Annotated in this window: 52 protein-coding genes and 1 tRNA gene (2 of these 53 running past the window's edge); 31 read left to right on the top strand and 22 right to left on the bottom strand. The window is 36.5% G+C overall.

What is annotated here, in order from left to right; translation table 11 throughout:
- Together RNZ47_RS04735 and RNZ47_RS04730 are read right to left on the bottom strand one after the other, a co-directional pair.
- Window positions 1–736 carry the 5' portion of a metallophosphoesterase gene (locus RNZ47_RS04735; RefSeq protein WP_311937157.1) on the bottom strand. The gene continues 494 nt to the left of window position 1, outside the view, so only the first 736 of its 1,230 coding nucleotides appear in the window; it begins with the start codon at window positions 734–736; its stop codon lies beyond the left edge, outside the window.
- 102 nt (window positions 737–838) lie between these two features.
- Window positions 839–1,561: a copper homeostasis protein CutC gene (locus tag RNZ47_RS04730; protein ID WP_311937154.1), complete on the bottom strand. Its 723-nt coding sequence runs from the start codon at window positions 1,559–1,561 to the stop codon at window positions 839–841.
- 197 nt (window positions 1,562–1,758) lie between these two features.
- Between RNZ47_RS04730 and RNZ47_RS04725 the strand changes: the two genes are divergently transcribed.
- The gene (locus RNZ47_RS04725) at window positions 1,759–2,766 is read left to right on the top strand and encodes an isoaspartyl peptidase/L-asparaginase family protein (RefSeq protein WP_311937152.1); all 1,008 of its coding nucleotides are present in this window, start codon (window positions 1,759–1,761) and stop codon (window positions 2,764–2,766) included.
- A gap of 74 nt (window positions 2,767–2,840) precedes the next feature.
- Window positions 2,841–5,687: a DNA polymerase I gene (polA, locus tag RNZ47_RS04720; protein ID WP_311937150.1), complete on the top strand. Its 2,847-nt coding sequence runs from the start codon at window positions 2,841–2,843 to the stop codon at window positions 5,685–5,687.
- 135 nt (window positions 5,688–5,822) lie between these two features.
- On the opposite strand, the gene RNZ47_RS04715 is transcribed toward polA, so the two are convergent.
- Both RNZ47_RS04715 and RNZ47_RS04710 read right to left on the bottom strand, forming a co-directional pair.
- Window positions 5,823–7,139, bottom strand: coding sequence for an RDD family protein (locus RNZ47_RS04715; RefSeq protein WP_311937148.1), 1,317 nt, complete (start codon window positions 7,137–7,139; stop codon window positions 5,823–5,825).
- A 40-nt stretch (window positions 7,140–7,179) separates the two neighbouring features.
- The gene (locus tag RNZ47_RS04710) at window positions 7,180–7,638 is read right to left on the bottom strand and encodes a toll/interleukin-1 receptor domain-containing protein (protein ID WP_311937146.1); all 459 of its coding nucleotides are present in this window, start codon (window positions 7,636–7,638) and stop codon (window positions 7,180–7,182) included.
- Between the two features lie 706 nt (window positions 7,639–8,344).
- Between RNZ47_RS04710 and rplM the strand changes: the two genes are divergently transcribed.
- From rplM to RNZ47_RS04655, 11 genes are all read left to right on the top strand, one after another.
- The gene (rplM, locus tag RNZ47_RS04705) at window positions 8,345–8,800 is read left to right on the top strand and encodes a 50S ribosomal protein L13 (protein ID WP_311937144.1); all 456 of its coding nucleotides are present in this window, start codon (window positions 8,345–8,347) and stop codon (window positions 8,798–8,800) included.
- Window positions 8,800–9,186, top strand: coding sequence for a 30S ribosomal protein S9 (gene rpsI, locus RNZ47_RS04700; protein WP_311937141.1), 387 nt, complete (start codon window positions 8,800–8,802; stop codon window positions 9,184–9,186). The genes rplM and rpsI overlap by 1 nt, the downstream gene beginning before the upstream one ends.
- Window positions 9,187–9,381: 195 nt before the next feature.
- Entirely contained in the window at window positions 9,382–10,170 is a 789-nt protein-coding gene (rpsB, locus tag RNZ47_RS04695; RefSeq protein WP_311937138.1) for a 30S ribosomal protein S2, read from the top strand.
- Between the two features lie 85 nt (window positions 10,171–10,255).
- The gene (gene tsf, locus RNZ47_RS04690) at window positions 10,256–11,230 is read left to right on the top strand and encodes a translation elongation factor Ts (protein WP_311937135.1); all 975 of its coding nucleotides are present in this window, start codon (window positions 10,256–10,258) and stop codon (window positions 11,228–11,230) included.
- A gap of 143 nt (window positions 11,231–11,373) precedes the next feature.
- Complete coding sequence (gene pyrH / locus RNZ47_RS04685) at window positions 11,374–12,081, top strand: UMP kinase (RefSeq protein ID WP_311937132.1); 708 nt, start codon at window positions 11,374–11,376, stop codon at window positions 12,079–12,081.
- 152 nt (window positions 12,082–12,233) lie between these two features.
- Entirely contained in the window at window positions 12,234–12,791 is a 558-nt protein-coding gene (frr, locus tag RNZ47_RS04680; RefSeq protein ID WP_311937128.1) for a ribosome recycling factor, read from the top strand.
- Between the two features lie 98 nt (window positions 12,792–12,889).
- The gene (locus RNZ47_RS04675; RefSeq protein ID WP_311937126.1) at window positions 12,890–14,119 is read left to right on the top strand and encodes a DUF5686 family C-terminal domain-containing protein; all 1,230 of its coding nucleotides are present in this window, start codon (window positions 12,890–12,892) and stop codon (window positions 14,117–14,119) included.
- Between the two features lie 59 nt (window positions 14,120–14,178).
- Entirely contained in the window at window positions 14,179–16,581 is a 2,403-nt protein-coding gene (locus RNZ47_RS04670) for an efflux RND transporter permease subunit (RefSeq protein WP_311937124.1), read from the top strand.
- Between the two features lie 109 nt (window positions 16,582–16,690).
- Window positions 16,691–18,124, top strand: a complete 1,434-nt coding sequence (gene asnS / locus RNZ47_RS04665) for an asparagine--tRNA ligase (protein ID WP_311937120.1) — start codon at window positions 16,691–16,693, stop codon at window positions 18,122–18,124.
- A 122-nt stretch (window positions 18,125–18,246) separates the two neighbouring features.
- Entirely contained in the window at window positions 18,247–19,707 is a 1,461-nt protein-coding gene (gene rpoN, locus RNZ47_RS04660) for an RNA polymerase factor sigma-54 (RefSeq protein WP_311937117.1), read from the top strand.
- Complete coding sequence (locus tag RNZ47_RS04655) at window positions 19,704–20,312, top strand: hypothetical protein (protein WP_311937114.1); 609 nt, start codon at window positions 19,704–19,706, stop codon at window positions 20,310–20,312. The genes rpoN and RNZ47_RS04655 overlap by 4 nt, the downstream gene beginning before the upstream one ends.
- A gap of 33 nt (window positions 20,313–20,345) precedes the next feature.
- On the opposite strand, the gene RNZ47_RS04650 is transcribed toward RNZ47_RS04655, so the two are convergent.
- The 8 genes from RNZ47_RS04650 to RNZ47_RS04615 all read right to left on the bottom strand — a co-directional run bounded on the left by RNZ47_RS04650 (window position 20,346) and on the right by RNZ47_RS04615 (window position 25,599).
- The gene (locus tag RNZ47_RS04650) at window positions 20,346–21,038 is read right to left on the bottom strand and encodes a porin family protein (protein WP_311937112.1); all 693 of its coding nucleotides are present in this window, start codon (window positions 21,036–21,038) and stop codon (window positions 20,346–20,348) included.
- Window positions 21,039–21,202: 164 nt separating this feature from the next.
- Window positions 21,203–21,685, bottom strand: coding sequence for an ExbD/TolR family protein (locus RNZ47_RS04645; protein ID WP_311937109.1), 483 nt, complete (start codon window positions 21,683–21,685; stop codon window positions 21,203–21,205).
- A gap of 27 nt (window positions 21,686–21,712) precedes the next feature.
- Window positions 21,713–22,324 (bottom strand): ExbD/TolR family protein, encoded by a 612-nt coding sequence (locus RNZ47_RS04640; RefSeq protein ID WP_311937106.1) that lies wholly within the window; start codon window positions 22,322–22,324, stop codon window positions 21,713–21,715.
- Between the two features lies 1 nt (window position 22,325).
- The gene (locus RNZ47_RS04635; protein WP_311937103.1) at window positions 22,326–22,760 is read right to left on the bottom strand and encodes a hypothetical protein; all 435 of its coding nucleotides are present in this window, start codon (window positions 22,758–22,760) and stop codon (window positions 22,326–22,328) included.
- A gap of 21 nt (window positions 22,761–22,781) precedes the next feature.
- On the bottom strand, window positions 22,782–23,555 hold the full coding sequence (locus RNZ47_RS04630) for a MotA/TolQ/ExbB proton channel family protein (RefSeq protein WP_311937099.1): 774 nt from the start codon (window positions 23,553–23,555) through the stop codon (window positions 22,782–22,784).
- A gap of 74 nt (window positions 23,556–23,629) precedes the next feature.
- Window positions 23,630–23,717 (bottom strand) — tRNA-Ser (locus RNZ47_RS04625).
- Between the two features lie 78 nt (window positions 23,718–23,795).
- Entirely contained in the window at window positions 23,796–24,827 is a 1,032-nt protein-coding gene (locus tag RNZ47_RS04620) for an asparaginase (protein WP_311937096.1), read from the bottom strand.
- A gap of 4 nt (window positions 24,828–24,831) precedes the next feature.
- Window positions 24,832–25,599, bottom strand: a complete 768-nt coding sequence (locus RNZ47_RS04615; protein WP_311937092.1) for a TatD family hydrolase — start codon at window positions 25,597–25,599, stop codon at window positions 24,832–24,834.
- Between the two features lie 85 nt (window positions 25,600–25,684).
- Here RNZ47_RS04615 and RNZ47_RS04610 point away from each other — a divergent pair, with 85 nt between their 5' ends.
- Window positions 25,685–26,125, top strand: a complete 441-nt coding sequence (locus RNZ47_RS04610) for a retropepsin-like aspartic protease (protein ID WP_311937089.1) — start codon at window positions 25,685–25,687, stop codon at window positions 26,123–26,125.
- Between the two features lie 66 nt (window positions 26,126–26,191).
- A complete protein-coding gene (locus RNZ47_RS04605; protein WP_311937085.1) occupies window positions 26,192–26,824 on the top strand; it encodes a response regulator in 633 nt (210 codons plus the stop codon).
- A gap of 550 nt (window positions 26,825–27,374) precedes the next feature.
- Here RNZ47_RS04605 and odhB read toward each other — a convergent pair.
- Window positions 27,375–28,586, bottom strand: coding sequence for a 2-oxoglutarate dehydrogenase complex dihydrolipoyllysine-residue succinyltransferase (odhB, locus tag RNZ47_RS04600; protein ID WP_311937083.1), 1,212 nt, complete (start codon window positions 28,584–28,586; stop codon window positions 27,375–27,377).
- Between the two features lie 43 nt (window positions 28,587–28,629).
- A complete protein-coding gene (locus tag RNZ47_RS04595) occupies window positions 28,630–31,374 on the bottom strand; it encodes a 2-oxoglutarate dehydrogenase E1 component (RefSeq protein WP_311937079.1) in 2,745 nt (914 codons plus the stop codon).
- Window positions 31,375–31,608: 234 nt separating this feature from the next.
- Between RNZ47_RS04595 and RNZ47_RS04590 the strand changes: the two genes are divergently transcribed.
- The 12 genes from RNZ47_RS04590 to RNZ47_RS04535 all read left to right on the top strand — a co-directional run bounded on the left by RNZ47_RS04590 (window position 31,609) and on the right by RNZ47_RS04535 (window position 42,671).
- The gene (locus RNZ47_RS04590; RefSeq protein WP_311937076.1) at window positions 31,609–32,064 is read left to right on the top strand and encodes an alpha-ketoglutarate decarboxylase; all 456 of its coding nucleotides are present in this window, start codon (window positions 31,609–31,611) and stop codon (window positions 32,062–32,064) included.
- A 259-nt stretch (window positions 32,065–32,323) separates the two neighbouring features.
- Window positions 32,324–32,830: a c-type cytochrome gene (locus tag RNZ47_RS04585; RefSeq protein WP_311937073.1), complete on the top strand. Its 507-nt coding sequence runs from the start codon at window positions 32,324–32,326 to the stop codon at window positions 32,828–32,830.
- Between the two features lie 25 nt (window positions 32,831–32,855).
- A complete protein-coding gene (locus RNZ47_RS04580; RefSeq protein ID WP_311937070.1) occupies window positions 32,856–33,434 on the top strand; it encodes a fasciclin domain-containing protein in 579 nt (192 codons plus the stop codon).
- Between the two features lie 29 nt (window positions 33,435–33,463).
- Window positions 33,464–35,434 (top strand): Sec-dependent nitrous-oxide reductase, encoded by a 1,971-nt coding sequence (gene nosZ / locus RNZ47_RS04575; RefSeq protein WP_311937066.1) that lies wholly within the window; start codon window positions 33,464–33,466, stop codon window positions 35,432–35,434.
- Between the two features lie 142 nt (window positions 35,435–35,576).
- Window positions 35,577–36,197, top strand: a complete 621-nt coding sequence (locus RNZ47_RS04570) for a hypothetical protein (protein ID WP_311937063.1) — start codon at window positions 35,577–35,579, stop codon at window positions 36,195–36,197.
- A gap of 26 nt (window positions 36,198–36,223) precedes the next feature.
- Window positions 36,224–36,661, top strand: coding sequence for a nitrous oxide reductase accessory protein NosL (locus RNZ47_RS04565; RefSeq protein WP_311937060.1), 438 nt, complete (start codon window positions 36,224–36,226; stop codon window positions 36,659–36,661).
- A 4-nt stretch (window positions 36,662–36,665) separates the two neighbouring features.
- Complete coding sequence (locus RNZ47_RS04560) at window positions 36,666–37,901, top strand: nitrous oxide reductase family maturation protein NosD (protein ID WP_311937058.1); 1,236 nt, start codon at window positions 36,666–36,668, stop codon at window positions 37,899–37,901.
- On the top strand, window positions 37,895–38,602 hold the full coding sequence (locus RNZ47_RS04555) for an ABC transporter ATP-binding protein (protein WP_311937055.1): 708 nt from the start codon (window positions 37,895–37,897) through the stop codon (window positions 38,600–38,602). The genes RNZ47_RS04560 and RNZ47_RS04555 overlap by 7 nt, the downstream gene beginning before the upstream one ends.
- Window positions 38,595–39,377 carry an ABC transporter permease gene (locus RNZ47_RS04550; RefSeq protein WP_311937052.1) on the top strand — a complete coding sequence of 261 codons (783 nt, stop codon included), beginning with the start codon at window positions 38,595–38,597 and terminating at the stop codon, window positions 39,375–39,377. Before RNZ47_RS04555 ends, RNZ47_RS04550 begins: the two co-directional genes overlap by 8 nt.
- Before the next feature lie 300 nt (window positions 39,378–39,677).
- Window positions 39,678–41,147: a copper-containing nitrite reductase gene (nirK, locus tag RNZ47_RS04545; RefSeq protein ID WP_311937048.1), complete on the top strand. Its 1,470-nt coding sequence runs from the start codon at window positions 39,678–39,680 to the stop codon at window positions 41,145–41,147.
- A gap of 10 nt (window positions 41,148–41,157) precedes the next feature.
- Complete coding sequence (locus RNZ47_RS04540) at window positions 41,158–41,955, top strand: formylglycine-generating enzyme family protein (protein ID WP_311937046.1); 798 nt, start codon at window positions 41,158–41,160, stop codon at window positions 41,953–41,955.
- A complete protein-coding gene (locus RNZ47_RS04535) occupies window positions 41,952–42,671 on the top strand; it encodes an SCO family protein (RefSeq protein WP_311937043.1) in 720 nt (239 codons plus the stop codon). The genes RNZ47_RS04540 and RNZ47_RS04535 overlap by 4 nt, the downstream gene beginning before the upstream one ends.
- 10 nt (window positions 42,672–42,681) lie before the next feature.
- Here RNZ47_RS04535 and RNZ47_RS04530 read toward each other — a convergent pair whose 3' ends face one another.
- The 6 genes from RNZ47_RS04530 to RNZ47_RS04505 form a co-directional block, all read right to left on the bottom strand.
- A complete protein-coding gene (locus tag RNZ47_RS04530; RefSeq protein WP_311937040.1) occupies window positions 42,682–43,143 on the bottom strand; it encodes a hemerythrin domain-containing protein in 462 nt (153 codons plus the stop codon).
- Window positions 43,115–44,326: a hypothetical protein gene (locus RNZ47_RS04525; RefSeq protein ID WP_311937037.1), complete on the bottom strand. Its 1,212-nt coding sequence runs from the start codon at window positions 44,324–44,326 to the stop codon at window positions 43,115–43,117. Before RNZ47_RS04525 ends, RNZ47_RS04530 begins: the two co-directional genes overlap by 29 nt.
- Window positions 44,327–44,473: 147 nt before the next feature.
- The gene (gene ric, locus RNZ47_RS04520; protein ID WP_311937035.1) at window positions 44,474–45,205 is read right to left on the bottom strand and encodes an iron-sulfur cluster repair di-iron protein; all 732 of its coding nucleotides are present in this window, start codon (window positions 45,203–45,205) and stop codon (window positions 44,474–44,476) included.
- Between the two features lie 50 nt (window positions 45,206–45,255).
- Entirely contained in the window at window positions 45,256–45,690 is a 435-nt protein-coding gene (locus RNZ47_RS04515) for an RrF2 family transcriptional regulator (protein ID WP_311937033.1), read from the bottom strand.
- 62 nt (window positions 45,691–45,752) lie between these two features.
- Window positions 45,753–46,100: a hypothetical protein gene (locus RNZ47_RS04510; protein ID WP_311937031.1), complete on the bottom strand. Its 348-nt coding sequence runs from the start codon at window positions 46,098–46,100 to the stop codon at window positions 45,753–45,755.
- A 41-nt stretch (window positions 46,101–46,141) separates the two neighbouring features.
- Window positions 46,142–47,116, bottom strand: a complete 975-nt coding sequence (locus RNZ47_RS04505) for a polyprenyl synthetase family protein (RefSeq protein ID WP_311937028.1) — start codon at window positions 47,114–47,116, stop codon at window positions 46,142–46,144.
- 125 nt (window positions 47,117–47,241) lie between these two features.
- On the opposite strand from RNZ47_RS04505, the gene RNZ47_RS04500 reads away from it, so the two are divergent.
- The 4 genes from RNZ47_RS04500 to RNZ47_RS04485 all read left to right on the top strand — a co-directional run bounded on the left by RNZ47_RS04500 (window position 47,242) and on the right by RNZ47_RS04485 (window position 54,005).
- Window positions 47,242–47,853 carry a TetR/AcrR family transcriptional regulator gene (locus tag RNZ47_RS04500; protein WP_311937026.1) on the top strand — a complete coding sequence of 204 codons (612 nt, stop codon included), beginning with the start codon at window positions 47,242–47,244 and terminating at the stop codon, window positions 47,851–47,853.
- Window positions 47,850–49,187 (top strand): TolC family protein, encoded by a 1,338-nt coding sequence (locus RNZ47_RS04495; RefSeq protein WP_311937023.1) that lies wholly within the window; start codon window positions 47,850–47,852, stop codon window positions 49,185–49,187. Before RNZ47_RS04500 ends, RNZ47_RS04495 begins: the two co-directional genes overlap by 4 nt.
- Window positions 49,188–49,213: 26 nt before the next feature.
- The gene (locus tag RNZ47_RS04490; protein WP_311937021.1) at window positions 49,214–50,386 is read left to right on the top strand and encodes an efflux RND transporter periplasmic adaptor subunit; all 1,173 of its coding nucleotides are present in this window, start codon (window positions 49,214–49,216) and stop codon (window positions 50,384–50,386) included.
- A gap of 88 nt (window positions 50,387–50,474) precedes the next feature.
- Entirely contained in the window at window positions 50,475–54,005 is a 3,531-nt protein-coding gene (locus RNZ47_RS04485) for an efflux RND transporter permease subunit (RefSeq protein WP_311937019.1), read from the top strand.
- Window positions 54,006–54,112: 107 nt separating this feature from the next.
- Here RNZ47_RS04485 and RNZ47_RS04480 read toward each other — a convergent pair whose 3' ends face one another.
- Both RNZ47_RS04480 and RNZ47_RS04475 read right to left on the bottom strand, forming a co-directional pair.
- On the bottom strand, window positions 54,113–56,692 hold the full coding sequence (locus RNZ47_RS04480) for a carboxylesterase family protein (RefSeq protein WP_311937017.1): 2,580 nt from the start codon (window positions 56,690–56,692) through the stop codon (window positions 54,113–54,115).
- Between the two features lie 179 nt (window positions 56,693–56,871).
- On the bottom strand, window positions 56,872–57,671 hold the 3' portion of the coding sequence (locus RNZ47_RS04475; RefSeq protein WP_311937015.1) for a TonB-dependent receptor. It continues 1,828 nt past the right edge of the window; only the last 800 of its 2,628 coding nucleotides appear in the window; its start codon lies off the right edge, out of view — the gene reads right to left on this strand; it ends in the stop codon at window positions 56,872–56,874.

The raw sequence follows: 57,671 nt of genomic DNA, 5'->3' as shown, positions 1-57,671 counted from the left end.
TGGCTTCTGATGTTGGCCAATTTACATAATCGCCATAATCATGATTACCCAATACCGAGTATATCCCATCCTTAGCCTTTAACGATCCAAACAAATCTTTCCACGCCGCCATTTCAGAGCTTTTGTTATTGACCAAATCCCCTGTAAACATAATCACATCCGATTTCTGTTCATTAATTAAATCTACGCCATATTCAATCTTGGTTCTGTTATCAAAACTGCCACAATGAATATCGCTAATTTGGGTTATTTTATAGCCATCAAAGGCTTCTGGCAAATCTTCAAAATACAATTTATAGCTTAAAACCCTAAAGCGGTATTTGCCTTTGTACATGCCATAAAGAAGCGATGCAAACGGAATTGCTGCCAATCCTATAGCAATCTGACTGATAAATTTTCGTCTGGAAGGCATGTAGAAAGTTTCTTTAGTAGTAACCAATTTATCATACAAACCCAACACGACTCTAATAATATCTTCGCCTAATAAAATGGGAATAATAACTAAGTTAAAAGACATAAAAGCGAGTAAAAACCCAAAGGCATAACTTTTTGAAGGATTTAAAACGCGCCCATCTGAAGCTGCTAAAAACTGAAACATGAAATTGCCTAAAACCAGTAAAGCAATACCAATAAAAATAATGTACACCCAATTACTTTTGCTTATTGTTTTAATGGCTTGAAAACCATAAAACGATATAAACAGGTAGAAAAGAATAAAAATAATCCAACGCGACATAGCTTTTTTTCCAAAGATACCTTATTTAAATATTCCAGCTTTATCTGCAAAACATATTTAACGCTACGTTAAGAAACGTCATCGTTTAATTGCTGTAACTTACTATGAAATGGCTATAATAATATTGGCGATGCGGGTTTCGTCTGAAAATGAAATAGTACGTTCGTCAAAAAAAGAAGCACTGTGCATAGAAATTTTAGGTGTTTCAATAACTTGTTTTATTGTTGTTGCAGAGCAATGGATTTCGTTAAAACCGGCCTCTTTAAACAATAGGGCATTTTCAGCATTGATACCGCCCCCTGGAAGTATTCCAATTTTATTTTCGGCCTTTTCCTTTAGCTGTTTAAGCAGTTCCAAGCCTTTATTAGCAGCGGTTTCCTGTCCCGAAGTAAGCACCCTATCAACACCCAAATCCGCAAGTTGCCCTAAGGCTTCCAAAGGATTTTCAACCCAATCAAACGCACGGTGGAACGTAAAGGGCAATGGTTTTGCGAGGTCCATTAAAATTTTGGTTCGTACAACGTCAATGGTATTGTTTTTATTTAAAACCCCAGAAACAATGCCGCTACAACCCAGCGCTTTACATTGTAGAATATCGCTTTTCATAATTTCGAACTCATCATCTGAATAGGTAAAGTTTCCGCTTCTTGGACGTATTAGAACAAACACGGGAATTTTAAGGGTTTCTGTTACTTTTTTAATCAGCCCAAAACTTGGTGTTATCCCGCCAATGGCAAGTTCAGAACACAACTCAATACGATTTGCCCCTGCATTTTCGGCATGAATTGCAGAACGATATGAATTGGCACAAATTTCTAGTAGCATTTTTTAGTATCTTAGAAGCCAAAATTAAGTATAATTTAGCAAATGCTTTTAAACTAAATATGATTTCCGTGCGACAATCATTGGGATTTTGGAAATGAAAAAATATAAAACTTAGATGGAACTTCCATAACTAGAATTCAATACCCAAATTAATGGTTATATGGAAGCTACATATGATCATTGAAAAAAACAAAAATATGAAAAGAAGAAACTTTATTAAAAACGCCTCTTTAAGTGGTGTTGGCGTTGCCGTTGGAAGCTCTATTATAGCTTGCGCCGAAAATAAAAAAGAAGAAAACAAAGCGGCCGCAACAAACGCAAAAGCATCGTTACCCTTAGTAATTGCCACCTGGAATGTACCGAACGCCACCGCAAAAGCTTGGGACGTCTTACAACAAGGAGGTTCGGTTTTGGATGCTTTGGAGCAAGGTGTTATGGTTGAAGAAGCCGATGAAAAAAACCAATCCGTAGGTAAAGGCGGGAGGCCCGATCGAGATGGGAATGTAACCCTTGATGCGTGTATAATGAATAAAAAAGGAGACTGCGGTGCCGTGGTGTATATGCAAAATATCACCCACGCTATTACCGTGGCAAGAAAAGTTATGGAAGACACACCACATGTGATGCTTGCCGGAAAAGGCGCCGAACAATTTGCTGTTGAAAGTGGCATGAAACGCGAAAATCTTTTAACGGATGCCTCAAAGAAAGAATGGGAAGAATGGCTTGTTGAAAAAGAATACAAACCGATTATAAATATTGAAAACCACGATACCATTGGCATGCTCGCTATCGATAAAAATGGCGATATTTCCGGGGCGTGCACCACAAGCGGACTCGCTTATAAAATGGCTGGTCGTGTGGGCGATTCTCCAATAATTGGCTCCGGTTTATTTGTGGATAACGAAGTTGGTGGCGCGGTTGCCACTGGTTTGGGCGAAGAGGTTGTAAAAACCGTTGGCAGCTTTTTAGTGGTAGAATTAATGCGCCAAGGCAAATCGCCACAAGAAGCTTGCGAAGAAGCTATTGGTAGAATTGTGAGCAAACCAAACAGTAATTACAAAAACTTTCAAGTGGGTTATATTGCCGTTAATAAACAAGGAGAAACGGGATCGTATTCCATTCACGAATGGTTTAGCATGACGAAATATCAAGATGGAAAAAACGAAAATTACCAATCGGATTATTATTTGAAGGATAAAGAATAATTCGCAAATATTTTATTTATTTCAAATTAAACTACAACTTTTCGTAGTTTTGGTTTTCTTTCAAAACAAACAAAATGTCTGAACAAAAACGCCTTTTTCTAGTTGATGCCTATGCCTTAATTTTTCGCGGGTATTATGCCTTTATAAAAAACCCCCGAATTAATTCCAAAGGCGAAGACACTTCGGCCATTATGGGTTTTATGAACTCCCTTTTGGATGTAATTAAACGCGAACGCCCCGACCATTTAGCCGTTTGTTTTGATAAAGGCGGTAGCGCAGACCGTGTAGAAATGTTTGAAGCCTACAAAGCCAACAGGGATGAAACGCCCGAAGGTATAAAAACAGCAGTTCCGTACATTTATGAGATCTTAAAAGCCATGCACATTCCCATTATGGTTAAGGAAGGTTATGAAGCCGATGATGTAATTGGCACCCTGTCCCGCCAAGCGGAAAAAGAAGGCTACCAAACCTTTATGGTAACGCCCGACAAAGATTTTGCGCAATTGGTAACCGAAAATATTTTTATGTACCGTCCCGTTTTTGGTGGTGGTTACGAAACTTGGGGCATCCCCGAAGTGCAGAAAAAATTTGAAGTAACCGACCCTATGCAAGTGATTGATTTTTTGGGAATGATGGGCGATTCCAGCGACAATATTCCCGGATTACCGGGCGTTGGTGAAAAAACGGCCAAAAAATTCATTAAGGAATTTGGCAGTATGGAAGGTTTATTGGCCAATACCGATAAGCTTAAGGGCAAAATGAAAGAAAAAGTGGAGGCTAACGGCGAACTGGGATTGCTCTCCAAACAATTGGCGACCATTATGTTGGATGTTCCGGTAACGTTTAATGCCAAAGATTTTGAACTGGACCATCCCGATATTGAAAAGGTTAAAGACATCTTTCAGGAATTGGAGTTTAGGAGATTGACCGATAATTTTTTAAAAACGTTTTCAACCGAAACGGAAACTGCTCAATCTTCACCCGAAAAACCTTCAGATAAAACGGAAACAAAAGCCACACCAAAGGAAGTTAAATCTGCTGGAGCTGGTCAATTTTCTCTATTTGGAGCAGAAGACAATTCCGCGGAAGCGCCAACAAGCAACACCAGAAAAACCTCGGAAACATCGTCGCATTTTTACCAAAGTGTCGCCTTGGGAATGGCCACCAAATTGTTTGTTAAAAATTTAATGAACCAAACTTCGGTGTGTTTTGATACCGAAACCACAGGGTTAAACCCGTTGACGGCAGAATTGGTGGGCATTGCATTTTCGTGGGAAGTGGGCAAAGGTTTTTACATGCCGTTTCCCGAAAACAAGGATGAAGCGCAAGCATTGATTGAAGAATTACGGCCGTTTTTTGAAAGTGAAGCGATTGAAAAAATCGGTCAGAATTTAAAATACGACATTAAGGTTTTAGCAAAATACAATGTTAGCGTAAAAGGCAAATTGTTTGATACCATGTTGGCGCATTACCTGATTAACCCGGATATGCGGCACAATATGGACGTGCTTGCCGAAACCTATTTGAATTATACGCCAATTTCGATAACCGAACTGATTGGGAAAAAAGGCAAAAACCAACTGTCGATGCGCGAGGTGCCGCTGGAAAAACAAACCGAATACGCCGTTGAAGATGCCGATATTACCTTGCAATTAAAAGAACATTTTGAAAAAGAATTGGGTGAGGCCAACACACAAAAGCTGTTTGACGAGATTGAAATTCCGCTACTGCGCGTTTTGGCGGCCATGGAATTGGAAGGCATTAATTTGGATAAAGACTTTTTACATTCGCTATCGGAGCAGTTAAATACGGATATAAAGGATTTAGAAACGAAAATTTATACCGAAGCGGGCGAGGAATTTAACATTGCATCGCCCAAACAATTGGGTGTTATTTTATTTGAAAAACTAAAGTTGGTTGACAAACCCAAAAAAACCAAAACGGGACAATATGCAACGGGTGAAGATATTTTATCTTATCTCGCCAAAGACCACGACATTATTCGGGATATTTTAGAGTATCGTGGATTGGCAAAATTAAAAAGCACCTATGTGGATGCCTTACCGCTTCAGGTTGAAGAATTAACGGGAAGGGTGCACACCGATTATATGCAAACCGTTGCAGCAACCGGGCGTTTGAGTAGTAATAATCCGAATTTACAGAACATTCCAATTAGAACCGAACGTGGGCGACAGGTACGAAAAGCGTTTATTCCCCGTGATGAAAATTACACCTTGCTAGCTGCCGATTATTCTCAAATAGAACTGCGCATTATTGCGGCTTTGAGCAAAGAAGAAAACATGATTGAAGCCTTTAAAAACGGTGAAGATATTCATGCTTCAACAGCTTCAAAGGTATTTGGTGTGCCTTTGGGCGAAGTTACCCGCGAGCAACGAAGCAACGCCAAAACCGTAAACTTTGGTATTATTTATGGCGTTTCAGCTTTTGGACTGAGCAATCAAACCGATTTATCGCGAAGCGAATCCAAAGCATTGATTGACACCTATTATGCCACCTATCCGAAACTGCGAAGTTATGTTCACGAACAAATCGATTTTGCCCGCGATAACGGCTATGTGCAAACCGTTTTGGGACGTCGCCGTTATTTAAAAGATATTAATTCCAGAAATGCGGTGGTTCGTGGCGCTGCCGAACGAAATGCCGTAAATGCGCCTATTCAAGGAAGTGCCGCCGACATTATTAAAATCGCCATGATTAATATTTATAACAAATTACAAGAAGGCGATTACAAAACCAAAATGTTACTGCAAGTCCATGACGAATTGGTTTTTGATGTTTATAAACCCGAGCTTGAAGCCATGAAAACCTTGATTAAAACCGAAATGGAACAGGCTTTTGTAATGGATGTACCGTTGGACGTGGAGATGGATGTAGGCGAAAATTGGCTGGAGGCGCATTAAGCTTATTTCGCAAAAATACACCGCCAATTGTACTTAAGAAGCAAAAACCTTTAAATCACTGCTGTTCATTTTTAGACGAAACAGACAAATAATTTAAAGATTTCTGTTTTAAATTCTTTTTGAATTCTAATGAGATTACTTTACATGTTTTTCTTTTTTCAAACGTTCACCTACTACCGTATATGAAATCTGGTCGTGAAAAAGTTTTTTGTATTTTCTATATGTGAAAATTTGAATTATAAATGGAATAACAAGCAAATACAAATAACCCATAAAAAACCTTAGTATATTTCTAAAAAACGCCCTGAAAAAACCAATTCGGTTGCCTTGACGGTCTGTAATTTCCATTTTCATTATTAGTTTCCCAAATGTACCTTTATACTTAGAGGACTCAACGACTGCGCTAACGACAAAATACAATAACATAGGAATAATTATGAAAAAGAACCAATCATTCATGGTAAGTTCTGCTGTTTCATCCATAATAACTTCTTCGGAGGCAAATGCCGACCAGCCTACTCCACCTAAAATTGATCCAATGAAAAAAAGCGGTACTGTAGTTAATATTTGATCAAGGAAAAAAGCCAAAGCCCGTTTCCATAATACCCTGCGGTAATACTTTTTACGCCAGTCAACCTGCATGTCAACATTTGCAATTTTCTTTCTTTCTCTGGGTTTTACGGTTTCTTTTTTAGCTTCTTTTTCAACTATCGGTTTCTTTTCAATTATCGGTTCCTCTTCAACTATTGGTGCTTTGGTTTGTTTAGCCTCAACAACTTCTTCAACTTGGTCTGCTAATGCTTCTGTACTATCCGGAACGTCAATTTCAGAATCTGCCAATGAAGATGCTGGCGTGGGGTCCGCGGTTGGTTCGGTAATTTCCATTTCGGAAAGCAATTCCGAAATATCAGCTTTCGATGCTTCCTCTACAACGTCATCTTCAACAGAATCAACATTATTATAACTGAATTCATTTATGGATTCGTAAATATCGTTAACCACCGAGGTTAAGGCATCATCTTCACTGTTCCAAAATTGTTTGTTATTAAGCGGTTGCGTGTTTTTCGGCAATAGTGGTAAGTTTACAAATGGCGTAGATTTCCACATACAATTCCTTACCAAAATGGGCAGCATAATTGTTTCATCGTTATTATATCTTTCAATAACTTTTTGGGTGCGAATATAAGTTTGATCATCGTTAATAAAATCGGCACTTATAAACGCCAAAACAATATCGGCATCATATAATTGAAGCTTATATTCGTTAATATCCTGTCCTGGTGGGATCTCGAAATCGCTTAAAATTTCAATGGGAATTTCAGAATTCCTCACTACCGGTGAGAGGTATTTTTTCACCGCTTTGGTTTGTTCTTCATCTTCGGGAGCCGCTAGGAAATATACGGTGATTTTTCCTTTTTTAGTGGGCATTGAAGACTGTGTGCTTGTTGCCATAGTTATAAATATTTTGGTTGGTTACTTTATTTTATACTATTTATTTTGATAGGATATGATCTACAAGGCGTTCAATTCCGGTTGCTACTTCGGTGAAGGCTGCATCTCTATCGGCATATTCAGAAATCGGTTTTGCATTTCGCGGCAAAGCCTGCAATTTTGCAAATGGCATGCTGGTCCATTTACAATTTCTTAAAATAATAGGCACTACAAAGGCGTCTCCGGCTTCGTGACGTTTCATGGCTTCTGCCAATTCTTTATCCCAAATAAAATCGGAAGCGAGAAAATCGACACTTACCAAAAGTAAAATGATATTGGCTTTAGCAAGTTCATCCATAATGCCGGCATTCCATTCCTGTCCTGCAATTAATTCCCGATCGTTCCAAGCATCAATCTTGCCCGAGCGCTTTAGTACTTTTAGGTATTTATCCATTTCATCTTTGAGGCCTTCATCTTCATGGGCATATGAAGTGAAAATTTTGACGGCTTGGTCTGACATAATTGTTTATGGGTTTTTAATTGTTAATTACAAACTGGTTTTTCATTTAAATGGTAATAAGAAATCGCCATAACGAAATCCTTTTAAAATAAAAAGAAATCACAAAATGCATAAGATCAAAAAAAATAGATTGGGGTAGTAATTGTTGAAATTCAATAAAATAGAGCGCCTAGAATTAGACTTAGAGAATATTAAAGTTAATAAAAAATAATTAAATGATCTTTTTTTATCTGTCGCTATACTTTCACTTACAAACGCCTTGAATTTCTTCAGCAATTTAGTATAAAATATCTTAATATTCTATAAGCACACGCATATAAATGATTGATTTTGTAAAAGTTACTACCTTTTACCACCATAAATATGGTTTAATCAATCACTCATATCATTAAATTGATGATAATAACAACGGTTACTTTACCGATAAAAACCATTTGTTATCAGTTGGCATCAATCTTAAATTTGTTGAAAACAATTAGGCCTTTCAAGCTGAAAAACAGAACACACCACGTAATATTTACACCCAATCAGTTCATCAAATTTCTTGGTAATCGATTGGGTTTTTATTTGATAAAATTCAATCGCCCAAAACCCGCAATTATTAATCTAAAATAATCTCACTTCACTATTTGGTAATCAAATATATAATCGTAAATTTGCAAACTCTTTTTGAGAGAGGAATGTTTAATTAGAAAAAATTTAAAGTGTGGACACATTAAGCTACAAAACGATTTCAGCAAACAAAGCTACTGTAAATAAAGAGTGGGTTTTAGTTGATGCTGAAGGTCAGGCGCTTGGTCGTTTAAGCTCTAAAGTTGCAAAACTTTTAAGAGGTAAACACAAGCCAAACTTCACACCTCATGTAGATTGCGGAGATAATGTAATTATTATCAATGCTGAAAAAATCACGTTATCTGGAAACAAATGGAACGACAAAACGTACATTCGTCACACAGGTTACCCAGGAGGTCAAAAAAGTTTAACTGCTACTGAATTGTACGGGAAAGACCCTGCAAGAGTAGTAGAAAAATCAGTAAAAGGAATGCTACCTAAAAACAAATTAGGTGCAGCGTTATTCCGTAATCTAACCGTTGTTGTTGGTTCAGAGCATGCTCATGCAGCGCAAAAACCAAAGGCAATTAACTTAAACGAATTCAAATAATGGATGTAATTCACAAAATTGGCCGTAGAAAAACGGCTGTTGCGCGCGCTTATGTTGCCCCAGGAAAAGGTAACATTACAATCAATAAAAAAGACTTAGCTAATTATTTTACTACCGCTACTTTACAGTACAAAGTAAAACAACCATTAGTTTTGACTAACAATGACGCCAACTTTGATATTACAGTAAATGTATTTGGAGGAGGTATTACAGGTCAAGCAGAAGCTGTTCGTTTGGCAATTTCTCGCGCTATGTGCGAAGTTGATGCAGAGAACAGATTAACATTAAAACCAGAAGGTTTATTAACAAGAGATCCAAGAATGGTAGAGCGTAAGAAATTCGGACAGAAGAAAGCTCGTAAGAAGTTCCAATTCTCGAAACGTTAATTTTATCCTCAACTTGATTGAGGAACTGTTTATCAGTTATCTTAATCTTGTTGAAAATTAAAACAAAAAATTTAAACAGTTATTGTTGTCCTAGTTGTAAAAAACAGGATTTAGTTTAGCATCTAAATAGTTAAGGCGATTTAAAAAATGACCACTTAATTATTGCTAATTCAACAGAACGTAAACTATTACAAAATGGCAGTAGAAGTAAAAGAATTACTTGAAGCAGGTGTACACTTCGGTCACCTTACACGTAAGTGGGATCCAAACATGGCGCCTTACGTATATATGGAGCGCAACGGCATCCATATTATCAACCTTTATAAAACAGCGGCAAAAATTGAGGAAGCAGGTGCAGCATTAGCTAAAATTGCAAACTCGGGTCGTAAGATTTTATTCGTTGCAACAAAAAAACAAGCCAAAGATATCGTCGCTGAAAAAGCCGGCGAAATTAACATGCCTTACATCACAGAAAGATGGCCGGGTGGTATGTTAACCAACTTTGTTACTATTAGAAAAGCGGTTAAAAAAATGGCCTCTATCGATAGAATGAAGAAAGACGGTACGTTTTTAACCTTATCTAAAAAAGAACGTTTACAAGTTGATCGTTTAAGAGCGAAGTTAGAAAAAAACTTAGGTTCTATTAGCGATATGACGCGTTTACCGGGAGCTTTGTTTGTTGTAGATATTAAGCGTGAGCACATCGCTATTAAAGAAGCTCAAAAATTAAACATTCCTATTTTTGCCATGGTTGACACCAACTCCGACCCACGTCAGGTTGATTATGTTATACCAGCAAATGATGACGCTTCTAAATCGATAGACAAGATATTAACGCACGTAGCCTCTGCAATAGCAGAAGGTTTGGCTGAGCGTAAAGCTGAAAAAGATGCAACGGCATCTGCTAAAGAGGAAACTCCAAAAACCGAGGCTAAAGCTAAAGCTGCTCCAGCTAAAAAAGCTGTTGCTGAAGAAGAAGAATAAATAACACAATACACACAAATAAGTCGTTTAGTTCTTTTTCTCAATTGAAAAATAAATTAAACGACTTTTTTAAATTATAATTACTATGAGTACTACAGTAAAAATAACAGCCCAAGAGGTTAATAAATTAAGACAAGCTACTGGTGCAGGCATGATGGACTGCAAAAAAGCATTGGTTGAAGCCGAAGGTGATTTTGACAAAGCCATTGAGGTTTTACGTAAAAAAGGACAAAAAGTTGCAGCAAAAAGAGCAGACCGCGAATCTAGCGAAGGTGCCGCTGTATCTAAAGTAAATGCCGATAATACTTCAGGTGTCGCTATTGTTTTAGGATGTGAAACGGATTTTGTTGGTAAAAACGAAAACTTTTTGGCATTAGCTAATCAATTGGCCGATATTGCTTTAAACCACGATTCTAAAGAATCATTTTTAGCAGCAGATTTTGGAGGCATGACAGTTGCCGAGAAATTAGTTGAACAAACTGGTGTGATTGGCGAAAAACTAGAAATCAATGCATTTGAAAAACTAGAAGCTGCTTATGTTGGAACTTACGTTCACATTAATAAAATTGCTGCTTTAGTAGGCTTATCTGCTAATGTTGACAACGCCGAAACCTTAGTAAAAGATGTTGCCATGCAAGTGGCCTCTATGGGAGCTACCACTTTATCTTATAAAGATTTTGACCCGGCTTACATTGCATCGGAAACTGAAGCGCGTATCGCAGTAATTGAAAAAGACAATATAGAATTAGGACGTTTGGGCAAAACCCTAAAAAATGTACCAAAATACATCTCTATGGCACAATTAACTCCAGAAGTTATTGCCGAGGCAGAAGAAGCTGCAAAAGCAGAACTTAAAGCTGAAGGTAAGCCAGAACAGATTTGGGACAGAATTTTACCTGGTAAAATGGAGCGTTTTATTTCTGATAATACAACTTTGGATCAAGAGCAATGCTTACTAGATCAAAAGTTCATTAAAGACGAAAAGAAAACCGTTGCCGAATATGTTTCTTCTTTTGGTGATGTTGAAATTTCAGGATTTAAACGAGTTACTTTAGGATAATTCTAATTTCTGTTAAAACAGGAATCTAAAGCATAAACCACTATTCTTAAAAGAATAGTGGTTTTTTTATCCTTAAAAAGGACTTATTTATAAATTCAAAAAATAAAAAAATTATGTAGCTTTGCTAAACTTTCAAAAACATTATGAAATACAAACGCATCCTACTTAAATTATCCGGCGAAGCCTTAATGGGCGACCGACAATATGGTATCGACCCCGAACGATTAGCAGAATATGCCCAAGATATTAAAGCCGTTACAGAGAAGGGCATCGAAGTGGCTATTGTAATTGGTGGCGGTAATATTTTTAGAGGCGTAGCTGGCGCCATGAATGGCATGGACAGGGTTCAAGGCGATCACATGGGTATGCTGGCAACCGTAATAAACGGTTTAGCATTGCAAAACGCTTTGGAAGATGCCGGTGTGAAAACACGGTTGCAAACTGCCATTAAAATAAATGAGGTGGCCGAACCTTTTATACGCAGAAAAGCGATGAGCCATCTTAAAAAAGGACGTGTTGTTATTTTTGGTGGCGGCACCGGAAATCCGTATTTTACTACCGATTCTGCGGCTGTTTTAAGAGCAATTGAAGTTGAAGCCGATGTGATTTTAAAAGGTACACGGGTTGATGGTATTTATAACACAGACCCTGAAAAAGACCATTCGGCTATAAAATTTGAGCACATCACATTTGACGATGTACTGAGAAAAGGGTTGAAAGTAATGGATACCACAGCGTTTACATTAAGCCAGGAAAACAAACTGCCAATAATAGTTTTCGATATGAATACCAGAGGAAATTTAATGAAAGTTGTTTCTGGTGAAAAAATTGGAACAGAAGTGAATATTTGATTATTAAAATTATAACTTTAAGGTATCACCTTAAAGTTTCAAATAAATTGTCATTCCCTTAAAAAAGGGAATCTAAACTAACACCACATTATAAAATTAAAGCTTGTTAGTTTGGCGCAATTTTTGAAATTATTGATATAAAATTTTAAAACATGAATGAAGACGTACAATTTATATTAGACACGGCAAAAGAAGCTATGGATAATGCCATAAAGCATTTGGAAAAGCAATTGGTAAACATTAGGGCCGGAAAAGCAAGTCCCGCAATGTTGGGTAGCGTTATGGTAGATTACTACGGTTCGCAAACGCCCTTAAGTCAAGTAGCCAACGTAAATACACCCGATGGAAGAACAATAACCGTTCAGCCTTGGGAAAAAAGCATGTTGCAGGAAATTGAACGTGGTATTGCTTATGCCAACCTTGGTTTTAACCCCATGAATAACGGAGAAACCATTATCATTAATGTACCGCCTTTAACCGAAGAACGCCGTCGTGCCCTTGCAAAACAAGCAAAGGCAGAATCCGAAGATGCAAAAATCAGTGTTAGAACAGCACGTAAAGACGCCATGAACGACGTTAAAAAGAATGATGATATTTCAGAAGACCTTCAAAAGAATGCTGAAATTGATATACAAAAAATGACGGACTCATACGTGAAAAGGATAGATGATATCTTTGAAAATAAAGAAAAAGAAATCATGACCGTGTAATTTAAGAAGCGACTAAATTGTCGCTTTTTTTATAAACCCTAACTTTTATCGCGCACATGCTAAAACATTGTACAACTTTCCTGTTTTTCATTTTTACAATGTTGCTGCACTCCCAATCTTTTTCAAATACGGAAATAGAACCCAAACAAGATTCGATTAAAAAAAAAGCTTTTGTTAAGCAACTCGGAAACGGTTTTTTGCCCACCAAGTATTTTAATTTCGACTTGCGCTATTTAATAAAATTCAATCAATACGAGGGCCTCAGAACTGGTATTGGTGGCATAACCAACGAGGCGCTTTCAGAGACCTTCCGAATTAACGGCTATACCGTTTACGGTTTTAAAGACCACCGTTTTAAATACAGTATCGGCGCTGGTTTCAGGTTGGCCGAAAAAACAAACACCTGGTTAAACGCGTCGTATACCAACGATTTGCAAGAAACCGGAAGCACAAAGTTTTTAACCGACACCCGCTTTTTCCAATTTTTCGAACCCCGTTTGTTAAATATCGATTTGTTCCATAAACACGTTACAAAAGCTATTTCCATCGAGCACCAATTAGCGTCAAAATTATTAACCGAAACACAGTTTGCGGTAAGCAATATAAACCCAACGTACAATTACCAATACGTTTTTAACAACAATGCACTTAGCGAGTTTCATTTAAGCACCGTAACTTTAGCATTGCAATGGAGCCCTTTTAGCCATTATGACTATGCAAAAAACAAATTAATCGAAACCAAGGAAGGCTACCCAAAATTTACGCTTCAGTTTACCAATAGCTTTAAAAATTTATTTAACAGCAACATAAATTTTTCAAAACTGGATTTTAGAACCATTCATAAAATACCACATAAAAACGACGCCCTTTCAGAAATAACTTTAGTTTCTGGCATCACCTCTGAAAATGCGCCATTAACCCATTTGTACCACGCATACCCAAACAACATCAGAAAAGAAACCATTATGCAACGGTTTTCGGTGGCCGGTTTAAATAGTTTTGAAACCATGTTTTTTAATGAGTTTTTTTCGGATAAATTCACAACCTTTCAACTCAAACATTATATAGCGCCATTTAAAATATCCAAACGTTTCCAACCGCAATTGGTATTAATAACCCGATACGCCATTGGCGACATAGAAAACCCGGAAAGGCATCAAAATGTAACATTTAATTCTTTAAAAAAGGGCTACACCGAATCCGGTTTCGAGCTTAACAAATTGCTCTTTGGCTTTGGTTTAAGTTTTTCGTACAGATATGGCGCATATCATTTACCTAAAACAGAAGATAATATTGCCCTAAAATTCACCTTTAACGTAACATTATAAGGGAATTAAAGTTAGTTATACATTGTTTTTTCTACCTTTGCGCATCTTTAAAACAGAGCATGTTTAAACTATTCACAAAAAACTTCTGGGATGTAACGGCAAGACTTATTTTGCGTAACAAAATAGCCATTCTTGTTGCCATAATTGGGGCTACTGTATTTTTTAGTTTTCAGTGGAAAAACATGCGGTTTACGCACACCGAAGCCAACTTATTACCGGACGACCACGAGGTAAATGTGGTTTATAACGATTTTTTAAAAATCTTTGGTGAAGAAGGTAATTTAATTGTTCTTGGAGTTAAAGATGAATCGCTTTTTACCGTTGAAAAGTTGAATGCTTGGAACAAACTTTCAGAATCATTCAAACAATTTGAAGATGTTGAAACTGTTATTTCAATCAAAGATTTACAAAAGCTTATCAAGGATGATGAAAACGCAAAATTCAGGCTCGAACCTTTTATAAAAGATTCGGTTTCTTCTTTAAAACAAATTGAAACGCTTCAAGATGAGCTTTTTAAAAAGTATCCGTTTTATGATAATTTCCTGTTTAATAAAGAAACAAAAACGATTAGAACAGCCATTTATTTAAAAAAGGATATTGTTAACACGTCGGCCAGAAAAGACTTTGTTATCGATGTTTTAAACCCGACGATTGAAGCTTTTGAAATCGCCCAAAATTTAGATGTTAGGGTGTCTGGAATGCCTTATATAAGAACCCTAAACTCCCAACTTATTATTGACGAAATAGGCAAGTTTATTGTTGCTGCATTGTTGGTTACCTCGCTTATTTTCTTTTTCTTTTTCAGGTCCTTTCGAGCCACTTTTATTTCGTTAATCGTGGTGTGTATTGGCGTGATGTGGACCTTGGGTTTCCTAGGTTTGTTAAACTACGAGATTACCGTTTTAACGGCCTTGATTCCGCCATTAATAATTGTAATTGGTATTCCAAATTGCATCTTTTTAATAAACAAATATCAACACGAGGTTAAACTGCACGGCAATAAAGTAAAATCGTTGCAACGAGTTATCACCAAAATCGGGAATGCAACGTTAATGACCAACGTTACCACAGCCTCTGGTTTTGCTACTTTTATTTTAACCGAAAGCAAGCTTTTAAAGGAATTTGGTATTGTGGCATCGCTAAGTATTTTGGCTATTTTTATTTTGTGCCTGCTCATCATTCCAATAATTTACACCTTTTTACCGTACCCAAAAGAGCGTCATTTAGAACACTTAAACAAGCGTTGGATAGGTGCTTTTGTTGATTGGATGGAACGCATGGTAAAGCAAAAACGCATTGCCATTTACGCCACGTCATTGGTATTGCTTATAGCCAGTATTATTGGTATTTATCAAATAAAAATCTCGGGGAGTTTGATTGACGATATGCCTCAAGAATCTGAATTTGTAAACGATATTCGTTTTTTTGAAGATGAGTTTAGCGGTATTATGCCTTTGGAAATTATGATTGACACCAAGCGCAAAAAAGGTGTTATGAAACTAGGCACCTTAAAACGCATGAACGAACTGGAGGATTTAATTATCGAAACGCCCGAACTCTCTAAACCCATTTCGGTTGTTGGTTTGGTTAAATACTCCAAACAGGCGTATTACAACGGCAACCCCAAGCATTACCAACTACCAACATCGCAGGAAAACAGTTTTATTTTATCGTATGCCAAAAACTCGACATCCAATGTCGATTTGCTTAAAAACTTTGTAGACAGCACCGGGCAATACGCACGTATCACCACTTTTATGAAGGATATTGGCACCGATAAAATGGAGCGCATCGAGGAAAACCTGCAAACCGAAATAGACAAGGTTTTTCCTAAAGAACGCTACAACGTAAGCATGACGGGCAAAGCATTGGTGTTTCAAAAAGGCACCAAATACTTGGTAAAAAACCTAGCCATTTCGCTATCGTTAGCCATATTTCTTATTTCATTATTTATGGCCTATATGTTCAGGTCTTTTAGAATGATAATTGTATCGCTCATCCCTAACCTCCTGCCATTATTGGTAACCGCAGGTTTAATGGGCTATTTGGGTGTGCCTATAAAACCGTCAACCATTTTGGTGTTTAGTATTGCTTTTGGTATTTCGGTTGATGATACGATTCACTTTTTAGCAAAATACAGACAAGAGTTACAGGCCAACCATTGGAAAATAAAAAAATCGGTTTATGCCGCTTTACGCGAAACCGGTGTAAGCATGTTTTACACCTCCATAGTTTTATTCTTTGGATTCTCGGTTTTCACCATTTCCAGCTTTGGCGGTACGGTGGCTTTAGGGGCTTTGGTTTCGGCGACTTTACTTTTTGCTATGCTTTCAAACCTCTTGTTATTACCGTCTTTATTACTGTCTTTAGAACGCAGTATTGCCAATAAAGAAGTATTGAAAGAACCTTCGATAAATATTATTCCAGAGGAAGACGACACAGAGGAAATTGCAAATAACTAATGATAAAATCCAAAAAGGATATTTCTCATTTTGGTGTTTGTTTTTTGATTATTTGAAGATTGAAAGCCCAAAGGCTTTCTTTATATTTGCACTTTAAAATTAAATACACATGCAATTACGTACCGTATCACAATTATTATCGCAGGGAATTACCCTGCCAGAAGTAGAAATCAAGGGTTGGGTAAGAACCTTTAGAGCAAATCGTTTTATAGCCTTAAATGATGGTTCTACTTTAAATAATATACAATGTGTAGTGGACTTTGAAAATACAGACCAAGCTATTTTAAAACGTATTACAACGGGTGCTGCACTTCATATAAAAGGCGAATTGGTGGAAAGCCAAGGCAAAGGCCAAAATGTTGAAATCAATGTGAATTCCATTGAAATTTTAGGCGATTCTGATGCTGAGACCTTTCCTATTCAACCTAAAAAACACTCATTTGAATTTTTAAGGGAGAATGCCCATTTACGCACGCGAACCAACACCTTTAGTGCCGTGATGCGTTTGCGTTCTGCCCTGTCGTTTGCCATTCATAAATATTTTAACGAAAACGGGTTTTACTATATGCACGCGCCCATAGTAACGGGAAGCGATGCCGAAGGTGCCGGAGAAATGTTCCGCGTTACCAATTTAGATGCTAAAAATCCGCCATTAAATGATGAAGGCGAAGTCGATTTTTCAAAAGATTTCTTCGGAAAAGAAACCAACCTTACCGTTTCGGGGCAATTGGAAGCTGAAACCTATGCGATGTCTTTAGGCAAAGTATATACCTTTGGTCCGACCTTTCGCGCCGAAAACTCGAATACCTCGCGCCATTTAGCTGAGTTTTGGATGATTGAACCCGAAGTGGCTTTTATGGATTTAGCGGGCAATATGGATTTGGCGGAAGCTTTTTTGAAATCTGTTATTACTTATGTTTTAGAAAACAATCGTGAAGATTTAGAGTTTTTGGACAAACGTTTACAAGACGAAGAAAAATCTAAACCGCAGGCGCAACGTAGTGATATGACGTTAATTGAAAAATTAAAGTTTGTTACCGAAAACAATTTTAAACGTGTAAGCTATACCGAAGCCATCGATATTTTACGCAACAGCAAACCCAATAAGAAAAAGAAATTCAAATATCTAATCGACGAATGGGGCGCAGATTTACAAAGCGAACACGAGCGTTTTCTTGTTGAAAAACACTTTAAATGCCCTGTGATTTTATTTGATTATCCGGCAAATATAAAAGCGTTTTACATGCGTTTAAACGAAGACGGCAAAACCGTTCGTGCCATGGATATACTGTTCCCAGGCATTGGCGAAATAGTTGGTGGCTCGCAGCGTGAAGAGCGTTTAGAGGTTTTAAAAGAAAAAATGAAGGCTTTGGATATCGACGAAGAGGAACTGTGGTGGTATTTGGATTTACGCAAATACGGCACCGCGGTGCATTCTGGGTTTGGCTTAGGCTTCGAGCGTTTGGTGATGTTCGCCACAGGAATGGGCAATATTAGAGACGTTATTCCTTTCCCACGAACCCCACAAAACGCAGAGTTTTAGATTTACTTTCGTATTATAGAGACCTGTCAGGTTCCCTGTGCTGAACTTGTTTCAGTATCTTAATCAGACAGGTCTTCTTTTTTAAAAATAGTTTTATATTTTTACAATAATCAAATCGGAACATGCTTAAACAATATTTACAATTCAAATTATCGCAAAAACTGTCGCCGCAGCAGATTCAATTAATGAAATTGATTCAGTTGCCAACACAGGCTTTCGAGCAACGCATTAAGCAAGAGCTTGAAGAAAACCCTGCGCTTGAAGGTGGTAAAGAAGAGCATGACAACGATTACGATTCGGATTTAGACAATTCTGCCGATGATTATGATGACAATGAAACCATAAATGCCGAAGATATTAATGTTGATGAATATTTAAGTGATGATGAAATCCCGGATTACCGCACGCAGGTTAATAATTACAGTAGCGATGATGAGGAAAAAACGATGCCCTATGCCGCAGGAACATCTTTCACCCAGCATTTAATCAATCAATTGAACACCTATCGGTTATCTGACGACGAGCGCGATATTGCTGAATTTTTAGTAGGAAGCGTCGATGAAAGCGGATACATCCGTCGTTCGCTATCCGATATTACCGATGATTTGGCGTTTACGCAAAACGTGTACACCGATGAAGACAAAGTGGCATCGGTTTTGCGCATTGTACATCAATTGGATCCGGCTGGTGTTGGCGCACGAAACCTTCAAGAGTGTTTAAGTATCCAGCTACATAGAAAAGAAAAAACAGCCAATATAGAATTGGCTATTGATATTATTGATAATGCTTTCGATCAGTTTACAAAAAAGCATTATAAAAAACTGCTCCAAAAATTCGATATTACCGAAGCTCAACTGAAAGACGCCATTTCAGAAATTGAACATTTAAACCCAAAACCCGGAGGTTCTTATGCGGGCAATAACCGAATTGTTGAACATGTGGTTCCCGATTTTGCCATTAAAATTGTTGATGGCGAGTTAGAGCTCACGCTTAATGGCAGAAACGCACCCGATTTACACGTGTCTAGAGAATACAGCAACATGCTTAAAGGTTATAAGGACAGTAAAGAAAAATCGAGCTCGCAAAAAGATGCCGTTATTTTTATAAAACAAAAATTAGATGCTGCCAAGTGGTTTATCGAGGCTATAAAACAACGCCAACAAACCTTGTTTGTAACCATGAGTGCTATTATGCATTATCAAAAAGAATATTTTTTAACTGGCGATGAGCGCAATTTAAGACCCATGATTCTTAAAGATATTGCCGATGAAATCTCTATGGATGTCTCTACCGTGTCAAGAGTGGCGAACAGTAAATATGTCGATACACCTTACGGTACAAAACTCATCAAAGAGTTCTTTTCTGAATCGATGAAAAACGATCAAGGCGAAGATGTTTCAACCAGGGAAATAAAGAAAATTTTAGAAACAGTTATTGAAGAAGAAGATAAGCGCAAACCACTAACCGACGAAGCTTTAGCTACCATTTTAAAGGAAAAAGGTTATCCAATTGCCCGACGAACCGTTGCTAAATACAGAGAACAATTAGATATTCCGGTAGCACGTTTACGCAAAAAAATATGATAGATCGTATTTTAAAAAGTATCTCGTTTGTTTTTCACCCTTTATTAATGCCATTATTGGGCGTGGTCTTTTACTTTGCCAAATCCCCAAGGTTTATCCCCAGTGAAATTATCCGAGCCAAATTAATTTCGCTTTTTATTTTAACGATTATTTTACCTGTATTGCTCTTCTTTTTATTAAAAACGCTTGGCAAGGTAAAATCTATTTATTTAGACAGCACCAAAGAGCGTATCCTTCCGCTTTCGCTCTATTGTGTGGTTCTTATTTTGGTATTGCAGCGTATTGTTACGCCAAGTCAAGTTATTGAGCTTTATTTCTTTTTTGTAGGCATATTAATTTCAACATTGGCTTGCCTAATTTTAGCGATTTTTAAATTTAAAGCCAGTATTCATATGATTGCCGTATCAGGGTTATTTATGTTTTTTATAGCTTTAAGCATTCATTTTAACATCAATATTAACGGTACTTTGGCATTAATGTCGATTATTACCGGCGCGGTTGCTACTTCAAGATTGCACTTAAATGCCCACACGTATAAAGAATTGGTTATAGGTTGTTTTATAGGCGTGTTTCCACAGTTAATCTTAGTCAATTATTGGCTATAAAGATTTCCAATTTTATGGAAATGACGACATCAATTATAAGATATAAAACATTAAGCCCACTTTAATGGCATTCATATCTATGCTTTCGCCATCTATTTTTGCAATATCGGAAAAAATAGGATTTAAAGCATAATATAAATGAAAATTCCATGTACCGTATCCCACACTTAATGTTAATCCGTATTGAAAATCATTAAACCCGTCAACGCTGCCGTATTTTAAAACCCCCAAGTCGCCAACGTGTTTAGTAGTGTGCCTAAACACATATCCCAATTTAAACCCCGTATAAATACGCCAAAAATCGTATACGGTGGGTGTTGATGTGCGCCATCGAAACTCAATGGGCATTTCAACCAAATGCATCGAAAATTTATTCTTGGAATAGGTGCTTCTATCTTTTAAAATACTATACTCAAAATCTCCAGAAACATTTTGATTAACGAGTAAATTTTGATTAAATGAATTTGCAGAGTAACCTAAACCTACACCAATGGCAACATTTCTGTTTTTATTTATGGGCATATCTTTAATATACCCGAAATGAAAACCTGTTGAAAATCCGCTTTGTTTAATGCTACTTGGAATATTACCCAATAAATTATAGGTTATTCCAGCGTAAAAATGATCCTCTTTATAAAGTGAATCTACAACGGTGTTTTGAGTATCTTGAGATGAAACCCACTGAAAACCCAAAATAAAAAAGATTACAAAAAAGATGTTTTTCATTTAAAGGAGTGCTTGTTTTTTGCCAATACCAAATAATCGTCAATAGGATTGGTACTAAATTCAAATGGTATAACTATACAATTATACTTAAAATTGTACGATTATATATAAAAAAAAGCGTTTTGAATCAACAAAACGCTTTTTAGATATAAAATCAAGATAGTTTAATTCTTTATATTGCTTAACGCATCTCCAATACCGGTAGTATAATTAATTTTTAATGCATTTACTTTACGTAATTCTTGCTTAACATCTCCAACAATTCCCATGTTGGCATCTTTATCTACTTTTAAGGATACGGTTAAAAAGGGTACTAATTCTTCTCTTAAAGCCAGTCGCTCTGCGTCAATAAATCTCCCAACTTCAGAAACATCAGCAAACTTATCGTTAAGCTGGATTCTCGCAACCGTACCAAATTTTCTGTAATTCTCGCTTGGCTTACCCATATAAATATAACTTACTGGATATTTTTTATCAAGTTTTTCAACCTGATCTGCCAATGGTAATTGGTTTTGTATAAATAGTGTATCTTCTCTCATTACGGTAGCAACCATAAAAAAGAACAACAACATAAATACAATATCTGGTAATGATGCTGTGTTAACCGGAGGTAATCCTCCATCTTTTTTCTTTTTAAATTTAGACATAATCTTTAATCTCTATTTAATTCTAAATTATTCTACAACTTCTGAAAGTTTTTGAGGTATCTCTAGTTTAATTTGATCGACAACCTCTTTTAACTTTTCTTTATCACCAGTCCATCTCACATCTTTAATATTGTCTTGCATCTTAATAAAGTCCATATCATTAAAGCCGTTTTGTGGGCCTATTTCAAGAGCTCTTCGATTTCTCAATACATTGTAAGCTGCAACCAATTCGTTTTGCACGGCTATATAAGCGGCATAAGACGTTTCGCGATCGTTTTTTAAAGATATAATAGCCTTGTCTGGATTATCAGATGAGCTAGGGCTTTTTGCGCCTTGACAATAATCGCAAGTACCATCGCCACCATTGTCTAAAAACTCAACGGCTGCTTTACGCAAATCTTTAATTTGCATAGGCTCATCTTCAACTAATAATTGATCGTTTTTGTTCAATAAAACAGTAAAGATATTTTTCTGTTTTATAATTGGCGGATCTACTTCGCTATCATCAATAGGCGGTAGTTTACGGTTAATACCAGAATCTTTCTCAATGGTAGTAGTTACCAAGAAAAATATTAGTAGTAAGAAGGCAATGTCGGCCATTGAGCCTGCATTAACTTCTGGTGCTGCTCGTTTTGCCATATTACTTTATCATTTTTTTAATTCCGAAAAACAACATTGATCCGCCTGCAATAGCTAAAAGAAGATAGAATAAATATAATCCTGCCCCTAATAATTGTGAGCCTCCAGCAGAAAGCATGTCGCCATCTTTAAGCTCTGTTTCCACACCTTTAGCCAATCCGAAATAACAAATAGCCGCCAATAAAGCGAATATCCCAACACCTTTTAAGGTGCTTTTCATGGTTTCAGAATCAGAAAAGATGTTTTTTAAACTAAAAATAACAACAAAAGCTAAAGTTAAAAACAAAACTAAATATCCAATGTACATAAACGTATTTACGGTACCACTAGACTCGCCTAGTTTAATAGCTTCATCGCCTGTTGATATTATCATTGCTAGAAACACAATAGAAAGAACTCCTACTATACCTAACAATATGGTTAATATTTTTTTCATAATACTTACAATTTTAAATTATTACTTCTTGTGTCTTATTAGCAAATCCATTAACGTAATAGAAGCATCTTCCATATCGTTAACAATGCTATCAATTTTCGCAATAATATAATTGTAAAAAATTTGAAGTATAATTGCCACAACTAAACCAAATACCGTTGTTAAAAGTGCTACTTTAATACCACCTGCAACCAACGACGGGTTCATATCACCTGCAGCTTCAATTTTATCAAAAGCCTGAATCATACCAATTACCGTACCCATGAAACCAAGCATTGGCGCCAGAGCGATAAACAAAGAAATCCAAGATACGTTTTTCTCCAACTGTCCCATTTGTACACCACCGTAAGCTACAACAGCTTTTTCGGCAGCCTCAACACCTTCGTCTGTTCTATCCAATCCTTGATAGAATATAGAAGCGATGGGCCCTTTTGTATTTCTACAAACCTCTTTTGCTGCTTCAACACCACCAGATGATAGTGCATCTTCAACATTTTGAGTTAATTTTTTTGTGTTTGTTGTAGAAAGGTTTAAAAAGATAATTCTCTCGATAGCAATCGCTAAACCTAAAATTAAACATAACAGTACAATACCCATAAATCCTGGACCACCTTCAACGAACCTCTTTTTTAGTTCTTGGTGAAATCCGAGTTCTTCAGCGGGTGCTGCGTCTTGTTCTTGAGTGATAGTTGCAACCGTTGTTACTGCCGTTGTTGCGTTTGCATTTGTAGTTGCATTAACAGTTCCGAATGCCATTATTCCTGAAATGGCTAGGATAGAAAATAATCTTTTCATGTTCTCGATCTTAATTTTATTAGTTAAAGTGTTAAAGATATAAAAAATATAGCAATTAAAAACAAAAAATACAGCAGAGAGGAAGGGATTCGAACCCTCGATACGCTATTAACGCATACACGCTTTCCAAGCGTGCGCCTTAAACCACTCGGCCACCTCTCTGTATTTCGCAATACTTTTAATTACGGTGGCTCAAATAACAAAAAAAAATTAAGCTGTTAAAATTTTAACAGTTAATTTTTAAGATATTTCACCCCTTAAATCGGTTTCGTAGCTGATTTTAAAGGATTTGTGCGAAATATTTTGTCCTATTAAATACATTAATTTAGAGATTGCCGCCTCGGTTGTAATGTCTTTTCCCGAAATTACCCCTATTTTCTTTAACTGATTACTGGTTTCGTAGTGTCCCATAATCACACTTCCGCCCGAACATTGCGTAACATTAATAATATGTATGCCTTTTTTAATCGCATTTTTTAGAATATTTATAAACCAAGCCTCGGTTGTACAATTTCCAGCACCGTAGGTTTCTAAAATAACGCCTTTTAAATTTGGTGTGTTAAAAACACTTTGCAAAACCGCTTCTGAAATCCCTGGGAACAACTTTATAAGCGCAACATTTTTATCCAAATTTTTATGAACCGCTAATTTTTTCTTCACATTGGGCTTAAATAAATACTCGTTGTTCACTTTTAAGTGCACTCCGGATTCTGCCAAATCTGGATAATTTAAAGAGGCGAAGGCTTCAAAATGTTCGGCGTTAATTTTTGTGGTTCGGTTGGCGCGATACAATTTATATTCAAAATACAAACACACTTCCTTAACAACTGGTTTTTTTCGATGTTGCAACGATGCCACTTGAATGGACGTAATTAAATTTTCCTTGGCATCGGTACGTAAATCACCAATGGGCAATTGAGACCCCGTAAACACCACTGGTTTCGCCAAATTTTCCAACATAAAACTTAATGCAGATGCGGTATAACTCATGGTATCGCTTCCGTGCAATACCACAAAGCCATCGAAATTGTGGTAATGTTTTTCGATGACTTCGGCAATTTGCACCCAATACTCCGGATTCATATTGCTAGAATCGATGGGTTCTTTAAACGATACGGTATCGATATTACAATCTAACAGGTTTAATTCCGGGATGCGTTTTAATATATTTTTAAAGTTGAAAGCTCGAAGTGCGCCGGTTTTAAAATCTTTAACCATACCAATTGTTCCGCCGGTATATATTAGCAATATGTTTGGTTTAGTGGTGCCCATAATTCTAAATTTTAAAAATAGCCTTTGAGTTTTCGGTGGTGATTTTAGCAATGTCTGCTTCACTCCTATTATATATATAGGACAGTTTTTCCAACACCTTTAATATATATACACTTTCGTTTCGTTTGCCACGGTACGGTGTAGGGGCCAAATATGGCGCATCGGTTTCCAGCACAATATGCTTTAAATCGATTTGATTTAAGAATTGGTCAATCTTTCCGTTTTTAAAGGTTGCCACCCCGCCAATGCCCAATTTCATATTATAGGATAAGGCTTGATGCGCCTGCTCCAAAGTTCCTGTAAAGCAATGAAAAATGCCGAACAAATCGTCGCTCTTTTCTGTTTCCAAAACTTCAAATATCTCGTTAAAAGCGTCGCGACAATGAATAACTATAGGTAACTTGTAGCTTTTTGCAAGTTGTATTTGATGTTTAAAGGCTTTTTTTTGGATGTCTAAAGTCGATTTGTCCCAATACAAATCTATTCCTGTTTCGCCAATGGCATAAAAATGATGCTTTTCGAGCAAGGTTTCAACATGTTTCAACTCGTCTTTATAGTTGTCTTTTACGTGCGTTGGGTGCAAACCCGTCATTAAAAACACATGGTTTGGATAATCTTTCTCAAGTTGCAACATGGATGCCGTATAGGTTGAATCTATGGCTGGAATAAAAAATCGGGTAACCCCTTGCTCAATGGCACGATTAATCATCTCGTTTCTGTCATCATTAAAAGCTTCGCTGTATAAATGGGTGTGGGTATCTGTAATTATCAAGTTTTAATATTTTAAATGGTATCCTTAACACTTTTTTGTAAAAATAATTGTTTTATAGGATTATCTTTGTTTAAAACTAAATTAGATGCAAACACTGCAACAATTCCTACTTGAAAAAGAGTATACCAAAGTAAAATTGAAGCTTACCAAAACCAATCATTTTGAAGTAAAAGCCACTATTAATGGTGTAAAAGGGCTTTTTATTTTAGATACCGGAGCTTCAAGTTCGTGTGTTGGTTTTGAAGCGGTTGAAAACTTTAACCTATTAGCCGAAGATTCCTTAATTAAAGCCGCTGGTGCCGGTGCCATAGATATGGACACGCAAATGTCGAAAAAAAACAAGGTGAAGATTGGCAAATGGAAACACGATAAAGTGATTTTGGTTTTATTTAACCTCACGCATGTTAACACCGCCCTTATCAATCATAACGCGCAACCGGTTGATGGTATAATTGGTGCGGATATTTTAAAAAAGGCAAAAGCAGTAATAGATTACGAAAAAAAATATTTATACCTAAAATTATAACATGACACAATTATAATCCTTACTTTTAATATTTAATAGCAACAATAATCCCTCACGAATTAATTAATGAACCACAGTATAGTAATTGCGGACGACCATCCGCTTATGTTAAGAGGTTTATCAGATTTTTTAACCTCAAAAGGCTTTAACATTGTTGGCAGCGCCCAAGATGGTAATGCGGCCTACAATCTTATTGTAAAGTTAAAACCGGATATTGCAATTTTAGATATTAGAATGCCACATAAAACAGGGCTGGAAATTGCCGAAGCATGCCAAAAAAACAACCTTAACACTAAAGTTATTTTAATAACCTTTGATAAGGAAGAAGAAGTTTACGACCAGGCTATTGAGTTTGGCGTTTACGGCTATATTTTAAAGGAATTTGCTATTGAAGAAATTGAAACCTGTATTGCGCATGTTGTAAATAACAAATCTTATTTTAGCGAAGAAATCGCTGATTATTTAAACGTTAGTAGCGCACAGCAAAAACCTAAGGCTTTGGCCTCGTTAAGTAAATCTGAACTTAAAATAGTTAAACTTGTTGCCGAAAATAAAACAAGCCATGATATTGCCGAAGAGCTAAGTATTTCTATTAGAACCGTAGAAAAGCACCGGAGCAATATTTTAGCAAAACTGGGACTGGACAATAAACCCTCCTCACTCTCTATTTGGGCAGGCGTAAATAAAGACTTCCTTTAGTCCTGTTTTTATCAAATAAAAATAAAATCGAGAATTTTTAAAAATACGTAGAACTACGTATTGCTTTTATCGACTGATTGTCATATATTTACAGTGCTATTAATTAGTTCTTAGGGAGAATTATTGAAAGCTCTAAATTGTAATGATTTGGAGCTTTCTTTATTTATAGAAACCATCTTCTTGCAAAAAATACGTAGTTCTACGTATTTTTTATATCATCGTTATGCTATACTTTTACAGTGCTATTAATTAATTCTTAATTAGGGAGAATTTTTATGAGGGCTCTGCGTATTTTACGCAGAGTCTTCTTTAAAAAAAGAATTAAAAAAAACTCAAAACTACCTTTTATATAAACGCCATGGAAACAAATAACAGTCTCGACAAATACTTTGCAGTAGGCCTAATAGTTTTAGTTCTCATTATAATTTCAATTAATATACTTGTCACTTTTTTTTAGTTTTAGTTAGTCTTTTTTAAAGGTATTAGTTGAAAAAAAAAAAGCGAGTTACTTTATGGGTAACTCGCTTTTTTATTTATTGAAATTTGTCTTTTAAAGCTCCAATGCTCTTTTAACATCGTTATCCATCAACAATTCAATTGGGTTTTCCAAAGCTTCTTTAACAGCTACTAAAAATCCAACAGATTCTTTACCATCTATAATTCTATGGTCGTACGATAGTGCCACAAACATAATTGGGCGGATTTCAACCTTGCCATCAACAGCAACAGGTCGTTCAACAATATTATGCATGCCTAAAATAGCACTCTGTGGCGGATTGATAATTGGTGTAGACAACATGCTTCCAAACACACCCCCGTTTGAAATGGTAAATGTGCCTCCGGTCATCTCATCAACAGTAATCTGTCCGTCGCGAGCACGAATAGCCAATCGCTTTACTTCGGCTTCAACACCTCTAAAACTTAAATTTTCAGCATTTCGTATTACAGGTACCATAAGCCCTTTTGGTCCCGAAACCGCAATACTAATATCGCAAAAATCAAAAGAAATCATCTCTTTATCATCAATCATAGAATTAACGTCCGGATACATTTTTAAGGCTCTAACAATTGCTAAAGTGAAAAAACTCATAAATCCTAAACCAACACCATGCTTGGTTTTAAAGGCCTCTTTGTAATCTGAACGCAATGCGAAAATTGGCGACATATCAACCTCATTAAACGTGGTTAACATGGCCGTTGTATTTTTGGCTTCAACCAAACGCTCTGCTACTTTACGACGCAACATAGACATTCTACTGCGCGATGTCCCTCTGTTTCCGCCCGTTGGCGTACCCATACTTGGCACGGCGTTTACAGCGTCTTCTTTAGTAACACGACCATCTTTTCCTGTACCGGAAATTGAAGCAACATCCATACCTTTTTCAGCTAAAATCTTTTTAGCTGCAGGACTTGCTGTACCCGTGGCGTATGTTTTAGCCTCGGTTTCTTTAGCCTTTGGCGCTTCCGTTTTTGGTGTCTCTTCCTTTTTTTCTTCCTTTACAGCATCAGCACCATCTGGCTTTTCTGCACTGGTATCAATTAAACACACCACGGCCCCAACAGCTACGGCATCGCCTTCTTCCGCTTTAAGCGTAATAGTTCCGCTAGCTTCAGCTGGTAATTCAAGGGTGGCTTTATCACTATCAACCTCGGCAATAGCTTGGTCTTTTTCTACATAATCGCCATCTTCAACTAACCATGTTGCTATTTCTACCTCGGTAATAGATTCCCCAGGTGATGGTACTTTCATTTCTAAAATCATGCTCTATAATTTTAATTGTATATGAGTTTTTAATTATCGTTTTTTAATTTTCAACATTGAAAACAGCGTTTATTACACGTTGTTGTCGTCGTTTATCGCGCGTACTAGACCCCGGTGCCGGCACCGAATTGTATGGTCTTGATATAACTTCTAATTTAACCAAATCAAGGCGTTGCATCATATGGCTCCAAGCGCCCATATTCATGGGTTCTTCTTGCGCCCAAACATAATTTTCAACGTTTGGATAACGGTTAATGATTTGCTGAATTTTTTCTAAATGTAATGGGAATAACTGCTCTATACGCACTAATGCCACATCCTCGTTATTTAATTCTTCTCTTTCAGCCAATAAATCGTAATAGAATTTACCTGTACAGAATACTAGTTTTTTTATGTTTTTCGAATTTACCGAATCATCGATAACTTCTTGAAAGGTATCGGTTGATAATTCTTTTATAGACGAAACCGCTTTGGGGTGACGCAATAAACTTTTTGGCGTAAAAACGATTAGTGGTTTTCTGAAATCGCGTTTCATTTGACGACGCAGTAAATGGAAGAAATTTGAAGGTGTTGTACAATTTGCTACGACCATATTATCATCGCCACATAATTGCAAATAACGTTCTATTCGTGCCGATGAATGTTCGGACCCTTGCCCTTCGTAACCATGTGGCAATAGCACGACAATTCCGTTTTGGGCTTTCCATTTGTCTTCGGCTGCCGATAAATACTGATCGAAAATAATTTGAGCGCCGTTGCTAAAATCTCCAAATTGTGCTTCCCAAATGGTTAATGTGTTTGGGTTTGCCATGGCATATCCGTAGTCGAAACCTAACACAGCATATTCGGATAACAAGGAATTGTAAATATCCATTTTACCCTTGCTTTCAGGGTTTATATTTAAAAGATTGATACGTTCTTCAGAAATTTCATCTCTTAAAATAGCATGACGGTGACTAAATGTACCACGCTCAACATCCTGCCCGGAAATACGCACGTTAAAACCTTCTTCCATCAAGCTACCATAAGCCAAGGTTTCTGCCATACCCCAATCGAGGGTATCGGTTTCAAAAACCATTTTCGCCCGACCATCTAAAATGCGTTCGGCTTTACGTAAAAACTTAACGCCTTCGGGAACAGTTGAAACGACTTTTGATATGTGTTCTAACTTTTTCTTTGGGTAACTTGTATTAACAGTTTTAAGCATTGCTTCCAACCCTTGACGCTTAAACGCCGTCCAACGCTCTTGCATAAACTCACGAACTATTGAAGCATCTTCTTCTTTGGATTTCGTGTATTCCCTTTCCAAAGTATCCTTAAAATCAGATACGATTTTATCCAAATAGGCTTTGTCAATAGTGTTTTCAGCTATAAGTTTATCCGAATAAATTTTAAACGGATTTTGGTGCTTTGCTATATTTTTATAGAGTTTAGGCTGTGTAAAACGTGGCTCGTCACCTTCGTTATGACCATATTTACGATAGCCCAATAAATCGATATACACGTCTTTTTTATAACGCATTCTGTATTCCAGAGCCATTTCTACGGCATGTACCACCGCTTCGGCATCATCAGCATTTACGTGTAAAACGGGTGACAATGTTACTTTTGCAACATCGGTACAATACGTACTGGAACGTGCATCGAGATAATTGGTTGTAAAACCGATTTGATTGTTTACCACAATATGAACGGTGCCACCGGTTTTATAGCCGTTTAGCTGGCTCATTTGTGCCACTTCGTAAACAATGCCCTGGCCTGCAATGGCGGCATCGCCATGTACAACTATTGGGATTATTTTAGAGTCGTCGCCATCGTAATCCGTATCTATTTTTGCTCGGGTAATCCCTTCGGCAACCGATGCAACGGTTTCTAAGTGTGATGGATTTGGCACCAAGTTCATCTTGATGTTCTTTCCGTTTTGGTAAGTTTTATCAAGTGTTAATCCCAAATGGTATTTTACATCGCCATCAATATTTTCGTCTTCAAAATCTTTTCCATCAAATTCGCTAAAAAGCTCTCTGAGTGGCTTTCTAAAGATATTTACCAGCGTGCTTAAACGCCCACGATGCGCCATACCCAAGACGCATTCTTTTACACCGTATCTTTCAACCGCATAAAAAAGCACGTTACTTAGTGCAGGTATTAAAGATTCGCCACCTTCCAAAGAAAAACGTTTTTGCCCCACATATTTGGTTTGCAAAAAGTTCTCGAAAGTAACGGCTTGATTTAACTTTGAAAGTATATATTTTTTCGTTTCAACTGAAAATTTCGGCTGATTTTCATTTTTATTCAATTGCTCTTGCCACCATTTTATCACCTCAGGATTGCGCAAATACATATATTCCACACCTATTGAACTGCAATAAATGTTTTCTAAATGCGATATGATTTTGCGTAAAGGCTGAGCGCCAATTCCTAAGTTTTCGCCGGCGTTAAAAACCGTATCCAAATCACTTTCAGAGAGATTGAAATTCTCTAATGCTAAAGTTGGTGTGTAAGTTCGTCGCGCTCTTACGGGGTTTGTTTTGGTAAACAAGTGCCCCCGCATTCGATAGCCATCAATAAGCCTAACCACTTGAAATTCTTTTTGAACATGCTCTGGAATTTGAGTGGAAACACCTTCAATAATTTCGCCTTCCAATCCGTAATTCTCTGTGCCAAAATCGTAACCTTGAAAAAAGGCTCTCCAACTGGGTTCAACCGTATCAGGATTTTGTAAATACTGATCGTATAAATCAGCAAAATATGCTGTATGTGCTGCGTTTAAAAATGAAAATTTATCCATTATTATTTTTAATACCGTGTAGGTTCGTCAAAATATTTCTCAAAAATACAACTTTTACTAAAATTAGATGTTTCTTTTATTATATTTATAAGTAATTATTACCCATTTATAAATCAAGCTGTTGTTTAGTATTAAATTTTTGATGATTTCTAATTTTATTTCATTATGCATTCGTTTATAAACACAAAAACCTGTCTTCTATTTTTATACCTGTTTGTAGCTACAAATGTTATAATGGCACAGCAACAAAACCATGATTTTTGGCAACAAGTTAGGTTTGGAGGCGGTATTGGCTTAAGCTTTGGCGATGGCTATTTTAGCGGTACTATTGCCCCAAGTGCCGTTTATGAATTTGATAGGAATTTCGCTTTTGGTTTAGGGCTTAACGCAACATTTAACAATCAAAAAAATGTTTACAAATCCACCATTTTGGGCGGCAGCTTAATTGGATTTTTTAATGTTATAAACGAATTACAGATTTCGGGCGAATTTGAGCAACTTAACGTTAACCGAACCTACAATGTTAATTTGAATTTAGACAAAGATAATTATTGGGTTCCTGCTTTATTTATTGGTGCTGGTTACCGAAATGGCCAGGTCACTTTTGGTATTCGATACGATGTGTTGTACGATGCCGATAAAAGTATTTACGCCAATGCTTGGGCGCCTTTTGTTAGGTTTTATTTCTAAAATAAATCCTCGCAAAATCAATCTTTTTTATTTAAAAATTCGTTGTCTTTATTTTTATCTTCTTTTTTTAAAAATTTTATGTGAACAAAACTTCGTTTTCACACAAACCCTTGCTAAGTAAATCCCTGTCTGTCATTAGGTTATATGCCTAATCAAATTGAAGCTGCAAAACAAAAAAGACAAGTTTGTCCTAAATATGACAAATATCATATTTTACATCTTTGTTTGATTGTAATTTTGTGACTTAAATTAAGAAAATATGAAATCAACACTAAAATTAATGACCATTTTATTTGCTACGCTACTTTTTAGTTGTGGTGGCAAGGAAGAAAAAAAGAAAGAAGGATTCTCTTATCAAAAGAAAGCTCCAACAGAAAAAACTACTACAACAAAAAAGGCTGAAAAAGTTCCTGCATCCAAAACTGTCGATTTAACCAATAAAGGTGTTGGCCCTATTACGTCTATAACATTAGGTGCAGAAATAGACCAGAAAATGGCAGCTCATGGCGCTGATGTATTTAAAAATATGTGTACGGCTTGCCACAGACCCGACAAAAAGTTTATTGGTCCAGCTCCTAAAAATATTTTAGAACGTAGAACTCCAGAATGGGTTATGAACATGATTTTAGATCCAGAAGGCATGGTTAAAAACGATCCTTTAGCTAAAGACTTATTAATAGAGTTTAACGGTTCTCCAATGGCAAATCAAAACTTAACAGAAGAAGAAGCCCGAGCTGTATTGGAATATTTTAGAACCCTAAAGTAAGTAACACAACTAAAAACCATAACTAATGAAAACTACTAAACTACTGTTTTTGGTTTTTGCATCGGTAGCATTAATGTACTCTTGTAAAAACGAAACGAAACAAACCTCAACGAACTCTACGGCTACATCAACTGAAAGTGCATCTGAAGAACGTACAGGACAGGCTTTTATTGAAGATGATGGATCTACACCTAATGTCCTGCAAATAGCAATTGGCTCTGCAGACCACTCTACATTAGTGGCGGCCGTTCAAGCTGCGCAACTGGAAAATGCATTGGTAAATGCAGGTCCGTTAATGGTTTTTGCACCAACCAATGAAGCTTTTGCCGCTTTACCGGAAGGTACCGTTGAAAACCTGTTAAAACCAGAAAACAAAGATGCTTTGGCCAATATTTTAAAGTACCACGTAACTCCTGGAAATTACTCTAAAGACTTTTTGAAGAAATTTAAAAAACTAGGACAAGCCAACAATGGCTATGTAAAAGTTGAAGTTGTAGATGGAGAACCCCTAATTGGAGGCGCAAAAATTATTGCCAGCGTACCAGCAGGAAACGGGATAGTACATGTAATTGACAAGGTATTATTACCTCCAACGGAAGAATAAAAAAAACACTAATCAAATTCTATATAACAATGAAAAAAATATTTAAAATAAGCGTTGCAGCTTTATGTGTTCTCGTAGCATTTACAAGCTGTAATAACTCGGGTAAATCAGGTGGAAAATCTGGAGCCTTAGCAAGTAATATTGCTGAAAAAGTATATGTTGCTCCCGGTGAGCACGACTCGCATTACGCGTTTATATCTGGTGGATACAGTGGTAACCTTACAGTTTACGGTTTACCATCAGGACGATTGTTTAAAGAAATCCCTGTGTTTTCGCAATTCCCAACAAACGGTTACGGATATTCTGAAGAATCAAAACCTATGTTAGAAACCTCTTATGGTTTTATTCCTTGGGACGATTCGCATCACCCAGACATTTCCCAAACCAATGGCGTATTAGATGGCCGTTGGGTATTTATCAACGGAAACAACACACCTCGTATTGCCAGAGTTGGATTAAGATCGTTTGAAACGGAAGAAATTATTGAAATTCCAAACAGTGCAGGTAACCACAGTTCATCTTTTATCACAGAAAACACGGAATATGTGGTAGCAGGAACACGTTTCTCTGTTCCAGTGCCTCAAAGAGATATGCCAATTAAAGACTATAAAGGAAACTTTAAAGGGGCGCTAACTTTTATTTCTGTTGATCCAGAGCACGGACATATGGATATTAAATTCCAAGTGTTGATGCCAGGATTTAACTATGATTTATCACACCCTGGACGTGGAAAATCTCACGGATGGTTCTTCTTTACAACCTATAACACTGAAGAAGCAAGTACTTTATTAGAAGTTAACGCTTCTCAAAACGATAAGGATTTTATTGCAGCCATTAACTGGAAAAAAATTGAAGAATACGTGAACAATGGAGGTGGCACTATGATGCCAGCAAACTATGCACACAACATCCTTGATGAAAACACACACATTACCACGTCTACCATGAAAAAAGAAGTGCGTGTAATTAACCCTTCTGAAGTTCCTGGAGCTGTATATTTATTACCAACACCAAAATCGCCTCATGGTTGTGATGTAGATCCTTCAGGAGAATACATTGTAGGTAATGGTAAATTATCTGCTAACTTAACAGTGCATTCATTTACAAAAATGCTAGATGCCATTGAAAATGAGAAATTCGCAGGTGATGCTTATGGCATTCCGGTTTTAAATTTCGAAGATGTATTGGCAGGTTCGGTAGAGCAACCAGGATTAGGCCCTTTACATACTGAATTTGATGGTAAAGGAAACGCTTATACAACCTTCTTTATCTCTTCTGAAGTTGTAAAATGGAAATTAGGCACTTGGGAAGTTATCGACAGAAAACCAACGTATTACTCTGTTGGTCACTTAACCATTCCAGGTGGAAACTCTAGAGAACCTTTTGGAAAATACATGTTCGCGATGAACAAAATTACAAAAGACCGTTATTTACCAGTTGGCCCAGAAATGGAGCACTCTGCACAATTGTATGATATTTCTGGTGAAAAAATGGAATTACTTTTAGATTTCCCAACACATGGTGAGCCACATTATGCTGCCGCTATTCCAGCAGAAATAATTAAAGAAAACTCACTTAAATTCTATAAGCTTGCCGATAACAAACATCCGCGTAAAGCTACCAACGAAAGTGAAACCAAAGTGGTTAGAGACGGTAAAAACGTGCATGTTTACATGACCTTAATACGTAGCCACTTTACACCAGATAACATTGAAGGCATTAAAGTAGGAGACAAGGTATTCTTCCATGTTACCAACTTAGAGCAGGATTTTGATGTACCTCACGGTTTCGCAATGATTGGCGCTAATAATGCCGAATTGTTAATCGCTCCTGGACAAACCAGAACCTTAACATGGGAACCAAAACAAGTTGGTGTATGGCCATTCTATTGTACAGATTTCTGTTCAGCGCTACACCAAGAAATGCAAGGTTATGTTCGCGTGTCTCCGGCAAATAGCAATGTGCCTTTAAAATGGTCATTAGGAGAAGATATTGAATAAAAATTAGAGAAATTTTGTTTTAGTGTTTATTTCTCTAAATAAGGCGAGGGTTGATATTTCGCTCTCGCCTTTCTTTTTAAAACACTATTATCTGTTTACACAGAAACCTCACTCAACCCAATAACTATCAACATATAATATTATGAAAAAGGCTGGCATAATAATGATTATAGGATCATTACTGTTATTAGGACTTTTTAAATTTCCTTTATGGAATATCATGCTTGGTGCCCCACAATATCCAGACCCACTTGGTATGAATATTTATATTGATGGCATACAAGGTGTCGAAGAATTCGATTTACAAAACATTGATGGGTTAAACCACTATATAGGTATGAAAACGATACCTAAAGCAGATGAAATGTGGGAGTTCGCCGTATTTCCAAAAGTTATTTTGGGCATGGTAATCTTGGGTGTTGTTATTGGTTTATTAGGTTTCCTTAAAAAAATAAGCTACAAATTTTTCTTGGGCTGGTTTGTACTCATGTCTGTATTAGGAATTTTAGGTATGTACGATTTTAACAACTGGCTAATCGATTACGGTAGCAATCTAGACCCACATGCTATTTTAAAATTAAATAATCCAGATGGTACGCCCATGACCTACAAACCACCATTATTCGGATTTCAAAAACTATTAAATTTTGATGTTACCTCATTGCCACATACGGGCGGTTATCTTATGTTTGTGGGAATGACATTAACACTTGTTGCGTTCTGGTTGGGCAGAAAAACAAGCTTAAAAAAAGCAACGCAATAACACCGCATTTTTAAAACACTAAAATCATGCAAACACTAAAACACTATTCAATTATTGCATTATTACTGATATGTTTCAGTTGTGATGTAAAACCAAAACCAATAAACTACGGAAGCGATGGTTGCCATTTTTGTAAAATGACCATTGTTGATAAAGTCCACGCCGCAGAAATTGTAACCAAAAAAGGCAAGGTCTATATGTTTGATGCCACAGAATGTATGATCCATTTTATGGACGAATTCGACACTTCTGAAATTAAACTTTACCTATCCAACAACTACACAGAACCCGAAGCTTTAATTGATGCTACAAAGGCCACTTTTTTAATTAGCGAAAACATCCCAAGCCCAATGGGCGCCTTTCTATCGGCGTTTAAAAATAAAGCTGACGCTGAAAAAACACAGGCTGAAAAAGGAGGCGACTTGTATACCTGGACCGAATTACTAGCAAAATTTAAAGACTAGTACCATGAAACATATTATCGTTTTTTTATCCGCCATCTTAATGGCTAACCTAACTATGGCACAAACTATCGAGGTTTGCGGCAGTTGCAATATTTCTACTTTAAAAGAAGGCATTGCACAAGCTAAAGATTTCGACACCATTATTGTTAAAAAAGGTACTTACAAAGAGCACAACATTAAAGTAGACAAACCATTAACCATTATTGGCGAAAATTATCCGGTAATTGATGGCGAAGCAAAAGGTGAAATCATCACCGTTACCTCTGATAATGTTACGGTCGACGGCTTGTTTATTATAAACGTTGGCACAAGTTATACTGAAGACTATGCCGCTATTCGCGTAAAAAACAGTAAAAACTTTACCATTCAAAACCTGGTTTTAGAAAAACTCTTCTTTGGTATTTATATTGAAAGATCAAGAGACGGTAAAGTGTTTCATAACAAAATAATTGGTGATGCCGTTGAAGAATACAACTCGGGCAATGGCATACAGTTGTGGTACAGTAAAAATGTAGACATCGAACACAATTTTGTGCAACACGTTAGAGATGGCATCTATTTAGAATTTTCAGATTTTTGTACCATAAAAAACAACGTAAGCTCTTTAAATGTGCGTTATGGTCTGCACTTTATGTTTTCTAATGACGATATGTACCAAGACAATATATTTGAAAACAATGGTGCCGGAGTGGCCGTTATGTTTTCAAAAAGAATAAAAATGTACAATAACATTTTTAAGGAAAATTGGGGTACCGCATCTTATGGTTTACTTCTAAAGGAAATAAACGATGCCGAAATACAGGGCAACACATTTAAAGATAACACCATAGGCATTAATGTTGAAGGCTCTAACAGAATCAACTACATAAACAACAACTTTATAAGTAATGGTTGGGCCTTAAAAGTTCGCGGCGCCTGTTATGCCAACCTCTTTAAAAGCAACAACTTTTTGTATAATTCCTTTGATGTTTCTTATAACAGCAAGATTAACGATAATGGTTTTGAATCTAATTTTTGGAGCAACTATACAGGTTACGATTTAGATAAAGACGGCATAGGCGATGTGCCCTACAGACCCGTAAAATTGTTTTCATATATTGTAAACAGAACACCGGAAACCATTATTTTACTGCGTAGTTTGTTTATAGATATTATTGATTTTTCCGAGAAAGTATCCCCTGTTTTTACGCCAGATAATTTACTGGACAATAAACCTAAAATGAAAAAAATAACATGGTAAGCATTCAAAATTTACATAAAAAATTCGGTAAAAACCAAGTTTTAAGCGCGCTAGATTTAGAAATTAGCGAGGGCGGTATTTTTGCTGTTCTGGGTCCTAACGGCTCTGGTAAAACCACATTGATAAAATCTATTTTGGGCATGGTTATACCCAATAAAGGCGCCATTTCCGTACTTGGAGAAAACGTAAGAAAGAATTCAGATTACAGACATAAAATCGATTATTTGCCGCAAATTGCCAACTTCCCGAGCAATTTAAAAGTAAAGGAATTAATTAAAATGATTAAGGATTTGCGCAAACACACCGATGAAGACGAGCGTTTAATCAAGCTTTTTAAATTAGAGCCGTTTTTAGACAAAAAACTGGGCACCCTTTCCGGAGGTACAAAACAAAAAGTAAACTTGGTATTAACCTTTATGTTTGATAGTCCGTTAATTATTCTAGACGAACCCACAACAGGCTTAGACCCTATTTCGCTAATTCGATTAAAGGATTTAATTCAAGTAGAAAAAGCCAAAGGAAAAACCATTTTAATAACCTCGCACATTATGAGTTTTGTTGAAGAGGTTTCCGATGAAATCGTATTTTTATTAGAAGGTAAAATTTACTTTAAGGGCACCATTTCAGAATTAAAAAACAAGACCGAACAACCCGATTTCGAACATGCAATCGCATCAATACTTTCAGAAAACCATGCTTAAAATATTAAAATACAGTTTTTACGACCTCATGCGCAGCCGTTGGAGTTACGTTTATTTTGCATTCTATTTAATGCTTGGTATTGTACTCTTGTTTTTAAACAACGACCTTTCAAAGGCTGTGATTACTTTAATGAATGTTATTATAGTTTTAGTACCATTAATCGGCACCATTTTTGGCGTGATGTACTACTACAACTCCAAAGAATTTACCGAACTTTTATTGGCGCAACCCTTAAAACGGTCAAGTATATTTTTGGGTCAATATTTAGGTGTTGCACTATCGCTTTCAATGAGTTTGATTTTGGGCTTGGGCATCCCGTTTGTATTTTACGGGTTGTTTGAAAGTAGTGCCATTTGGGATTTTTCGTTGCTGCTCATAACGGGTACTTTTTTAACCCTAATATTCACGGCATTGGCTTTTAATATCGCTTTATCAAACGAAAATAAAATCAAAGGTTTTGGTTACGCCATTTTATTGTGGCTATTTTTGGCGGTGATTTACGACGGGCTGTTTTTAATGACTTTAATTTTGTTTGAAGATTACCCGTTAGATAAGTTATCGTTGGTTGGCACCATGCTCAATCCTATCGATTTATCGAGAACGCTCATTCTTTTAAAATTAGATATTTCGGCACTATTAGGATATACGGGTGCTGTTTTTAAGCAATTCTTTGGCACTAATTTCGGATTGATTGTATCCACGATTATGCTAACGGCTTGGGTAATTTTTCCGGTCCTGAGAATTATATTCAAATCAAAAAAGAAGGATTTTTAGTTTCAATATGAATTTAGCAAAAGAATATCTTTTCTTTCATTGTCCTTAATGTGACATAATCGGTTCGTTACCCGAACTTGTTTCAGTGTCGTGTTCAACAAATGATTATGAGATGCTGAAACGGGTACAACATGGCGTTACGTTTTCTGTATTACGGATTGAGGATATGCAATTTTTTTTTATATTCCCTTAACATTATGACAAATATCATGTTTTCAGATTAAATCTAAATGTAAATTTGATTTCAATTAGGACAAAAGCATCCTAATTACCAATCACAACTAACTAATAGAATATTTTATGAAAACTGACCAAGAATTATTTAAAAGGAGTCCATTCTGGATTTTTTTAAGTTTAGTTACTTCTAGTTTTATTTTTATTTCTTGCATTAATAGCGAGGAAAAAGTTTACGAAAATGCTGCAGATATTCCAACGGGATATGAAATGCAAGCAGAACTAACAGCACCTCCTAATGTCCCAAGAGGCGTGGGAAGAAGAAAAGCCAAAAAGCTAATTGTTAATATGGAAATTCTTGAACAAGAAGGAACCATGACAGATGGAACAACCTACATGTACTGGACATTTGGAGGTTCGGTACCAGGAAGTTTTATTAGAACACGCGTTGGTGACGAGGTAGAGTTTACACTATCAAACCATCCAGATAATAAATTGCCACATAATATAGATTTACATGCTGTTACAGGTCCAGGAGGTGGTGCCGAATCTTCTTTTGTTGCTCCTGGCTATGAAAAAACATTCTCATTTAAAACATTAAACCCAGGCCTTTATGTATACCACTGTGCAACAGCACCAGTTGGAATGCACATTGCAAACGGTATGTATGGTCTTATCTTGGTAGAACCTGAAGGTGGTTTACCTCAAGTAGATAAGGAATATTATATAATGCAAGGAGATTTTTACACCAAAGGAAAAAATGGCGAAAGAGGATTACAACCGTTTGACATGCAAAAAGCAGTAGATGAAAAAGCGGACTACGTAGTGTTTAATGGACGAGTTGGCGCATTAACAGGTGAAAACGCTATTACAGCTAAAGTTGGAGAAACTGTTAGACTTTATGTAGGTAACGGAGGACCAAACTTAGTATCATCTTTCCATGTTATTGGCGAAATATTTGACAAAGTATATGTTGAAGGAGGAGATTTAATTAATGAAAACATCCAAACAACACTAATACCCGCTGGAGGAGCTGCCATAGTAGAATTTAGAGTTGATGTACCTGGTTCACTAGTATTGGTAGACCATTCTATTTTTAGGGCATTTAACAAAGGGGCTTTAGGAATACTTAAAGTAGAAGGTGAAGAGAATAAGAAAATTTATTCTGGTGAAATTCGCGAAGGGATTTATTTACCTGAAGGTCCTGGCATTCAAGAAATGCCTACAACTGATGAAATTGTAGAATCTAAAACACATGCTAAATCATTTGAGGAGCAAATGGAATATGGCAAACAAGTGTATATGCAGACCTGTTTTGCTTGTCACCAATCGGAAGGTCAAGGTATTCCAAAGGCATTTCCTCCATTGGCAAAATCAGATTACTTAAATGCCGATGTTAATCGTGCTATCGATATTGTTGTTAATGGTTTGTCTGGAGAGATTACTGTAAATGGTGAAAAATACAACAGTGTAATGACTAGGCAAATGATTTCATCTGAAGAGGTTGCAAATGTATTAACATACGTTTACAACAGTTGGGGCAATTCTAAAAAAGTGGTTACCAAAGAAATGGTTGATAAAGTTAAAAACCGATAATAATAAAAACATGAATTTTAGCCAAGTCTTTAGATTATTGTTTGTTTTAGTGGTTTTTCAAACAACATTGCAAGCTCAAACTAAAGACATGGCTTTCATTGAAGGAAGTAGATATATTCCCTTATACGGAAGAGACTCAACAGTAGTTGAAGTGAAAGATTTTGAAATGGATATTTATCCTGTTTCCAATTCCCAATATTTAGATTTTGTGAAAAAGTTTCCAAAATGGCAAAAATCAAAAGTCATCAGATTATTTGCTGACAAGAGTTATTTAGCCAATTGGGAAACCGACTTTAAGCTTAAAGATTCCGAAAAATCAAATAGTCCTATTACCTACGTGTCCTGGTTTGCAGCCAAAGCCTATTGCGAATGTCAAGGCAAACGCTTACCAACGGTTGATGAATGGGAATATGTAGCTATGGCAGACCAAACAACCAAAGATGCACGTGTTAAAGAAACCTATAACGAGCAAATATTAGCTTGGTACGAAGCCACACGATCTAACGAAAGCAATATTGGTCAAACTCCAAAAAATGTTTGGGGCGTTTATGATTTACATGGTTTGGTTTGGGAGTGGACATTGGATTTTAATTCTGTATTAATTAGTGGAGAATCACGTAAAGACACAGATAAAGATAACAATTTATTCTGCGGAAGCGCTTCTGTAAACACTACAGATTTAATGAACTATGCTGCTTTTATGCGCTATGCCATTCGTGGTAGCTTGAAAGCGAAATATTCTATGAAAAATTTAGGATTCAGATGTGTTAAAGACATTAAAATAGAAAGCAAAGAAGAAAGCAAATGAAACATATTAAAATATTACTTTCTGTAGTCGTATTACTTTTAGTAACAACGTCTTGCAATTCAGAAAAATCAAATAAAGCACAACACACATTAGCCGTTTATCAATGTCCTATGCAATGCGAAGGGGATAAAACATATAGCGAAAACGTAAGTTGCCCAATTTGTAAAATGGATTTAAAGCTTATTGATGAAAAATCTTCAAAAGCATTAAATGATTTCGAAATTTCAGATGAATCTATTTTTAATTTAAACACAAAATGGAATACAGAAGAAGGTAAGGCCATTCAATTAAAAGATTTAAAGGGAAAAAATTTAGTAATGGTTATGATTTACACATCTTGTAAAGCTGCTTGTCCAAGATTAGTTGCAGATATGCGCAATATTGAAGCTAAAATCCCAAAGGAAAAACTAAAAGATTTAAATTTTGTTCTGGTTAGTATAGATCCGAAAATAGATAATCCAAAACGTTTAAAAGCTTTTGCCATTGAAAACAAAATGGATGATGAACATTGGACATTCTTGCAAGGTTCAGAAAGTGGTGTTCGTGAATTTGCCAATGTACTCGCCATGAAATACAAACAAATTTCACCTATAGATTTTTCACACTCCAACATTATAAGTGTATTTAATTCTGATGGCGAGCTTGTTCACCAACAAGAAGGTTTGGGTGTTGATAATAAAGAAACTGTGCAATACATTCTTCAGCTAACAAAATAAAATATAATTTCTATCGCCAAAATTCATCAACCAGATTATCCTCGAATTTTTCCGGTTGATGAATTTTTTCAATTTGAAGCATTTGCACTTCGGTCGCTACTTTTTGAATTTCAGGAAAAAGCACGCGCTCTTCAAAACGGATATGTTTGTCCAGTTCCTCTTCTATTTTACTCAACGTTTTAGCATCATCATCCGTTTCAGCAAATAATCGTTTTATGCGTCTGTGATCTGCCAACGCTTTTTTTATCAATTCGTTATTCTGCTCTAAAATGGGGAAAATGTGGACTTCTTCCATATCAAAATGCGGAATTAAATGTTGTTTAAAAAACCAATTGGCGTAAACCCTTATACGTTTTGGTTCGATATTTTTGCTAAATCCTGAGCGTATTTTCCAAGACAAAAGCAATCCGTGATGATGCTCTCTGCTTAAGGGTTGCAAAGCTTTATGTCGTTTTTGCGGTTTGTGTTGCATAATTTTTTTGAGTTATAATATTATATAATAAAAAACCAATTCCTAAGGGTAATAATATACTAAAAAGAAAAAGCAATAGGTAGTAATTTGGTACTAAGCCGTTTCCAAAGTAAAACTTAACACCCTGAATTGCAAGCAATAGTTCGGTTAAAACAAATCCAGAAATAAAAGTATAAATGCCCATATACAGGCTTTTGCTCTGCCTTACCAATGGGCTTTGTATAATAAATAAAAACAAAAATCCCGTAATAACACCAAGCATTAAAAGATGAATAAACCCAACAACCAAGTTGCGGTGTGTATAAACCAATTGCGAAAACTCAGGAAACAACCCTAATAACTGTAGGCCTATTTTTAAAACAAAGCAACATATTGAAAACCAAAATAAATGAGTAACGAGTTTTGGCCGCTGTTTTAATACCGTTGAAAATTTTGGTTGTATCAATTTTAAAAAGTAGTACCCCATTAAAAGCTGCAATATGGTGCCCAAACCATTACCATAAAGCAACAAATTATGTGGTGCGAACCATTGGATTGGCAATGCTAAAGTAAGTACGGTTGATGCAACCAATAGTTTGAAAAATCGTCTAAACAGCTTTGAGTCTTCAACCTGAAACACATGAAAAAACACAGCTATTACAGCTATTAAAAACCAACCGTTAAACTGAAAATGCAAAAAGAACTGTATCGCAATTTGATAAAAGGCCGATGCCTGTCCCAACATGGAAACCGCAGGCCCCAAACACCAAACCCCAATGGTGGATAACACCATATACACCAACGCTGTTTTGAGCAAATATTGAATTACTACAGATGCTGTTTTATGGTGTTTCCAAACCAAATACACAAAATAATAACTGCATAAAATGTGCAATGTTGAATACGTAATGGAAACCGCCGCATAACCCTGAAACGGAAAACTTAACAGCATACCAATAACCGCAATTTCCGTAAGCCAAAACAAGCGTGTAAAAACGGGTTTTTTATCTGGAATAAAATAATGAACAATTAATGCAAACAACATTAAATACACCCAACCTAACATGGCAACGTGCGAATGTGCGTGGGTTAAAAAACGATAATTTACACCAATATCTCCTACAAAAGCGTAGCGCAATGCCAATCCCATTAAGGCTGCGATTAAAAAATTAATCAAACAAACAACAGTAAATTTTTTAACCATTTTTGGCGTTTTGCTTTTCCGACTTTAAAATTACCAAAATAAAATGCTTTTTACTTCTAAACTAATTTTAAACAAAAATCCCGGAATGTTTTAGGGAAAACTTTCCAGGATTTTCTAATAGACCTAAGTCATTGTTAAAGCTTGCTATTAATTAAATTGTTGTTCTAGCTTTATAGCCTTAGGGAATAGAATATTGTTTTCTAAATGAATGTGCAGGTGTAAATCTTGTTCAAATTCCTCCAACATCGCATAGGTTACGCGGTATGTGTTGCACGCATCTGCTGGCGGGTTATAATCATTTGTAAGTGCTGCAATTTCTCTAAAACGCTCGCCTTCGTTATCGTGTTCTTGCATCATCATTGCAATGGGGTTTTCAACCGTTCCGAATTGTGGCGATTGTACAGCGCCTTGGCTTAATGTTGCCGAAACCATCTTTTTTACAAAAGGAAATAATATAAGCTCCTCTTTTTTCATGTGTGCGGCCAACTCGCCTGCCGATGCTGTAAATAGTTCGTTTACCTTAAATAATTCTGGGTGACGCTCGCCATGAACGCGACATAATTTATCTAAAAACTGACGTAATACAGGAATTTTTTCTTCTACATAACGGTGGTGTTTTTTCTCGATATAATCAATCAGTAAATCTAACGGCCACGATTTGTAGTCAATAGATTCGCCTCCTTTATTGTTTAAAACGCTATGCAACTCGTCCAATAAAACATTGCTATCTATCCCCTTTTTTTCGCAAGCTTCATTGATACTTCGGTTGCCGTTGCAGCAAAAATCTATTTTGTATTTCGAAAAAACAGCTGCTGTTCTATAATCTTCGGCTACAAATTGCCCTATTTGTTTTTCTGAATCTTTTTGTAATGTTACCATAATTAATTGTTTATTTCGGATAATTTTATCCTATTTATATTCAAATTTTTTTAAACCTTTAAAAACGAAGCACCCGATTTTATATTAAGTGCCAATTCCTCTAAACTTGTGTTTTCCAACATGTGCTTTAAACCGTCTCGAATAGCTTTAAACTTATCGTGCACCGGACACGGATGCGCTTCGTCACATTTATGCAAACCCAAACCACAGCCGTTGTAAATGGAATCGCCATCAATGGCTTTTACAATTTGGTTAAGTTTAATAGTTGCAATTTTATCCCTGCTAATCTCAAAACCGCCATAAGCTCCTTTTATAGAGTTTATTATATCATGTTTTACCAAGGCCTGTAAAATTTTGGCTGTAAATGCTTGTGGGGAATCTATTTCCATTGCAATTTCTTTGGGGCTTACACGTTTGCCTTCAAATGAATTTGTTGCAATAAAAATGGATGCTTTTATACCATATTCACAAGCTTTAGAAAACATATTATCGTTTTTATTTGGTGCAAATATATAGCATTATTTTAATTAGGACAAATTTATCTTAATTAAAATTTATTTTTATACCACACTTTTTGCCATTCGCGTTTTAATATTAAAAACGATACGTCTTCAGATAGTTTAAGAATATCTTCCCCATCCAAGGCTTTTACTTGCTTTTCTGAAACATCAACAATATAAAGCAGGTTTAAATACGAGGTAAATTTTTCTTGAATGAGTTTATAAACGGTTTCGTGGAGTAATAATTTTAAGCTTGATGGTAAGATGTCTTCGTGAAAATCCAAATCGATATTGGCCAGTAAAAAATCCTTATTGAGCTGTTTTATCAATTTATGATACAAATCGGATTGATTTGCTTCTTCAATCAATGCTTCGAACGTTGTTGGTAATTGCATAAGTTAGATTTCCGTCTTCGCGGAAATAAAAAATTAATTATTTATACATCTCTGTTCATTAAGCTCGTTCCAAAGTTTTTTAAAAGTACCTTTTTATCATCAGAAATATGTAAAGCCTCCAAAACCAAAAAGGCCTTTTTCGTATACGCTTCAATAGCTTTTTTCGTGGCTTCGGCAGAACCTGTCGATTTAAAAATTTCCTTTACAAGTGCTACTTTATTTTCGGGTGCATCAAAATTATTGGAAAATAGTTTTTGTAATTCCGCCCTCTGGGTTTCGTTTGAAAATTCAAGCGCTTTTATGTATAAATAGGTTTTTTTGTTTTCAATAATATCGCCACCAACCTGTTTGCCAAAAGTTTCCGGATTGCCAAAAGCATCTAAATAGTCGTCTTGCAATTGAAATGCGATACCCAAATTTTTACCAAACTCGTAAATGTTATTCTGATCTTCCGCGGAAGCGTTCGCAACAATAGCGCCCATTTTCATGGCAGCACCAACCAAAACAGCGGTTTTGTATTCAATCATTTTTAAATAGGCTGCAACGGTTACATCGTTTTTAGTTTCAAAATCGATATCGTACTGCTGGCCTTCACAAACTTCTAAAGCCGTTTTACTGAACAATTTTGCCAAAGCTTGAAAAATATTGGCTTCATAGTTTTCAAAGAGTTGGTACGCCATAATTAACATGGCATCGCCCGAGAGGATGCCCGTATTTACATCCCACTTTTCGTGTACTGTTTTTTGTCCGCGGCGCAAGGGAGCATCGTCCATAATATCGTCGTGCACCAAAGAAAAATTATGGAACACCTCAATACTTAAAGCAGCGGGCAATGCTTTTTTATAATCGTTGCTAAATATATCGGCAGTCATTAAGGTTAAAACCGGACGCAACCTTTTGCCTCCTAAATTTAGGATATACTTAATGGGATTGTATAATGTTTGAGGTTCTTTTACCGTTGAGTAATTATCTAAAAACCCAACAAACTCTGTTCTGTATTTTTCTATAAGATGCATCGAGCAAAAATAGCGTAATTCATCATAATTAAAAATTTGCGTGTAAAGGATATGTTAAAAAAATATTAAAACTTTGGAAACTTTTTTGGTTTTTAAAGTTTCCTATTGTAGTTTTGCCACCTATTATGAGAGAAAAAATATTACTAGGCGCAACGGATTTGTTTTTAAACTACGGGTTTAAAAGCGTGACCATGGACGATATAGCCAATGCTTTGGGCGTATCTAAAAAAACCATTTATCAGCATTTTCAAAACAAAACGAAACTGGTTGAGGCCACTACCCTGGACTTATTTCATTCTATTTCTTGTGGCATAGACCATATTTGCTCGTTGGACAAAAACCCGATAGAAGAAATTTACAGTATTAAAAAGTTTGTTATGGAGCATTTAAAAGATGAAAAATCGTCTCCACAATACCAGTTGCAAAAATACTATCCAAAAATATTTAATGCGCTAAAACACAAACAGTTTGAAATTATGCAAACCTGTGTTGTTAGCAATTTAAACAAAGGCATAAATCAAGGTTTATACAGAGACACCATTCATGTTGATTTTATAGCAAGATTGTATTTTAATACCATGGTAGCCATTAAAGACAAGAATTTGTTTCCGCTAAAAACATTTTCAATGGATATGCTCATGAACAACTATTTAGAATACCACTTACGGGGCATTTGCACACCAAAAGGACTCGAAATTTTAAACCAATTAACAACAACAAATCAATCATCAAAATGAAAAGCAAACTTATAATTATTTTTAGTTTATGCTGTTCTATCACCCTGTTTTCGCAAGAGAATGTACTTAGTTTTTCTTTACAAGAAGCTATAGATTATGCCATAGAAAACAACAGAACCTCTAAAATCGCAGCACTGGATATTGAAGCTGCTAAAAAACAAAAATGGGAAACCACCACCATTGGATTGCCGCAAATAAGTGCCAATATAGATTATAACAGTTGGCTTAAACAGCAGGTGTCTTTAATTCCTGCAGAGTTTTTTGGCGGTAACGTAGGCGAATTTGCCGAGGTTGCTTTTGGCACAAAACAAACCATGAATGGCACCGTGATTTTAGAACAATTAATTTTTGACGGTTCTTATTTAGTTGGACTGCAATCGGCCAAAGTGTTTTTGGAAATCTCGAAAAACGCTAAGGAAAAAACCGATTTGGAAGTTAGAAAAGCCGTTATTAATGCTTACGGAAACGTACTTCTTGCCGAAGAAAGTGTAAATATTTTAGAACGCAATATTTCCGTTTTAAAGAAAAACCTCAACGAAACCACAAAAATATACGAAAACGGATTGGGCGACGAAGAAAGTGTCGAACAATTGCAAATCACACTTTCCGGTATAGAAAGCCAGTTAAACAATACCTCTCGATTAAAAACCCTGGCCTATCAAATGCTGAATATAACGTTGGGAACCGAATTAAATGCCAACACCATACTCACCGATAATTTACAAACCCTAACGGCACAAAACATTGTTTTGGAACTACTTAACGCTGAAGAAAATATTGAAAACACCATTGATTATAAAATTTCAAAAAACGATGAAAGAGCAAAAGAACTGCTTGTTAAATTAGAGCAAAGTAAAGCGCTGCCCACTTTAAGGGGATTTGTTAATGCGGGCTATTCGGGCAACAATCAGGATTTTGATTTTTTAAAGAGCGACCAAAAATGGTTTGGCTCATCATTATTGGGCGTAAGCATGAACATTCCTATTTTTAGTTCGGGAGGAAGAAGTGCCGCAACACAACGCGCTAAAATAAACCTTGAAAAAGCCAAGGAAACGCTTACCGAAACCGAACAAAAAATAAAGCTTCAAATCGCATCGGCAAAAAGCGATTACCAATTTGCGATTGAAGATTACGATAATAAAAAACAAAATTTAAACCTCGCCGAACGTATCGAACAAAAAAACCAAACCAAGTTTTTTGAGGGTATTGCCTCCAGTTTCGAACTGAGACAAGCCCAAACCCAACTATACTCGGCACAACAGGAATTTTTACAAGCCATGCTCGATGTCATCAATAAAAAAGCAGCGCTTGAAACAGCATTAAATCAAATATAACAATCAATCAAAAAAAACACTAAACCATGAAATATATCTATTCATTGCTCATCGTTACGCTTCTTATAACCTCTTGCGGAGAAGGTAAAAAGCAATCTGTTGAAAAAGCCATCGAATCGGGGAACTTAGAAACTATGCGTTTAAAACGTGCCGAAATTGTTGCCCAACAACAACAAATAGCTTCGCAATTAAAACAATTGGACGATAAAATTGCGGTATTGGACACCACAAAAAAAGTGCCTTTAATTACAACCTTTAAAGCCAAACACGAGGTATTTACGCATTATTTGGAATTACAGGGCAGTGTTAACACCAAAAAGCTTTTAGTGTTATATCCCGAATACAGCGGCATCCTTACCAAAGTTTATGTAAAAGAAGGCCAATGGGTTAACAAAGGACAAACATTGGCTAAAATTGATGATGGCGGATTGAACCAACAATTGGCCCAAGCCGAAATTCAAACCGCTTTATCCAAAACAACCTTTGAACGTCAAGAGCGTTTATGGAATCAAAAAATTGGTAGCGAAATTCAATATCTACAAGCAAAATCCAATTACGAAGCTCAGGCTAAAGCCGTGAATCAAATCAAGCAACAATTGGCCAAAACCGTTGTGAGAGCACCATTTTCGGGAACTATTGACGATGTTATAACAGACCAAGGCAGCGTTGTTGGCGCTGGGCAAACACCACTTATGCGTATTGTAAATCTTGACGATATGTATATTGAAACCGATGTGCCAGAAAGCTATATTACCAATGTTACCGTAAACAAAAATGTAAAAGTAGAATTCCCCGTTTTAGGTAAATCCATTGATGCCAAAATAAGACAAGCGGGAAACTTTATTAATCCTGCAAACCGAACATTTAAAATAGAAGTGGCAGTGCCAAATAAAGACAAAAGCATAAAACCCAATTTAACAGCCAAACTTAAAATTAACGATTATACTAACGAGAACGCTTTATTAATTCCGCTAAGTATTATTTCAGAAAATGCCAATGGCGAGCAATACATTTACGTGGTAAATAATAAAAACGGTAATAACGAAGGTGTTGCCGAACGTGTTTTTATTGAAACCGGCAAAACCCAAGGCGATGTTATTGAAATTCTTTCGGGCATAAACGATGGCAGTGAAATTGTTAACGAAGGTGCACGAAGCGTTAAAGACGGGCAAGAAGTAAAAATTCTAACACTTCAATAAGTTAGTAGCTACTACTAATGTTTAAAAACGCTAAGTTGTTTAACGCATAATAACCTTCGACTGCGCTCAGGGTAAAAAACTATCAATCATGACTAAAAACACAAAAAACAATAAAACAGATAAGGAGTTCGGGTTGTCATCATGGGCAATTAACAACAAAACTACCATGTATGTTTTAATTTTGCTCATTTTAATTTTGGGTGCCGGTGCCTATTTTAAAATGCCTCGGGAAAGCTTTCCTGAAGTTAAAGAAACTAAAATCTACATCAGTTCCATTTACCCCGGAAACACTGCCGAAGATATTGAAAAACTTATTACCGACCCGATTGAAGACCGCCTAAAAACGGTAAGCAATGTGGTTGAAATAACCTCAACATCGCAAGAAGATTACTCTATTGTGATAGTTGAGTTTGATGAAAACATTTCGGTTGAAGCTGCAAAGCAAAAAGTAAAAGACGAGGTTGACTCTGAAAAATCAGGTGAAGATTGGCCAACATTCAATAATGCCAAGGTTGAACCCAATGTGTTCGATTTGAGCATGTCTGAAGAAATCCCCATTTTAAACATCAACATTTCGGGAGATTATCCCGTAGACAAATTAAAAGAATACGGCGAATATCTTGAAGATGAAATTGAAAGCCTGCAGGAAATAAAGCAGGTCGATATTCGTGGCGCACAAGACAAAGAAGTTGAAGTGGCTGTTGATATTTATAAAATGATGGCTGCCCAAGTCAGTTTTGACGATATTATCAATACCATCAGCAGAGAAAACATGACCATGTCGGCTGGTAATTTAATATCCAGCGGACAGCGCCGTACCATTAGGATTATAGGCGAAATAAGCAACCCAAACCAATTGGAGGATTTTGTTGTTAAGTCTGAAAACAACAACCCCATCTATTTAAAAGATGTGGCAACCGTTACCTTTAAAGACGAAGATAAAACCACCTATGCCCGAGAATTTGGCAACCCTGTTGTGATGCTCGATGTAAAAAAACGCGCCGGAAAAAACATGGTGGCTGCTGCCGAACAAATAGACCTTATGGTAAAAGAGGCCATAGAAAATGTTTTTCCACCAGATTTAAAAGTGTCCATTTCCAACGATCAATCATCAAAAACCATTGGTCAAGTTGACGATTTGGTTAATAATATCATATTTGGTATCATTCTCGTTGTTACCGTTTTAATGTTCTTTTTAGGATTTAAAAACGCATTGTTTGTCGGGTTTGCCATTCCCATGTCCATGTTTATGTCGCTCATGATTTTAAACATGTTGGGCTATACCATGAACACCATGATTCTTTTTGGGCTTATCATGGGACTGGGTATGTTGGTTGATAACGGTATTGTAGTCGTGGAAAACGTATACCGATTAATGTCTGAAGGTATGCCGAGAATTGAGGCCGCTAAAAAAGGCATTGGCGAAATCGCTTTTCCTATAATTATTTCTACAGCTACTACCGTGGCGGCATTTATTCCTTTAGGCTTGTGGCCCGGGGTAATGGGTGAATTCATGATTTACTTTCCGGTTACACTGTCCGTAGTATTAGGCTCATCGCTATTTGTTGCCATTTTCTTTAACTCGGTAATGGTTTCGCAATTTATGACTACAGAAGACAAGAATATGCCCTTACAACAAATCGTTAAAATTTCAATAATATTTGGTGTTATCGGGCTTTTGGTTGTTTTGGTTGGCGGAAGTTATAGAGGCCTGGGCACATTAATGTTGATAACCGTTTTAATGCTTTGGATTTACAGGTTATTTTTAAGAAGATGGGCCAACAAATTTCAAAATAACACATTGCCAAAATGGGAGCGTATTTATGAGAAATCGCTGCGTTATGCTTTAAGCGATAAAAAGCCAATTTTAATAACCGTTGCAACTGTAGTATTGCTTTTTGTGGCGTTTATAGGCTTTGGTGCTTCTATTGGAAGTAAACGTACCAAAGTTGAGTTTTTTCCGGATAATACGCCCAATCAAATTATTGTTTATATTGAATATCCCGAAGGCACCGACATTAAAAAGACGAATGCCATAACCAAAGATATCGAAGAGCGCGTTTATAAGATTATAAATGACGAAGCTTATATGGATAACGGTTACAATTTCTTAACTGAAAGTGCCGTATCTCAAGTGGGCGAAGGCGCAGGAAACCCTATGACTGATGGCGGTTCTGCGGCCGAAATGCCCCATCGTGGTAAAATTACTGCCACTATGCGCGAATATAAATTTAGAAGAGGTGCAGATAGTAACGAGCTTCTTAAAAAAGTGCAAGAAGATTTAAAAGGCATTTATCCCGGTGTTGCCATTTCGGTAGAAAAGGATGTTGCTGGCCCTCCTGCCGGTTATCCTATAAATTTAGAACTTAAAGGTGACGATTATTCTAAACTGATCACAACCGCTGAAAAAATGCGCGATTTTATCAACACGAAAAACATTCAGGGAATCGACGAGTTAAAAATTGATGTCAATAAATCCAAACCCACCATGCAGGTTATTGTGGACAGAAAAAAAGCGGGTGAATTGGGCGTTAATGCCGGACAAGTTGGGCAGCAATTGCGTAACTCCATTTTTGGCTCTAAAGCGGGTATCTATAAAAAGGATGGTGAAGACTACGATATTTACGTGCGCTTTAATAAAGAAAACAGGTATAACACCAGCGCCATTTTTAATCAAAAAATAACCTTTAGGGATATGGCATCCGGCCAAATAAAGGAAATTCCCGTTTCTGCTATCGCTAATCACAGCAACAGCTCAGGCTACAGTGCCATAAAACATAGAGATATTAACCGTGTGGTAACACTTTACTCTGCGTTGGCACCGGGCTATGTAGATGCTGGGGCTATTGTAGCTCAAATTCAAAACGAGATGAAAAGTTTTACTGAAAAACCAGATGACGTAAAAATCGATTATACCGGACAAATTGAAGAACAAGAAAAACAACAAGACTTTTTAAACGGAGCGTTTCTTACTGGCTTAGGACTTATATTTTTCATTTTAATATTCCAATTTAATTCGATTTCAAAACCCGGAATTATAATGCTCGCCATATTTTTAAGCCTCATTGGTGTTTTTGGAGGCATCGTTATCACGGGCGCTTCATTTGTAATAATGATGACCATGATGGGTATCATTTCGCTCGCCGGTATTGTGGTAAACAATGGTGTTGTACTGCTCGATTACACCCAACTTTTAATAGACCGAAAGAAATTTGAACAGGGATTGGAAGACGATCAATATCTAGATAAAAACGAACTTATCGAAGTTATCGTAAAAGGTGGTAAAGCACGTTTACGCCCCGTTTTACTTACGGCCATCACAACCATTTTAGGATTGATTCCGTTGGCAACGGGCTTAAACATAAACTTCTTTACATTATTTAGCGACTTTGATGCTGACATTTATATTGGTGGTGATAATGTGATTTTCTGGGGACCATTGGCCAAAACCGTTATTTACGGCTTATTGATCGCTACGTTTTTAACATTAATTGTTGTTCCTATTTTATTCTATTTAGTTACAAAACTTAAAATGTGGTTGTATAAAGATAGGGTTTTTACGAATGAAGACCTTATACCACAAGAAGTGATTAATAATGAAAACCGAATAGAAGATTAATTTTAATTGACGACTAATTCAATTAATAACAGAACTCCAGAATTTCTTATCGGAAACTCTGGAGTTTTTTTATTTTTTAAAAGCAGTATCTTATCAATTGCATTGGATTAACGCCATTCAAAATCTCCGGTTTCAACCGACCAATCGTTTCCAAAGAAACCTGCACTCTTTACGGCCGGCATACCGTTTAGCAATACCTCATCATCAAAAAGCAAAACATCGGGAAATGTGGTACCGTTAACCAAATAGTGGTTCATATAGGCGGCTTTCATGCCTTTGCTGCCCGTTGCGGTAACCACACCAACACTGGCTATATCGCTGTCTTTCCTGGGCACAATAAAATACATGCCCCATTGGTTGCCAAATAATAACTTGCCATTAAAATTCACACCGTAATCTTTCACCTGAATTGGGCAATCTTTTAAAAGTTTGTTCCACGCCGTGTTATTATCGGCGTTTCCGTAAATCACAACATTTCTATCGGCATATTTCTTTAAAGAAAAATCGACATCCTTTACCATTTCAATATGTCCGTTGGCACGATACCAAAACGTTTCGGCATCAAAACGCGCCCTGTTGTAATACCATTCGTTTTCTGTGGGCGTGCCATTTGTAGCGTAAACAAACACCACGTTATTTCTAAAAGCATCTTTAAAACCGCCGTTTCTATGTGGGCCTTTTTCTTTTAAACTCGGTGCTTGGGTAATTTGCCACGCACCATTCACCATCTTAAAAAATACGCTTTTATCGTTTTGGATTTTTATTGAATTCCCATCAATTTCAATATTGGTTGCGGCATCGTTTAAAGCTGAAAAATCAACTTCAATAACCGCCACATTATCGGTATGTAATTTATAGCCATCTTCTTTTGAAAACTTAAAAGAGCTGGTTACAAAAGGTTGGTCTTGCTGATGAATGGTTATAAAATGAGAACTAGCAGAAACCCCCGGCGAACCTGTGAAAAATTCATATTTTTTTATATCGGTGGCTTCTTTGATGCTGCGTTGTTTGAAAAAATCGAAAATAGGTTCCCAATCCACACTATGGTTACCATACCAATGTGTTCCATCTGGATATTCGTAATAGGTGAAATCCGGATGGAATTTACCCAAACGTTCGCGCATATCGCGCGCAATAGCGGTTGGCACCACATTATCAATTTCGCCGTGCAAAACATATACACCGTGATGCAAATAATTGCGAATAAGTTGTAAGGTTCTGCTAGGTGTTCCCGCTCTGTGAATTATGTTTTCCATAGCCGTTGGTACGTGTTCTGCAGTGAGACGCTCCAATATTTTTGGACTAATCCCAAACCGTTCCAATTGCGCTTCGGTCATATTTAACATTCTACTTGTAAATCCGCCTCTGTACAAAAGCAAATCCGGATATCCGGCACAAGGCGCGATGGCCGCAAAATGATCAGGGTAAGTGGCGCCCAAATACCAGGTGCCGTGACCGCCCATAGAGTGCCCCGTTAAATATATTTTTTTGCTGTTGGGTATGTAAATAGTTTTCGCATCTGCTAAAACCTCGAGCGCATCTAAACGCCCCCAATCTTCCCACGCAAAACCAAAAGGACGACGATTGGTTGGCGCAATTAAGTTGCCCCAATCTTTTTTCGCATAAGCATTGGCTTGGTTTACAGCCTCAACCGAAGCCCCGTGTACCGATAAAAACAAGGCGCCGTTTTCTAAATTTTTATTGCTAGACGGCGCGACGCTGTAATATTGAATGCTGCCATCCACATTGCTTTTAAGGGTGCGTTTATGGTGGGTATGCTTAGATTTTATTTCAATTTGAATGGTATTCGTGTTTACTAATGCGCCGTTTTTTGCATTCAAACTTAATTTTAAATCGGCTTTTCCCAATTGATTTCCATCTGAAACGGAAGCTATTTTAAAAGGTACTTTTTGAACGCTTAAAGGTGGCATGTTTGGGATTTGATGCGATAGCGATACACCGTTAATCTCAGAAGTAATCGTATGGTTTTCAACCCAATTATCAGAAGTATTTATTATTCTGATAGCGCCCAAATAGGTTTTGTCTTCTTCAACCAAAAGGTCGGGCAAGGTCACATCTCGGGTGGTAAATTGAACTGGCGTTTGAGGGTCAATCAATCGGGCTCTGATTCTTGGGAATCGCCCTACTTTCAACACGAATTTATTTAGTCCTTTTTTTAATTTTAACGGAATTAAATTCCATCCGAAATCATAATGATCGCCCTCGTGAGGCAATCCGTTAATTAAAACGAGCGAATGCCCCGAGGCTTCAAAAAGCACCGTTTTTTCGGTATCGGATTGATAGCTTAAATACACATAACTAGACCTTAAATTACTGTCGTTAAAACTATTTGTAGTGTCTGTTGCAATGGTTTTCCACATTAACTGCTTGCCTGTAAAATCAATATCAAAAACATCATCGTTTTCAGGCTCGTAATTGGGCTGCATTAAAAACCGACTAAAAACCTGATCTTTAGGAAATGAGGATGAGTTAAACCTAAAATTCTGAATTTTTAAAGCTAATCCCGTTTTAAAAACGTGCAAAAGCTTGCCTTCTTTTATGTCGTTTACTTTTTCTTTTCCAAAGTATTCAACAATATTTCCCGTACGTTGTTGGGCTATTAAAGTTGATGACCCAATCATCACAAATAATAGAATGATTCTAATTTTAATCTTGGTTAGCTGCATTACAAATCGATTTAAATTTTCAATAAAATTAGGCATTTAATTTCATCTAAAAACATTTTTCGACCAACAACAATCACGCGCCTTTGAATAGATTAATTTGCAGCACCATGCTTAATAAAAAAACCCAGAGTTCGCACTCTGGGTTTTTAAGGTATTTTAAATTTAGATTTTAATTAATATTAAAACCTGTAGTTTAATCCTACGCTATAGTTTGTTCCCAATTGTCCAAGTTGCTGCACTTCTGATGAGTAAACAAATCTACTTCCCGCCTGTGCCGTTCCTGTAGAGGCTAAAGTTACATCTGGGTACACGTCAAAAATATTATTAATAATGCCGGTAATACTCAGCTTATCGGTAAAATTATAGCTTACACTTAAGTCTGTTGCCAATTTAGACGATAAAGCTTGATCGTTTGCCGGCCCATTTGGAGAGGTTATGGTAACCTTTCCAAACAAAGTGTTGTAAAGCCCAATATCTACTTTTTCAGACTCGTAGTCCAAACCTAAAATAAATTTTGATTTTGGTCTTGCACTTGTAATTAAACCCTTTTCTATTCGGGCAAAAATATCGTATCCGTTTTGCGCTAAAGCATCTGGCGTATTAATGGCATCAATAGTTGTTTTATTGAAATTTGCCGCTAAATTAGCATGTAATTTACCCGATCCTAAATCCATGTTTCTGTAGTTGATAATAAAATCGGCACCCGTAGTTTTGGTGTCTCCGGCGTTTATAAAGAACTGAACGGCAACAACACCGTTATCTTCAAGAATTTGTTCAACTGGATTTGTTGTTGTATCGTCTGAATCTGAACCAATCTGAGAAGAAAACAACACCCGGTCATCTACTTTTATACTGTAAAAATCTAAAGATGCTGAAAAGTTTCTATCGAACTTATAAGTAATACCTGCAGCTAAATTTTTAGATGTTTCCGCAAATAAATTAGGAACGCCTAAAGCCTCAACAGCTGGATTATTATTTG

This window comes from Hwangdonia seohaensis (assembly GCF_031932625.1).
Lineage (GTDB): Bacteria > Bacteroidota > Bacteroidia > Flavobacteriales > Flavobacteriaceae > Hwangdonia > Hwangdonia seohaensis.
The sequence above is the reverse complement of the archived record's forward strand: the minus strand, read 5'-3'. Positions and strand labels throughout refer to the sequence as shown.

What these genes read in the sequence shown, in the direction of transcription:
- RNZ47_RS04730 (WP_311937154.1), bottom strand. Translation starts at nt 1,561, where the DNA reads ATGCTACTAGAAATTTGTGCCAATTCATATCGTTCTGCAATTCATGCC.
- RNZ47_RS04725 (WP_311937152.1), top strand. Translation starts at nt 1,759, where the DNA reads ATGAAAAGAAGAAACTTTATTAAAAACGCCTCTTTAAGTGGTGTTGGC.
- polA (WP_311937150.1), top strand. Translation starts at nt 2,841, where the DNA reads ATGTCTGAACAAAAACGCCTTTTTCTAGTTGATGCCTATGCCTTAATT.
- RNZ47_RS04715 (WP_311937148.1), bottom strand. Translation starts at nt 7,139, where the DNA reads ATGGCAACAAGCACACAGTCTTCAATGCCCACTAAAAAAGGAAAAATC.
- RNZ47_RS04710 (WP_311937146.1), bottom strand. Translation starts at nt 7,638, where the DNA reads ATGTCAGACCAAGCCGTCAAAATTTTCACTTCATATGCCCATGAAGAT.
- rpsI (WP_311937141.1), top strand. Translation starts at nt 8,800, where the DNA reads ATGGATGTAATTCACAAAATTGGCCGTAGAAAAACGGCTGTTGCGCGC.
- rpsB (WP_311937138.1), top strand. Translation starts at nt 9,382, where the DNA reads ATGGCAGTAGAAGTAAAAGAATTACTTGAAGCAGGTGTACACTTCGGT.
- tsf (WP_311937135.1), top strand. Translation starts at nt 10,256, where the DNA reads ATGAGTACTACAGTAAAAATAACAGCCCAAGAGGTTAATAAATTAAGA.
- pyrH (WP_311937132.1), top strand. Translation starts at nt 11,374, where the DNA reads ATGAAATACAAACGCATCCTACTTAAATTATCCGGCGAAGCCTTAATG.
- frr (WP_311937128.1), top strand. Translation starts at nt 12,234, where the DNA reads ATGAATGAAGACGTACAATTTATATTAGACACGGCAAAAGAAGCTATG.
- RNZ47_RS04675 (WP_311937126.1), top strand. Translation starts at nt 12,890, where the DNA reads ATGTTGCTGCACTCCCAATCTTTTTCAAATACGGAAATAGAACCCAAA.
- RNZ47_RS04670 (WP_311937124.1), top strand. Translation starts at nt 14,179, where the DNA reads ATGTTTAAACTATTCACAAAAAACTTCTGGGATGTAACGGCAAGACTT.
- asnS (WP_311937120.1), top strand. Translation starts at nt 16,691, where the DNA reads ATGCAATTACGTACCGTATCACAATTATTATCGCAGGGAATTACCCTG.
- rpoN (WP_311937117.1), top strand. Translation starts at nt 18,247, where the DNA reads ATGCTTAAACAATATTTACAATTCAAATTATCGCAAAAACTGTCGCCG.
- RNZ47_RS04655 (WP_311937114.1), top strand. Translation starts at nt 19,704, where the DNA reads ATGATAGATCGTATTTTAAAAAGTATCTCGTTTGTTTTTCACCCTTTA.
- RNZ47_RS04650 (WP_311937112.1), bottom strand. Translation starts at nt 21,038, where the DNA reads ATGAAAAACATCTTTTTTGTAATCTTTTTTATTTTGGGTTTTCAGTGG.
- RNZ47_RS04645 (WP_311937109.1), bottom strand. Translation starts at nt 21,685, where the DNA reads ATGTCTAAATTTAAAAAGAAAAAAGATGGAGGATTACCTCCGGTTAAC.
- RNZ47_RS04640 (WP_311937106.1), bottom strand. Translation starts at nt 22,324, where the DNA reads ATGGCAAAACGAGCAGCACCAGAAGTTAATGCAGGCTCAATGGCCGAC.
- RNZ47_RS04635 (WP_311937103.1), bottom strand. Translation starts at nt 22,760, where the DNA reads ATGAAAAAAATATTAACCATATTGTTAGGTATAGTAGGAGTTCTTTCT.
- RNZ47_RS04630 (WP_311937099.1), bottom strand. Translation starts at nt 23,555, where the DNA reads ATGAAAAGATTATTTTCTATCCTAGCCATTTCAGGAATAATGGCATTC.
- RNZ47_RS04620 (WP_311937096.1), bottom strand. Translation starts at nt 24,827, where the DNA reads ATGGGCACCACTAAACCAAACATATTGCTAATATATACCGGCGGAACA.
- RNZ47_RS04610 (WP_311937089.1), top strand. Translation starts at nt 25,685, where the DNA reads ATGCAAACACTGCAACAATTCCTACTTGAAAAAGAGTATACCAAAGTA.
- RNZ47_RS04605 (WP_311937085.1), top strand. Translation starts at nt 26,192, where the DNA reads ATGAACCACAGTATAGTAATTGCGGACGACCATCCGCTTATGTTAAGA.
- odhB (WP_311937083.1), bottom strand. Translation starts at nt 28,586, where the DNA reads ATGATTTTAGAAATGAAAGTACCATCACCTGGGGAATCTATTACCGAG.
- RNZ47_RS04595 (WP_311937079.1), bottom strand. Translation starts at nt 31,374, where the DNA reads ATGGATAAATTTTCATTTTTAAACGCAGCACATACAGCATATTTTGCT.
- RNZ47_RS04590 (WP_311937076.1), top strand. Translation starts at nt 31,609, where the DNA reads ATGGCACAGCAACAAAACCATGATTTTTGGCAACAAGTTAGGTTTGGA.
- RNZ47_RS04585 (WP_311937073.1), top strand. Translation starts at nt 32,324, where the DNA reads ATGAAATCAACACTAAAATTAATGACCATTTTATTTGCTACGCTACTT.
- RNZ47_RS04580 (WP_311937070.1), top strand. Translation starts at nt 32,856, where the DNA reads ATGAAAACTACTAAACTACTGTTTTTGGTTTTTGCATCGGTAGCATTA.
- nosZ (WP_311937066.1), top strand. Translation starts at nt 33,464, where the DNA reads ATGAAAAAAATATTTAAAATAAGCGTTGCAGCTTTATGTGTTCTCGTA.
- RNZ47_RS04570 (WP_311937063.1), top strand. Translation starts at nt 35,577, where the DNA reads ATGAAAAAGGCTGGCATAATAATGATTATAGGATCATTACTGTTATTA.
- RNZ47_RS04565 (WP_311937060.1), top strand. Translation starts at nt 36,224, where the DNA reads ATGCAAACACTAAAACACTATTCAATTATTGCATTATTACTGATATGT.
- RNZ47_RS04560 (WP_311937058.1), top strand. Translation starts at nt 36,666, where the DNA reads ATGAAACATATTATCGTTTTTTTATCCGCCATCTTAATGGCTAACCTA.
- RNZ47_RS04555 (WP_311937055.1), top strand. Translation starts at nt 37,895, where the DNA reads ATGGTAAGCATTCAAAATTTACATAAAAAATTCGGTAAAAACCAAGTT.
- RNZ47_RS04550 (WP_311937052.1), top strand. Translation starts at nt 38,595, where the DNA reads ATGCTTAAAATATTAAAATACAGTTTTTACGACCTCATGCGCAGCCGT.
- nirK (WP_311937048.1), top strand. Translation starts at nt 39,678, where the DNA reads ATGAAAACTGACCAAGAATTATTTAAAAGGAGTCCATTCTGGATTTTT.
- RNZ47_RS04540 (WP_311937046.1), top strand. Translation starts at nt 41,158, where the DNA reads ATGAATTTTAGCCAAGTCTTTAGATTATTGTTTGTTTTAGTGGTTTTT.
- RNZ47_RS04535 (WP_311937043.1), top strand. Translation starts at nt 41,952, where the DNA reads ATGAAACATATTAAAATATTACTTTCTGTAGTCGTATTACTTTTAGTA.
- RNZ47_RS04530 (WP_311937040.1), bottom strand. Translation starts at nt 43,143, where the DNA reads ATGCAACACAAACCGCAAAAACGACATAAAGCTTTGCAACCCTTAAGC.
- RNZ47_RS04525 (WP_311937037.1), bottom strand. Translation starts at nt 44,326, where the DNA reads ATGGTTAAAAAATTTACTGTTGTTTGTTTGATTAATTTTTTAATCGCA.
- ric (WP_311937035.1), bottom strand. Translation starts at nt 45,205, where the DNA reads ATGGTAACATTACAAAAAGATTCAGAAAAACAAATAGGGCAATTTGTA.
- RNZ47_RS04515 (WP_311937033.1), bottom strand. Translation starts at nt 45,690, where the DNA reads ATGTTTTCTAAAGCTTGTGAATATGGTATAAAAGCATCCATTTTTATT.
- RNZ47_RS04510 (WP_311937031.1), bottom strand. Translation starts at nt 46,100, where the DNA reads ATGCAATTACCAACAACGTTCGAAGCATTGATTGAAGAAGCAAATCAA.
- RNZ47_RS04505 (WP_311937028.1), bottom strand. Translation starts at nt 47,116, where the DNA reads ATGCATCTTATAGAAAAATACAGAACAGAGTTTGTTGGGTTTTTAGAT.
- RNZ47_RS04500 (WP_311937026.1), top strand. Translation starts at nt 47,242, where the DNA reads ATGAGAGAAAAAATATTACTAGGCGCAACGGATTTGTTTTTAAACTAC.
- RNZ47_RS04495 (WP_311937023.1), top strand. Translation starts at nt 47,850, where the DNA reads ATGAAAAGCAAACTTATAATTATTTTTAGTTTATGCTGTTCTATCACC.
- RNZ47_RS04490 (WP_311937021.1), top strand. Translation starts at nt 49,214, where the DNA reads ATGAAATATATCTATTCATTGCTCATCGTTACGCTTCTTATAACCTCT.
- RNZ47_RS04485 (WP_311937019.1), top strand. Translation starts at nt 50,475, where the DNA reads ATGACTAAAAACACAAAAAACAATAAAACAGATAAGGAGTTCGGGTTG.
- RNZ47_RS04480 (WP_311937017.1), bottom strand. Translation starts at nt 56,692, where the DNA reads ATGCAGCTAACCAAGATTAAAATTAGAATCATTCTATTATTTGTGATG.